The sequence below is a fragment of the Streptomyces sp. NPDC101181 genome, from assembly GCF_044767975.1.
GTDB lineage: Bacteria > Actinomycetota > Actinomycetes > Streptomycetales > Streptomycetaceae > Streptomyces.
In genome coordinates this window covers 1-48,467 of sequence record NZ_JBIWOX010000030.1, presented here as the reverse complement: position 1 = coordinate 48,467, position 48,467 = coordinate 1, and the positions used below count along the sequence as shown (strand labels likewise).

Annotated in this window: 37 protein-coding genes, 5 tRNA genes and 2 riboswitches; of the genes, 18 read left to right on the top strand and 24 right to left on the bottom strand. The window is 73.5% G+C overall.

The features are described 5' to 3' along the window. Nucleotides 1-140: 140 nt before the first annotated feature. Nucleotides 141-695, bottom strand: a complete 555-nt coding sequence (locus ACIRRU_RS29455; RefSeq protein ID WP_403685441.1) for a hypothetical protein — start codon at nt 693-695, stop codon at nt 141-143. 373 nt (nt 696-1,068) lie between these two features. Beyond that, a complete protein-coding gene (locus ACIRRU_RS29450; protein WP_363205110.1) occupies nt 1,069-1,311 on the bottom strand; it encodes a hypothetical protein in 243 nt (80 codons plus the stop codon). Between the two features lie 102 nt (nt 1,312-1,413). Here ACIRRU_RS29450 and upp point away from each other — a divergent pair, with 102 nt between their 5' ends. Next, the gene (gene upp, locus ACIRRU_RS29445; RefSeq protein ID WP_018513622.1) at nt 1,414-2,049 is read left to right on the top strand and encodes a uracil phosphoribosyltransferase; all 636 of its coding nucleotides are present in this window, start codon (nt 1,414-1,416) and stop codon (nt 2,047-2,049) included. 27 nt (nt 2,050-2,076) lie between these two features. Here the strand turns inward: upp and ACIRRU_RS29440 are convergent, their stop codons facing one another. The 11 genes from ACIRRU_RS29440 to ACIRRU_RS29390 form a co-directional block, all read right to left on the bottom strand. Continuing rightward, nucleotides 2,077-2,679 carry a LytR C-terminal domain-containing protein gene (locus tag ACIRRU_RS29440; RefSeq protein WP_403685440.1) on the bottom strand — a complete coding sequence of 201 codons (603 nt, stop codon included), beginning with the start codon at nt 2,677-2,679 and terminating at the stop codon, nt 2,077-2,079. 182 nt (nt 2,680-2,861) lie between these two features. Next, the gene (locus ACIRRU_RS29435) at nt 2,862-3,158 is read right to left on the bottom strand and encodes a type II toxin-antitoxin system VapB family antitoxin (RefSeq protein WP_003955420.1); all 297 of its coding nucleotides are present in this window, start codon (nt 3,156-3,158) and stop codon (nt 2,862-2,864) included. A 173-nt stretch (nt 3,159-3,331) separates the two neighbouring features. Further along, the gene (locus ACIRRU_RS29430) at nt 3,332-4,858 is read right to left on the bottom strand and encodes a M28 family metallopeptidase (RefSeq protein WP_403685436.1); all 1,527 of its coding nucleotides are present in this window, start codon (nt 4,856-4,858) and stop codon (nt 3,332-3,334) included. A 133-nt stretch (nt 4,859-4,991) separates the two neighbouring features. Then, nucleotides 4,992-5,789, bottom strand: coding sequence for an HhH-GPD-type base excision DNA repair protein (locus ACIRRU_RS29425; protein WP_403685435.1), 798 nt, complete (start codon nt 5,787-5,789; stop codon nt 4,992-4,994). A gap of 154 nt (nt 5,790-5,943) precedes the next feature. Then, nucleotides 5,944-7,191, bottom strand: a complete 1,248-nt coding sequence (locus ACIRRU_RS29420; RefSeq protein WP_403685434.1) for an RNA polymerase sigma factor — start codon at nt 7,189-7,191, stop codon at nt 5,944-5,946. A 22-nt stretch (nt 7,192-7,213) separates the two neighbouring features. After that, nucleotides 7,214-7,624 (bottom strand): YciI family protein, encoded by a 411-nt coding sequence (locus tag ACIRRU_RS29415; RefSeq protein WP_363205105.1) that lies wholly within the window; start codon nt 7,622-7,624, stop codon nt 7,214-7,216. Between the two features lie 163 nt (nt 7,625-7,787). After that, entirely contained in the window at nt 7,788-7,937 is a 150-nt protein-coding gene (locus ACIRRU_RS29410) for a hypothetical protein (RefSeq protein WP_403685433.1), read from the bottom strand. Between the two features lie 46 nt (nt 7,938-7,983). Then, nucleotides 7,984-8,060, bottom strand: a tRNA-Phe gene (locus ACIRRU_RS29405). A 27-nt stretch (nt 8,061-8,087) separates the two neighbouring features. Beyond that, nucleotides 8,088-8,162 (bottom strand) — tRNA-Asp (locus ACIRRU_RS29400). A 38-nt stretch (nt 8,163-8,200) separates the two neighbouring features. Then, nucleotides 8,201-8,273, bottom strand: a tRNA-Glu gene (locus ACIRRU_RS29395). Between the two features lie 80 nt (nt 8,274-8,353). Next, nucleotides 8,354-9,997, bottom strand: coding sequence for a metallophosphoesterase (locus ACIRRU_RS29390; protein WP_403685432.1), 1,644 nt, complete (start codon nt 9,995-9,997; stop codon nt 8,354-8,356). A gap of 213 nt (nt 9,998-10,210) precedes the next feature. On the opposite strand from ACIRRU_RS29390, the gene ACIRRU_RS29385 reads away from it, so the two are divergent. The 6 genes from ACIRRU_RS29385 (at nt 10,211) to ACIRRU_RS29360 (ending at nt 15,133) form a co-directional block, all read left to right on the top strand. Next, complete coding sequence (locus ACIRRU_RS29385; RefSeq protein ID WP_338119540.1) at nt 10,211-10,561, top strand: metallopeptidase family protein; 351 nt, start codon at nt 10,211-10,213, stop codon at nt 10,559-10,561. Next, nucleotides 10,558-11,070: a fluoride efflux transporter FluC gene (locus ACIRRU_RS29380; protein ID WP_403685430.1), complete on the top strand. Its 513-nt coding sequence runs from the start codon at nt 10,558-10,560 to the stop codon at nt 11,068-11,070. The genes ACIRRU_RS29385 and ACIRRU_RS29380 overlap by 4 nt, the downstream gene beginning before the upstream one ends. After that, entirely contained in the window at nt 11,067-11,441 is a 375-nt protein-coding gene (crcB, locus tag ACIRRU_RS29375) for a fluoride efflux transporter CrcB (RefSeq protein ID WP_403685429.1), read from the top strand. Before ACIRRU_RS29380 ends, crcB begins: the two co-directional genes overlap by 4 nt. 238 nt (nt 11,442-11,679) lie before the next feature. Next, the gene (locus tag ACIRRU_RS29370; RefSeq protein ID WP_403685427.1) at nt 11,680-12,270 is read left to right on the top strand and encodes a hypothetical protein; all 591 of its coding nucleotides are present in this window, start codon (nt 11,680-11,682) and stop codon (nt 12,268-12,270) included. Between the two features lie 208 nt (nt 12,271-12,478). Then, on the top strand, nt 12,479-14,851 hold the full coding sequence (locus tag ACIRRU_RS29365) for a DEAD/DEAH box helicase (protein WP_403685425.1): 2,373 nt from the start codon (nt 12,479-12,481) through the stop codon (nt 14,849-14,851). 208 nt (nt 14,852-15,059) lie between these two features. Then, nucleotides 15,060-15,133 (top strand) — tRNA-Lys (locus tag ACIRRU_RS29360). A gap of 196 nt (nt 15,134-15,329) precedes the next feature. Here ACIRRU_RS29360 and ACIRRU_RS29355 read toward each other — a convergent pair. Next, on the bottom strand, nt 15,330-16,184 hold the full coding sequence (locus tag ACIRRU_RS29355) for an oxaloacetate decarboxylase (RefSeq protein ID WP_403685423.1): 855 nt from the start codon (nt 16,182-16,184) through the stop codon (nt 15,330-15,332). A 149-nt stretch (nt 16,185-16,333) separates the two neighbouring features. Here ACIRRU_RS29355 and ACIRRU_RS29350 point away from each other — a divergent pair, with 149 nt between their 5' ends. Next, nucleotides 16,334-17,008, top strand: coding sequence for a GntR family transcriptional regulator (locus ACIRRU_RS29350; protein WP_403685421.1), 675 nt, complete (start codon nt 16,334-16,336; stop codon nt 17,006-17,008). A 154-nt stretch (nt 17,009-17,162) separates the two neighbouring features. On the opposite strand, the gene ACIRRU_RS29345 is transcribed toward ACIRRU_RS29350, so the two are convergent. After that, complete coding sequence (locus tag ACIRRU_RS29345; RefSeq protein WP_403685420.1) at nt 17,163-18,263, bottom strand: B12-binding domain-containing protein; 1,101 nt, start codon at nt 18,261-18,263, stop codon at nt 17,163-17,165. A gap of 142 nt (nt 18,264-18,405) precedes the next feature. Further along, nucleotides 18,406-18,625: riboswitch (cobalamin riboswitch) on the top strand. A gap of 164 nt (nt 18,626-18,789) precedes the next feature. Between ACIRRU_RS29345 and metE the strand changes: the two genes are divergently transcribed. Next, nucleotides 18,790-21,108, top strand: a complete 2,319-nt coding sequence (gene metE, locus ACIRRU_RS29340; RefSeq protein ID WP_403685418.1) for a 5-methyltetrahydropteroyltriglutamate--homocysteine S-methyltransferase — start codon at nt 18,790-18,792, stop codon at nt 21,106-21,108. 152 nt (nt 21,109-21,260) lie between these two features. On the opposite strand, the gene ACIRRU_RS29335 is transcribed toward metE, so the two are convergent. Continuing rightward, complete coding sequence (locus ACIRRU_RS29335) at nt 21,261-22,397, bottom strand: bifunctional 2-methylcitrate synthase/citrate synthase (protein WP_403685417.1); 1,137 nt, start codon at nt 22,395-22,397, stop codon at nt 21,261-21,263. A 79-nt stretch (nt 22,398-22,476) separates the two neighbouring features. Further along, nucleotides 22,477-23,994 (bottom strand): MmgE/PrpD family protein, encoded by a 1,518-nt coding sequence (locus ACIRRU_RS29330; RefSeq protein WP_403685415.1) that lies wholly within the window; start codon nt 23,992-23,994, stop codon nt 22,477-22,479. A gap of 204 nt (nt 23,995-24,198) precedes the next feature. Here ACIRRU_RS29330 and ACIRRU_RS29325 point away from each other — a divergent pair, with 204 nt between their 5' ends. From ACIRRU_RS29325 to ACIRRU_RS29305, 5 genes are all read left to right on the top strand, one after another. Further along, nucleotides 24,199-25,677, top strand: coding sequence for a short-chain fatty acyl-CoA regulator family protein (locus tag ACIRRU_RS29325; RefSeq protein WP_403685414.1), 1,479 nt, complete (start codon nt 24,199-24,201; stop codon nt 25,675-25,677). A gap of 79 nt (nt 25,678-25,756) precedes the next feature. Beyond that, a tRNA-Met gene (locus tag ACIRRU_RS29320) sits at nt 25,757-25,830 on the top strand. Between the two features lie 137 nt (nt 25,831-25,967). Then, nucleotides 25,968-26,714 (top strand): MerR family transcriptional regulator, encoded by a 747-nt coding sequence (locus ACIRRU_RS29315; protein WP_403685412.1) that lies wholly within the window; start codon nt 25,968-25,970, stop codon nt 26,712-26,714. Nucleotides 26,715-26,863: 149 nt separating this feature from the next. Continuing rightward, nucleotides 26,864-28,087 carry a PP2C family protein-serine/threonine phosphatase gene (locus ACIRRU_RS29310; RefSeq protein ID WP_403685439.1) on the top strand — a complete coding sequence of 408 codons (1,224 nt, stop codon included), beginning with the start codon at nt 26,864-26,866 and terminating at the stop codon, nt 28,085-28,087. 209 nt (nt 28,088-28,296) lie between these two features. Further along, nucleotides 28,297-28,449, top strand: a riboswitch (cyclic di-AMP (ydaO/yuaA leader). An 11-nt stretch (nt 28,450-28,460) separates the two neighbouring features. Next, nucleotides 28,461-29,492 carry a M23 family metallopeptidase gene (locus ACIRRU_RS29305; protein ID WP_403685410.1) on the top strand — a complete coding sequence of 344 codons (1,032 nt, stop codon included), beginning with the start codon at nt 28,461-28,463 and terminating at the stop codon, nt 29,490-29,492. 49 nt (nt 29,493-29,541) lie between these two features. On the opposite strand, the gene ACIRRU_RS29300 is transcribed toward ACIRRU_RS29305, so the two are convergent. From ACIRRU_RS29300 to ACIRRU_RS29285, 4 genes are all read right to left on the bottom strand, one after another. After that, on the bottom strand, nt 29,542-31,080 hold the full coding sequence (locus ACIRRU_RS29300; protein WP_403685409.1) for a PrsW family glutamic-type intramembrane protease: 1,539 nt from the start codon (nt 31,078-31,080) through the stop codon (nt 29,542-29,544). 217 nt (nt 31,081-31,297) lie between these two features. Beyond that, nucleotides 31,298-32,299 (bottom strand): tRNA (guanosine(46)-N7)-methyltransferase TrmB, encoded by a 1,002-nt coding sequence (gene trmB, locus ACIRRU_RS29295; RefSeq protein ID WP_403685408.1) that lies wholly within the window; start codon nt 32,297-32,299, stop codon nt 31,298-31,300. Then, a complete protein-coding gene (gene lhgO / locus ACIRRU_RS29290) occupies nt 32,292-33,548 on the bottom strand; it encodes an L-2-hydroxyglutarate oxidase (RefSeq protein ID WP_403685407.1) in 1,257 nt (418 codons plus the stop codon). Before lhgO ends, trmB begins: the two co-directional genes overlap by 8 nt. A 118-nt stretch (nt 33,549-33,666) precedes the next feature. Then, on the bottom strand, nt 33,667-35,355 hold the full coding sequence (locus ACIRRU_RS29285) for a sporulation protein (protein WP_403685406.1): 1,689 nt from the start codon (nt 35,353-35,355) through the stop codon (nt 33,667-33,669). A gap of 933 nt (nt 35,356-36,288) precedes the next feature. Between ACIRRU_RS29285 and ACIRRU_RS29280 the strand changes: the two genes are divergently transcribed. Next, a complete protein-coding gene (locus ACIRRU_RS29280; RefSeq protein ID WP_403685404.1) occupies nt 36,289-38,400 on the top strand; it encodes an asparagine synthase-related protein in 2,112 nt (703 codons plus the stop codon). Between the two features lie 217 nt (nt 38,401-38,617). On the opposite strand, the gene ACIRRU_RS29275 is transcribed toward ACIRRU_RS29280, so the two are convergent. Both ACIRRU_RS29275 and ACIRRU_RS29270 read right to left on the bottom strand, forming a co-directional pair. Beyond that, nucleotides 38,618-40,627: a sigma-70 family RNA polymerase sigma factor gene (locus tag ACIRRU_RS29275; RefSeq protein WP_403685403.1), complete on the bottom strand. Its 2,010-nt coding sequence runs from the start codon at nt 40,625-40,627 to the stop codon at nt 38,618-38,620. A 404-nt stretch (nt 40,628-41,031) separates the two neighbouring features. Then, nucleotides 41,032-41,991, bottom strand: coding sequence for a TetR/AcrR family transcriptional regulator (locus ACIRRU_RS29270; RefSeq protein ID WP_403685401.1), 960 nt, complete (start codon nt 41,989-41,991; stop codon nt 41,032-41,034). Nucleotides 41,992-42,336: 345 nt separating this feature from the next. On the opposite strand from ACIRRU_RS29270, the gene ACIRRU_RS29265 reads away from it, so the two are divergent. Next, a complete protein-coding gene (locus ACIRRU_RS29265; RefSeq protein ID WP_403685399.1) occupies nt 42,337-43,755 on the top strand; it encodes an NAD(P)/FAD-dependent oxidoreductase in 1,419 nt (472 codons plus the stop codon). A gap of 347 nt (nt 43,756-44,102) precedes the next feature. After that, nucleotides 44,103-45,857 (top strand): SpoIIE family protein phosphatase, encoded by a 1,755-nt coding sequence (locus ACIRRU_RS29260; RefSeq protein ID WP_403685398.1) that lies wholly within the window; start codon nt 44,103-44,105, stop codon nt 45,855-45,857. A gap of 60 nt (nt 45,858-45,917) precedes the next feature. Here ACIRRU_RS29260 and ACIRRU_RS29255 read toward each other — a convergent pair whose 3' ends face one another. Continuing rightward, on the bottom strand, nt 45,918-47,273 hold the full coding sequence (locus tag ACIRRU_RS29255) for an MFS transporter (protein WP_403685438.1): 1,356 nt from the start codon (nt 47,271-47,273) through the stop codon (nt 45,918-45,920). A gap of 151 nt (nt 47,274-47,424) precedes the next feature. Here ACIRRU_RS29255 and ACIRRU_RS29250 point away from each other — a divergent pair, with 151 nt between their 5' ends. After that, nucleotides 47,425-47,982 carry a MarR family winged helix-turn-helix transcriptional regulator gene (locus ACIRRU_RS29250; protein WP_403685396.1) on the top strand — a complete coding sequence of 186 codons (558 nt, stop codon included), beginning with the start codon at nt 47,425-47,427 and terminating at the stop codon, nt 47,980-47,982. Nucleotides 47,983-48,467 lie beyond the last annotated feature (485 nt).

The following is a 48,467-nucleotide window of genomic DNA, read 5'->3' as shown; positions in this document are numbered from 1 at the left end:
GGGGGGGGTGTTTTGGGGGGGGGGGGGGGGGGGCGCCCCCCCCCGGGCCCCCCCCGGGGGCGCCCGCGGGGGGGCGCGGGGCGGGGCCGCGGGGGGGGGGGGGCCGGGGGGCCGCGGCGGCCGGTGCGGGGCCGTCCCGGCTAGCGGACCGACTCCAGGACGTCGGAGGCACCCACGGCTTCCGCGATCTCCGTGAGGGCGTCCGTCTGGAGGGTCAGCAGCTCCTTCCCGGACATCCCCAGGTCGGCGAGGACCCCCAGTTCGCCGATCGGTCCGGCGGGCACGGCGTCCGGGTCGGGGCCGTCGTCGTCCGCGGCGGAGGCCCCGGCGGAGGGCCGTTCCGGCTCGCCGTCCTCGGTGCCGTCGAGATCGACGAGCTCCTCCAGCGCGGCGATCTCGTCCTCGGCCCCTGGTTCGCGGCCGAGCATTTCGTCGGTGAGCAGGATCTCCCCGTACGAGGAGCGGGCGGCGGCGGACGCGTCCGACACGTAGATACGGGGGTCCTCCTCACCGTCCACCCGGACGACGCCGAACCAGGCGTCCTCCTGCTCGATGTAGACGAGGACCGTGTCCTCGTCCACCGAGGCCTCGCGGGCCAGATCCGTCAGGTCGGACAGGGTCTCCACATCGTCGAGCTCCGTGTCGCTCGCTTCCCACCCGTCTTCGGTGCGCGCGAGCAGTGCGGCGAAGTACACCGTGACTCTCCCACTGGTCATAGGCGAATCGGTCCGACGGGAAGGCGGCCGGTGATCCGTCCGCCCTGAGCCCCGCCCAATCGGCATCGTGGCAGAAACAAGCGCCGGGCGAGACCTCTTCGGCCGTTGCGTCGGCCATCAGTTCCAGGAGTGCCTGGTCGGCCGTCGCCCTGACGGAGTCGGCAGGGGTCCGATCAGTGGGAGGGTGCGCCGGTGGTACACGGGGGCGGACGGTGGTGGAGGGCAGGGCGCGAAGGACTCCTCCCGGCACGGCGCGGTGCGCCCGGCACTCCTGTCAGATGCCCAGGTGAGCGGGTTGCCGGGCCGCCGGGTCACCGCCGACCGGGGCGGCCCGCCACCGGCTGGCCCCGCGTCACCAGCGGAACGTACGCATCCGCATCTGCTGGCGCATACGGGCCGCGCGGGCCCGGCGCGGCTGCACCCGGTCGCGGAGTTGCTTCGCCTCGTGGAGCTCGCGGAGGAACTGGGCGCGTCGGCGGCGGCGGGCCGCGTCGCTCTCCTGCGCGTCCGGCGCCTCACGACCCGCGTCCTGCGGGTCGCGCGCGTCGCGCAGGACGTAGGAGACCCGGTCCGGCTGCTGTTCCGCCTGCGGCATCGACTCACCACCCCATCACTGGCTGCCTACGCCCCCACCTTCCCCCCGAACAGGTGGTTGATGCCAGCGCAGAGGGCCGGGCGGCGCGGTTACTGTTGACGCATGCGGATCCACGTCGTCGACCACCCGCTGGTGGCGCACAAACTGACCACGCTGCGCGACAAGCGCACCGACTCCCCGACCTTCCGGCGGCTCGCCGACGAGCTGGTCACCCTCCTCGCCTACGAGGCCACCAGGGATGTGCGTACCGAGCAGGTCGACATCGAAACCCCGGTGACGCCCACGACGGGGGTCAAGCTGTCGCACCCGCGCCCCCTCGTCGTCCCCATCCTGCGCGCCGGTCTCGGCATGCTGGACGGCATGGTCCGGCTGCTGCCGACCGCCGAGGTGGGCTTCCTCGGCATGATCCGCAACGAGGAGACGCTCCAGGCGGAGACGTACGCGACCCGGATGCCGGAGGACCTCTCCGGGCGCCAGGTCTACGTACTGGACCCGATGCTGGCCACCGGCGGCACCCTGGTCGCCGCCATCAGGGAGCTGATCAAGCGCGGCGCCGACGACGTCACCGCCGTGGTGCTCCTCGCGGCGCCCGAGGGCGTCGAGGTGATGGAGCGCGAGCTGGCGGGCACCCCGGTCACCGTGGTCACCGCCTCCGTCGACGAGCGGCTCAACGAGCACGGCTACATCGTGCCGGGCCTGGGCGACGCGGGCGACCGGATGTACGGCACGGCCGAGTAGTAAGCGGCGGCCGGAGCGGGACGGGCTTCAGCAGGAGGAGGACGGGGCCGGGGACGGCTTCGTCAGGGACGCCATCGCGGCGGTCGCCTCCTGCTGGGTGCTGAACGCCGTGAACTTCGCCCCGAGGATCAGGTCGACCTCCCCCGTCCTACGGGTGTCGGTCTTCTGCACCGCGCCCACCAGATGCGTGCCCAGCACCGTGAAGCTGCCGTCCGTCGCGGTCGGCGCGCCCAGCAGGACGGCGGTGCCCGGCACCTTCTTGTCGTACTCCTTGGACGCGTTGCCCACCTCCCCGATGGCGAACCCGCGCTTCTTGAGCTCCTCGGCGGCGGTCTTGGCCAGTCCGGCACGGGTCGTCGCGTTGTAGACGTTCACCTTGACGGCGGCCGGTTTCGGCAGCGCCCTGGCGGGGGCCGCCGACGCCGCGGGGCTCGGGCAGGCGCGCCGGTGACCGGCCGCGTTGGCGCTCCTGTCGCCGCCGGTGAAGACGTCGATGAGCTGGAGCGTGCCCCAGCCGACCAGGCCGAGCACCACGACGGCGCCGATACCGGCGAGGACCAGCCGGTGACGGCGTCGGGGGCGGCGCATGCGGGGGTAGGCGTCGCCCGTGATGCGGTACTTTCCGCCCATGCCGGGGGGAGTGAGCATGCTCATGGGGGCAGCGTAGTGCGACGCGGTGATGATGCGTACTAAATGATCAACGTATGGCACCCGGATGGGTAGGAAAGCACCCGAAAGCACGCGAAAGGAGCCGGGCCGAGCCACAAGAGGGGCGGGCCGAGGCCGGGAGGGCCGGGTCGGGCCCCGGGGGGTCAGCCCAGTTCGAGGACGCGGGCGTGGAGCACCTGGCGCTGCTGGAGCGCGGCCCGGACCGCCCGGTGCAGCCCGTCCTCCAGATAGAGGTCGCCCTGCCACTTCACGACGTGCGCGAACAGGTCGCCGTAGAAGGTGGAGTCCTCGGCGAGGAGGGTCTCCAGGTCCAGCTGGCCCTTGGTGGTCACGAGCTGGTCCAGGCGAACCGGACGCGGCGCGACGTCCGCCCACTGTCGGGTGCTTTCCCGGCCGTGGTCGGGGTATGGCCGCCCATTTCCGATGCGCTTGAAGATCACACGGAAAGCCTACCGGGCAAGGGCCTCCGGGCGCAGCCGGGGAAGCTCACCGCGCTGCCGGAGCAGTGGGCGCATATCGCCCAGGTGGGCCGAAAGGCGGCGAGCCCGGTACGGGATGTCCGTACCGGGCTCGCACACCTGTCGTCCTCGGGTTCAGTGCCGCGGGAGGGCCGTCACTCGGTGACCTCGTGGCCGTGGCCCTCGCGGAGGCCGCCGCCGCTGCCCGGGGTGCCGGTGCTGGGGGCGGGGGTGACCGGGCGGGTCAGGGAGCTCAGGTCGTGGGCGTACGTGCCGACGGCGTTGGCGATCACGTCGATGTTGGTGTCGAAGAGCGCCATGTCGATGTTGTCCAGGTCGTCGCAGGCCGCGTGGTAGCAGGGGTCGAACGCGATCCCCGCCTCCCCGCCGAACACCTCGGCCTGGGCGGCCGTCTTGATGCCCTCGGCCCCGGTGTCCGTACCGCCGGAGGGGATGCCGACCTCGATGAACGGCCCGTAGTCCGAGCGGCCGGTGAAGTCGGTGCCCTCGTGCGGCTTGCCCTTGCCGTCCAGGAACGCGGTGATGTCGCGCTCCAGTTGGGCCGATCCCTCCGGGCCGGGACCGGAGCCGACCTGGTCGGAGTCGTCGCCGTCGTAGACGAACTGCCCGCCGTTGGGTGAGGCGATCATGTCGAAGTTCAGGTAGAGCTTGATCTGTTCGCGCTGCTTGTCGCTCAGGGCGGCGACGTACTTCTCCGAGCCGATCAGCCCGTTCTCCTCCGCCGACCACCAGGCGAACCGCACCTTGTTGGCGGGCTTGCTCGTGGATTTTGCGAGCTCCAGGGCGACTTGGAGCAGCCCGGCGGAGCCGGAGCCGTTGTCGTTGATGCCGGGCCCCTCGGTCACCGAGTCGAGGTGCGCGCCGAGCATCACGGTGCGCGCGGCGCTGCCGCCGGGCGTCTCGGCGATGACGTTGCGGGTGGGCCGGTCCTCCTGGAGCTCGCGGATCTCGAAGGAGACGGTGACCTCGCCGCCCTTGAGGTCGGCGGCCAGCCGCTCGCCCTCGGCCTGGGTCAGTCCGCCGGTCGGGATGCGGCCCGCGGCGGCCTCGCCGAGCGTGCCGGACAGCACGCCCTCGGTGTTGTTGTAGATGACGGCCCCCACCGCGCCCGCCTCCGCCGCGGCCGCCTGCTTCTCGGCGAAGGAGCAGCCGCCGCGCTGGATGAGCGCGATCGCGCCGGTGAAGTCGGCGGCGGCGTAGTCGGAGGCCTCGCAGCCGGTGGTCGCGTCGAGGGGCACGGCGACGAGTCCGGCGGTCACTCCGCCCACCGCGGTCGACGGCGTGTACGTCATGGCCTTGATGGTCACGTCGCGGGGCGCCGGGGCGACCACGGACAGCTTCTCGGCCAGCGTCTCGGTGTAGGTGAAGCGGAAGCTCTCGTACGAGACCCGGTACCCGGCCCGCTGGAGCTGGCGGTAGACGTACGCCGCCGACGCGTCGTGACCGAGCGACCCCGCGGCGCGGTGGCCCTCGGCGGAGTCGGCTATCGCCTGGAACTGCCGGAGGTGGCGGTGGGCGTCGCGCGCGGACGCCTTCTTCACCAACTCCCTGGAGAGCTTGGCGGCTTCCCCGGCGGGGTCGTGCGACGCCGGGCGGCCGTGGTTCGGGGACGCGGCCAGGAGAAGCGGGGTGGCCAGGGCGGTGGCGGCCACCACAGCCATGGCTCTTCGACGTGTCGCGTGCACAGGAGTCCTTCCGGTCGGTCGGTGGGAACGCGTGTGCTGGAAAGCTAGCGAGCGCGGTGACGTCTGTGAACAGGTGCGCTGGTTCCGATCGGTGCCCCGGGGCGGGTGGTTACTGCGTATCCCGCTTCGCGGTGCGCTTCGGGACCGCCTTGGAAGCCGGCCCCTTGGGGGTCTTCTCCCGGCCGGTCGCCCTGCCGGCGGCCGTCTTCTTGGCAGTCGCCGCGCCGCCCGCTGTCTTCTTGGCAGTCGTCCCGGCCGTGGCCTTCTTCGCCTTGGCCGCCGCCTTGGCCTCCTGTTTGTACGCGCGTACCTCGGCCAGCGACGTGGGCCCGGTGATGTCGGCGACGGAGCGACGCGATCCGGTCTCCCCGTACGCCCCCGCCGCCTCGCGCCACCCCGGGGGCCGCACGCCGTACTGCTTGCCGAGCAGCGCCAGGAAGATCCGGGCCTTCTGCTCGCCGAACCCCGGCAGCGCCTTCAGCCGCTCCAGCAGGTCGGCCCCGGAGGCGGCGTCCCGCCACACGGCGCTCGCGTCACCGCCGTACTCCGCGACCAGGTACCGGCACAGCTGCTGCACCCGCTGGGCCATGGAGCCGGGGTAGCGGTGCAGGGCCGGCTTGGTGGTGAACAGCGAGGTGAACTCCTCCGGGTCCTGGGCGGCGATCCGCCCCGCGTCCAGGTCGTCGGAGCCCATGCGTCCGGCGAGCGTGTACGGCCCGGTGAACGCCCACTCCATCGGCACCTGCTGGTCCAGCAGCATCCCGACGAGGGCGGCCAGGGGGCTGCGGGCCAGCAGCGCGTCGGCCTCCGGCTGCTGGGCGATCCGCAGGTCGACGCCTCTGCCGAAACCCCGCGCGCTGTCGTTGCCGTCGGATGCGCTGTCGCTGGTGGTCATGGGGCCGATCATCCCGAGCGGACGGGGGCGCGGCGAGCGGGGTTGCGCCGATGGCTGCGGCGGGTTCGGCCGAAGGGATGAGGAGGAGCAGGGGGGAGCGGAGGGAGCAGGGGCAGCACGGGGAGCGGCGCGCCGGAGGGCACCAGGAGGGCCACGGCCTCGCGGGTCACGCCCCCAGCCGGTCCGCGCGCCCGCGCAGATAGCGGGCCTCGGGCTCGCTGAGGGTGGCGTCGGCGGCCGCGAGGTAGGCGGCACGGGCGGCGTCCCGTTCCCCGGCGCGCTCCAGTAGGTGGCCCCGTACGGCGTCGAACCGGTGGCGCCCCGCCAACGGCCGGGCCAGCGCGTCCACTTCCGCCAGTCCGGCGCGCGGCCCGTGCACCATGGCCACGGCGACGGCCCGGCCCAGCGCGGCGGCGGGATCGGGGGTGCGCCGCACGAGGAGGTCGTACAGGGCGAGGATCTGCGGCCAGTCGGTGTCCTCGGCGCGCTCCGCCTCGTCGTGCAGCGCGGCGACGGCGGCCTGGAGCTGGTAGTCCCCGGCGGGCCCCTGGGACAGCGCCTCCTCGGCGAGCGCGGTGCCTTCGGCGATGGCCGTACGGTCCCACAGGGCCCGGTCCTGGGCGTCGAGCGGGATCAGCTCACCGCCCGGCCCGGTGCGCGCCGGAGCGCGCGCCTCGGTGAGGACCATGAGCGCCAGGAGCCCGGTCACCCGCCCCTCGCGGGGGAGGAGCCGGCGTACGGAACGGGTCAGCCGGATCGCCTCGCGGGCCAGGTCGGTGCGGTGCAGTGCGGGCCCGGCGGTGGCGGTGTAGCCCTCGTTGAAGATCAGGTAGAGCACCTGGAGGACGGCGGCGAGCCGCTGGTCGCGGTCCGCGGGCTCCGGCGGCCGGAAGTCCGCGCCGCGCACCGCCCGCTTGGCCCGGCTGATCCGCTGGGCCACGGTCGCCTCCGGCGCCAGCAGGGCGCGGGCGATCTCGGCCGTGGTCAGGCCGCCGACCGCACGCAGGGTCAGCGCGATCTGGGCGGCGGGGGAGAGCGCGGGGTGGCAGCAGAGGAACAGCAGGGTGAGCGTGTCGTCCTCGGAGGGGGCCCGCCCCTCCCCGGGCGGCGGGGCGACGAACGCGTCCGCCGGGGTGAGCGCGGCCGCGGTCTCCTCGCGTCTGCGGCGGGCGGCGTCGCTGCGCAGCCGGTCGGTGAGGCGGCGGGAGGCGACCCGGATGAGCCAGCCGCGCGGGTTCTCCGGGACGCCGTCCTGCGGCCACTGCCGGGCGGCGGCGATCAGGGCTTCCTGGACGGAGTCCTCGGCCGGGTCGAAGTGCCCGTAACGGCGGACGAGCGCGCCGAGGACCTGCGGCGCGTGCAGGCGCAGCAGGTCCTCGACCGACGCGGACGTCCGGTGGTCGCTCCGGTCCATCCGTCTCCCTGTTCCCCGTGGGTCAGTCGTCGATCCCGCCGTCGACGGGCCGGATGAGCACCGGGTAGTCGGGCGCCCCGGCCGGCTGCGGACAGCGTGCCACGCGGGCGGCGATCTCGGTCACCCGTTCCAGGCTCTCGCAGTCGAGCACCCAGAACCCGGCGAGCAGCTCCTTCGTCTCGCCGTAGGGCCCGTCGGAGACCACCGGACGCCCCTCGGCGTCGAGGCTCACGGCCCGCCCCTGCGCGGGCTCGCGCAGCCCGTACCCGGTCACCAGCTCACCGGACTCGGCGAGGTCGTCGTTGATCTTCCCCATGTGGGCGAACATCGCCTGCATGGCCTTCTCGTCCCAGGCCGGACTCTCCGCGGACCCCTTGCCGCTCTGGGCCTCGTAGTCCGCCTGGCTGCCCTGGACCATCACCAGATACTTCATGACCGTTACCTCCGTGCGGGTTCGTGGCCGGTTGTCGGCCTGCACAGGGGACGTCGGAACCGGGCGGACGTTCTCGACACCACGCGCGAGCTCCCCCCGAATTCACCCCCGGAGCCCCCGGCTCGGTCCTTTGCGGCCCAGGCTGTGCGCTTGTCGCCGTCGATCAGCGCGTGGCTGCGGGCGAGGGCCTGCGGTAGCGCTGCCGCCTTTTTATCGCCTCGATGACGAGAGCCTGCTTGCTGCGCCCGGTGCGCCCGGCGCACGCGGTGAGTTTCGCGTCGAGGTCGTCGGGGAGTCGGAGTGTCATCGCCATATACAAGAACGTCCCGGACGGCATGCCGTCCGGGACGTTCTCACGATGGTGGCTGGGGCCGGGATCGAACCGGCGACCTATCGCTTTTCAGGCGATCGCTCGTACCAACTGAGCTACCCAGCCACGCAGTTCACCGGGGTGAGCTGCAAGCGGTCCTGACGGGATTTGAACCCGCGGCCTCCACCTTGACAGGGTGGCGAGCACTCCAAACTGCTCCACAGGACCAAGCGCGGTGCGAAACAAGTCTCGCACACGGTGAAACGTGCCCCCAACGGGATTCGAACCCGTGCTACCGCCTTGAAAGGGCGGCGTCCTGGGCCACTAGACGATGAGGGCTATTGGCCCGCCGGTTCGCTTTGCAGCGCGTCGGGGACGTGAGAAGCATATGGGATGGGTGGAGCTATCGCCAAAACGGTTTACGGCGACGGAGCCGGCCGCCCCGGGGCGCGGGTCGGGGGCGGTGTGGAGGACGGGGAGGGGGACGAGGCGGGGGTCCCGTCCTTCTTCAGGTTCTCCTCGGGGAGATGGCGGCTGACCTCGGCGGTCGTCAGTCCGAGGCCGCCCAGGGTGATCTCGTCCCAGGCCTGGAGACGGCGGGTCGAGCGGTCCAGGTAGAGCACCGAGGCCCGCACCCGCTCCGGCTTCTCGTTCTGAACCGCGCGCAGCCCGCCGCCGCCCGTGGACCCCTCCACCTTCAGCCGCGTACCGAACTTCAGCTGCTCGTTGATCCGCTTGTGGAGGTGCCCGGCGAGCACCAGCGGGACGGTGCCGTCGGTCTCCCGGGCGGTGTTCGGGTCGTGGGCGACCGCGATGTCGGCCGGGGTGCCCGCGCGCTCCTGGTCGCGGAGGGCGGAGGCCAGGCGCATGCCCTCCAGCCGGGCGGCCTCCTTGTTGCCGCCGGGGCCGGTCCGGTCCGGGGTGAAGGAGGCGTCGCCGGTGCCCGCGATCCGCAGCCCGCCGACGTTCACGGCCCGCCCCTCGTCCAGGACGCGCACGTTCTTGAACTTCCCCAGGTAGGCCTGGGTCTCCTGGGAGTCGTGGTTGCCGCGCACCCAGACGTACGGCGCGCCGAGGCCGCGGATCGGGTCGAGGAAACCGTTCTCCGCGGTCGAGCCGTGGTCCATGGTGTCGCCGGAGTCGATGATCACGTCGATCTCGTACTGCTCGACGAGCGAGGCGATGATGTGCCAGGCGGCCGGGTTGAGGTGGATGTCGGAGACGTGCAGGGCCCGGATGGTGCCCGGGTCGGGCTGGTAGACGGGGAGCGTGGAGGTCGCGTCGTACAGCTTGGTGACGTTGGTGACCAGACGGGCCAGCTCCTGCTGGTAGATGTCGAACTCGGTGACGATCGAGCGGGCGTCGCCGACCAGGGACGGGGCGCTGGAGAGCAGCCCGGAGAACTTCGGCTCCAGGACGGATTTCGGGTTCCAGGTCGCGTACGCGCTGACGCCGGACGCGGCCAGCAGGGTGAGGGCGAGCCCGCCCGCGGCCAGGGCGCGGCGGGGGCGGTGGTAGACGACGAGGCCGAGCGCGGTGGCCCCGGAGATCACGGCGACGCAGGAGCGCACGGCCAGCTCCCCGGTCCCGGCCGTGACGTCCCGGGCGACGTCGTCCTGGAGGCCGGAGAACCGTTCCGGCTGGTCGACCAGGGCCTGCGAGCGCTCGGGGTCCAGCCGGTCCACGTCCACGTCCAGCCGGAGCGGCGCGATGTGCGAGTCCAGCTCCAGGGCCCCCAGCGGCGCCACGTTGATCTTGCTGCCCCCGGTGAGCGAGGGGCGCAGGGTCATGTTCGTGTCCATGGGGCCGACCGGCGTACGGATGGACCCCACGGCGAGCAGCCCGAGCCAGGCTCCGAGCACGACGACGGCGAGCATGCCGAGGGCGCGGACGTACGGGCGCGGCGCGGTCCCGGCCAGGTCGCCCGGGACCGAGGGAGCGGCGGAGCCCTTGGGGCGCACGGTGTCCTTGGGTGACACCGACTCCGGGTGGGCGGGGCGGACGAGACGGACGAGGCGGTGCCGCACCCGGTCGGCTGCGGCACGGAACGGGGCGCGGACCATTGGGCCCGTATGCCCGGACGCGGCCCCCTCCATGCGGGGTGCCGCCGGGCGCGGGGCGGGCCCGGACGCGCGCTGGGGCCGGGCGCGGGGCGCGCGCCGTCGGGCGGGCGGAAGGACCCCGGGGGCCGGGGCTGGGGGCGCGGGAGGGGCGGAAGTGAGGGGAGTGCCGTCGTCGGCTGCCCGTGCCGGGCCGTCGTACGCGACAATGGCGGCGTGCTGGAGATGACGCGCGAACAGTTCGAAGAGCTGGTGAGCCAGGCTCTGGACCGGATTCCGCCCGAGCTGACGCGGCTGATGGACAACGTGGCCGTCTTCGTCGAGGACGAGCCGGACCCCGGCGACCCCGAGCTGCTGGGCCTCTACGAGGGCACCCCGCTCACCGACCGAGGTGAGTGGTACGCCGGGGTGCTGCCGGACCGCATCACCATCTACCGGGGCCCGACCCTGCGGATGTGCGAGACGCAGGAGGACGTCGTCGCCGAGACCGAGATCACCGTCGTCCACGAGATCGCCCACCACTTCGGCATCGACGACGAGCGGCTGCATGCCCTGGGCTACGGGTGAGCGGGCAGGCGCCGGACGAGCTGCCGGAGCCGGGCCCGCCCGCCGCCCCGCAGGGCCGGGTGCTCGCGGCCGTCGCCGCGGGCGGCGCGCTCGGGGCCCTCGCCCGCTACGGGGCCCTGGTGCTCTGGCCCGGAGGGAACGGCTTCCCCTGGACGGTGTTCGCGGTCAACGTGTCCGGCTGCGCCCTCATCGGCGTCCTGATGGTGCTCACCGTCGAGCGGGGCCGGGTGACGCGTCCGCTCGCGCGGCCCTTCCTCGGGGTCGGCGTACTCGGCGGCTTCACGACCTTCTCGACGTACGCGGCCGATGTCTCCGGCCTGCTGGTGCGTCAGCAACTCCTGACGGCCGTGGCGTACGCCGCCGCGACGGTGGTGGCCGCGCTGGGAGCGGTAGGGGCGGCGGCCGTCGCGACGCGGGCCTGGCTGGACAGAGGCGGGAGCCGGGGCCGGGACGGGAACGGCAACGGGGACGGGAGTGCGGAGATCGAAGGCGGGGTGCGGTCCGCGTGAACTGGCTGCTGGTGGCGGTCGGCGGGGCGGTGGGCGCGCCCCTGCGCTATCTGACGGACCGTGCGGTGCAGGCGCACCAGGGGCGGGGCGTCGCGTACGTCTTCCCGTGGGGCACGTTCACGGTGAACGCCGCGGGGAGCCTGCTGCTCGGGGTGCTGACCGGGGCGGCGGTGTCCTCGCCGGTGCATGCCCTGCTGGCGACGGGCCTGTGCGGGGCGCTGACGACGTACTCGACGTTCTCGTACGAGACCCTCCGCCTGGCCGAGACGGGCCGCGCCTTCCTGGCCGCCGCCAACGTGCTGGGGTCCCTGCTGGTGGGGCTGGGCGCGGTGTTCCTGGGGGCGGAACTGGCGGGCGGGTTCGGGGGGTAGGGGGCCGGGCCGCTCCGTGGGCCCGGGTGGGGCCCCGGCCTTCGGGACCGGGGCCCGAGGACCGGGCCTCGGCGGGTGGGTGCGGTTTCGGGCGTGTCTCCGGCGGGGTCGGGGGAGTTGGGCACGGTACGACGCCGTACCGCTCGCCGGGGCCCGCCCCGGCCCCGGCCCGGCAGCCGCGCTCCCCGCTCCCGCCCCCGTACCACCGCTCCCGTCCCCTCGCCCCGGAGGTGCCCCCGTGCGCCAGTTGTCCGCCCCTGTCCGCTGGGCAGCCGTCACCGCGCTGACGATCGCCGCGTCCACCGGCTGTATGAGCGTCGGCGACGACGGCGCCGGCGCCAAGCCGGGTCCTTCGCGGTCCGCGGGCCAGAAGGGGTCGGCGGCCGATCCCGACGGGGACACGGTCCCCGGCTCCGGGCAGCCCGGAGGCCGCGCGGCGGGCGACGCCCAGCCGCACTCCGACCGGAAGGACGCCGACCACACACCGAAGCCGGGCGAGACCAAGGACGCGGCGGCGTCGAAGGCCCCCAAGGCGCCGCGCCCCAAGCCCGGTGCCCCGCAGCCCACGCGCGGGGGGCAGGCCCCGCCCCCGGCCCCGACCCCCTCGACCCCGGGGCCGGGAGAGCCCCCGCCGCAGGTCCCGGACCCGCCCGCCCCGCCCGCGCCCGACCCGGACCCGGTCCCCGACCCGGAGCCCACCGCCCCGCCGGAGCCGCCCCCCTCGGCATCGCCCGCCGCACAGCAGTACCGCGCCCAGGCGATGGGCGGACCGGACGATGCCGCCCCCCGCCGGACGCCGCAGGCATCACCGCAGGTGGCGCCGGTGTAGCGGGGGTCACAGCAGGGCGGTTTGCGCGAGGTGGGGGAGGGTGCGTATGGTGGTAGATCGTTTGATCCCCTTGCCCGGCGCCGACACAGAAGAGCGCCGTGTGGCGCGTACTCTCCCTTGCCGTGGCTGGACCGCATTGAGGCGGTCGAAATTGCGAATCACGGAGTTATGGGCGCGTGCCGAGACTCCGGAAGGTTTCGCGTTTCGCATGTCAATTTCCAGTTCTGACCGCACCGTCATGCCCGAGAACACCGATGCCGAGCAGCTCGCCGAGCTGGTCGCTTCCGCTGTGACCGAGGCGCCCGCCGGTGCTGCGGCTTCCGCCGCGGAGAAGGCCGAGACGACCGACGCGGCCGAGAAGACCGAGACCACCGTCGCGGCCGAGAAGGCCGGGACCACCGACGCCGAGCAGGCTCCGGTCTCCGAGAAGACCGTCGCCGACTTCGTGGCGGACGCCGACGCCTCCGCCGAGGAGCCCGCGGCCGAGATCACGGCCGACGAGGCCACCGAGGCCGATGAGGCCGACGCCGAGCCGACCGTCACCTTCGGCGACCTGGGCCTGCCCGAGGGCATCGTCCGCAAGCTCGCGCAGAACGGTGTGACCACCCCCTTCCCGATCCAGGCGGCGACCATCCCGGACGCCCTGGCCGGCAAGGACATCCTGGGCCGCGGCCGTACGGGCTCCGGCAAGACCCTCTCCTTCGGTCTGCCGACCCTGGCCGCCCTGGCCGGTGGCCGCACCGAGAAGAAGAAGCCCCGCGCCGTCATCCTCACCCCGACCCGTGAGCTGGCGATGCAGGTCGCGGACGCGCTCCAGCCGTACGGCGACGTGCTCGGCCTCAAGATGAAGGTCGTCTGCGGCGGTACGTCGATGGGCAACCAGATCTACGCCCTGGAGCGCGGCGTCGACATCCTCGTCGCCACCCCGGGCCGGCTGCGCGACATCATCAACCGGGGCGCCTGCTCCCTGGAGGACGTCCAGGTCGCCGTCCTCGACGAGGCCGACCAGATGTCCGACCTGGGCTTCCTGCCCGAGGTCACCGAGCTGCTGGACCAGGTCCCGGGCGGCGGTCAGCGGATGCTCTTCTCCGCCACCATGGAGAACGAGATCAGCACGCTGGTCAAGCGCTACCTCACCGACCCGGTGACGCACGAGGTCGACAGCGCCCAGGGCAACGTGACGACCATGTCGCACCACGTGCTGGTCGTGAAGCCGAAGGACAAGGCGCCGGTCACGGCCGCCATCGCCGCCCGCAAGGGCCGCACGATCATCTTCGTCCGCACCCAGCTGGGCGCCGACCGCATCGCCGAGCAGCTCATCGAGTCCGGCGTGAAGGCCGACGCGCTGCACGGCGGCATGACCCAGGGCGCCCGTACGCGGGTCCTGGAGGACTTCAAGAAGGGCTACGTCAACGCGCTCGTCGCCACCGACGTCGCCGCCCGCGGCATCCACGTCGACGGCATCGACCTGGTCCTGAACGTGGACCCGGCCGGTGACCACAAGGACTACCTGCACCGCTCGGGCCGTACCGCCCGCGCCGGCAAGTCCGGTGTCGTCGTCTCGCTGGCGCTCCCGCACCAGCGCCGCCAGATCTTCCGGCTGATGGAGGACGCGGGCGTCGACGCCTCGCGCCACATCGTCCAGGGCGCGGGCGTGTTCGAGCCGGAGGTCGCCGAGATCACCGGCGCCCGTTCGCTCACCGAGGTCCAGGCCGACTCCGCGAACAACGCCGCCAAGCAGGCCGAGCGCGAGGCCGCCGACCTGACGAAGCAGCTGGAGCGCGTGCAGCGCCGCGCCGTCGAGCTGCGCGAGGAGGCCGACCGCCTGGTCGCCCGTGCCGCCCGCGAGCGGGGCGAGGACCCGGAGGCCGCGGTCGCCGAGGTGGCCGCCGAGGCCGAGGCCGCCCTCGTGGCCGCCGTCTCCGTCCCCGAGCAGCCTGCCGCCCGCGACGACCGCCGTGACGACCGGGGCAACTTCGACCGCCGTGACAACCGGGGCGGCGACCGTGGCGGCTACCGCGGCAACGACCGCCGCGACGACCGGCCGTCGTTCAACCGTGACCGTCGGGACGACCGTGGTGGCCGTTCCTTCGAGCGCCGTGACAACGACCGCCCGTCGTTCAGCCGCGACCGTCGTGACGACCGGCCGTCCGGTGGCTTCCGCTCCGGTGGCACCGACCGTCGGGACGACCGTGGTGGCCGTTCCTTCGAGCGTCGCGACAACGACCGCCCGTCGTTCCGCGACCGCCGCGACGACCGGCCGTCCGGTGGCTTCCGCTCCGGTGGCACCGACCGTCGGGACGACCGTGGTGGCCGTTCCTTCGAGCGCCGTGACAACGACCGCCCGTCGTTCAGCCGCGACCGTCGTGACGACCGCCCCTCCGGCGGCTACCGCTCCGGCGGCGGCGACCGCCCGTTCAACCGTGACCGTCGCGACGACCGCCCCTCGGGCGGCTTCCGCTCCGGCGGCAACGACCGCCCCAACGGCCGTCGTGACGACCACCGCGGCGCCAACACCGGCACCAACACCGGCTCCTTCGGCCGCCGCGACGACAAGCCGCGCTGGAAGCGCAACGGCTGACCCCCGCCCGGCCGCTGACCGGCCGAGCAGGTCCGCCTGACAGACCGGCAGGGCCCGTACGCCACCGAACCGACTCGGTGACGTACGGGCCCTGTTGCCGTCCCCGCCCCCGCTCCGCAGCCCCCCGGAACAGGCGCGACGGGCCCAGCACCGATACCGGATCGGCTGCCGGGACCGGGCGGGCTATGCTCGGGGGGTGACGCCGCAGGGGCCGTTAGCTCAATTGGTCAGAGCAGCGGACTTTTAATCCGTTGGTTGTGGGTTCGAGTCCCACACGGCCTACCCGCCGGAGAGCCGTCAGAGCTCTTCGACCCGCGTTTCCCGCCGCCCGGCCGGATCTTCCGGCCGGGCGGCGCCGCGTCTGCCGGGTGCCCGAGGGGCCCGCGCGTCCTGTGCCGGGGTGGCCTCGCCGGGAACGGGCCGGAACGCCTCCGCCTGGTCCCCGGATCACCACCGGGCCCCTGGCCCCCCGGGCCCCTCAGGACCCGATGGCCAGGTACTCCGCCGTGCGCACGATTCGTTCGCGGTCGGCGAAGGAGGCCATGTCGTTTCGGACGGCGCCGCTGTCGCCGTCGCGGTTGATGGCTTCCAGGGTGCGCCGGACGGCGGTGATCACCGCTCGCTGGAGGTCGGAGGGGATGATGATCAGCCGGTAGCCGAGTTCGCGGAGGCGTTCCCTGGGGACGAGCGGGGTCTTGCCGCCGTGGAACATGTTGATCAGCTTCGGCTGGGGGATGCGCCTGGCGATCTCCTCGATCTGCCCGACGGTCTCGGGCGCCTCCACGAAGATCACGTCCGCACCGGCCCGGACGTAGGCGTTCGCGCGCTCGATCGCCGCGTCCAGGCCCTCGGTGGCGATGGCGTCCGTTCGGGCGATCAGGACGAAGTCGGGGTCGGTGCGGGCCTGGGCGAGGGCCTGGATCTTCTGGACCATCTCGTCCGTGCCGACCAGGGACTTGTCGTCGAGGTGGCCGCAGCGCTTGGGGAAGGTCTGGTCCTCGATGTGCAGGCCGGCCACGCCGACGCGTTCGTACAGCGCGAGGGTGCGTACGGCGTTCACGGCGTTGCCGAAGCCGGTGTCGGCGTCCGCGATGACCGGGAGGCTCGTCACGTCCACCATCTGCTCGATGCGCGAGGCGACCTCGGTGAGGCTCAGCAGGCCGATGTCGGGGACGCCGCAGCTGCGGGCGATGGCTCCGCCGCTGGCGTACAGCAGCTCGCTCCCGCTCTCCTCCACGAGGCGGGCGCTCAGGCCGTCGTAGGCGCCCGGGGCGACGTGGATGCCGTCGCTCTCGATCATCCGGCGGAGGCGGGTGGTCGGTCGCTGCGCCATGGGGGACTCCTCGGATCAGGGGTGCCGGTACGCGAGCCGCCGGGCGGCCGTCACCGGGTCCGCGACGGGTTCAGGTTCTGTATACAGCGTGTATACAGGAAGGGTCCAGGCGGTCGGAGCGCGCGGGCCCGTGCGGGACGATGAGCAGGGTGACGGAGGAGAGGGCCGGGGCGATGAGGGCGATGAACCAGAGCGTGCGCTCGTACGAACAGCTGAAGACGGAGATCATCGCCGGGGAGCTCGACCCCGGGGCGCACCTCAACGAGGTTCAGGTCGCCGAGCGGCTCGGCGTCTCCCGTACGCCGCTGCGGGAGGCCCTGCAACGGCTGGACCGGGAGGGGCTGGTGCGGCTGGTCCCGGGGCGTGGGGCTTTCGTGGGCGAGCTGTCCCTGCCCGAGGTCCGGCACCTCTTCCAGCTGCGGGAGGCGCTGGAGACACACGTGGTACGGCTGTGCGCCAGGTCGGCGCGGTGCCGGGACTTCGCCTCTCTGGCGGAGGAGTTCGGCGCTCACCACGCGCTGCTGGCCGATGGGGCGGGGGCGGCGCGGCTGGACGACTACTACGAGCTGACCGAGCGCCTGGACCGGGAGATCGACGACGTGGTGGCGAACCCGTACCTGGCCCGTGCCATGGAGCCGGTCCGGGGACAGCTCCGCAGACTGCGCCGGATCGCGCGCCGGAGCCCCGAGCGGATGCTGCTCTCCGCCACGGAGCACGCGGCGGTCTGCCGGGCGATCGCGAGCGGCGACGGGGACCGTGCGGCGGCCGCGACGGCCCTGCACATCGGCAACAGCCTCCGGCACATCCTCGACACCACGGCGTGAGGCGGCGCTGCTCGGGCCGGGGGCGGGCCCGAGCGAGCGCCCTGTTCCGGCACAGCCGAACGGGGCTGACACAGCAGAACGGGGCTGTTCCGCCGCCGGCACACCCCCGCGGCCACGGGCGGGCCCCTCCGGCCGGCCGTGGCGCGAGCCCTCGTCAGCGGGGGGCGGGCGGTGCGGCGAGCGCGGAGCGGCCCGCCGCCAGCAGGCCGAGCGCGCGGGGGAAGTCGTGCAGCTGCCGGGCCAGGGAGTCGAGGGCCGGGATCATGGACGCGGCGGGCACCCGGCGCGCCGCCAGGATCTCGCGGGTCCAGCCGATGAACACGGTGAACAGGTCGTGGTCGTCCACGTACAGGGCCACGCTGAGGAACTCGACGATGTGGTCGATGTCCTCGGCGGTACGCTCCCGTTGCGCGTCGGTGTAGGCGCGCATCGCCGGGAAGTCCCTCTCCAGATCGGCGATCACCTGCCGGGCCAGGACCTGTTTGTTCGTGATCACGAACGTGTACTCCTGATCGCTCAGGTGCGGCAGGGTGTCCAGCCCCAGGAGTCCCGGAGCCTCCGTCCGCGGGGTCAGTCCGTCCGCCAGGGCGTCGGCCGCGGCGGGCGCGTCGGCCGCCCAGCCCTCGGCTCCCAGCAGCCGGGCGTAGCGGCCGTCGGCGCCGAAGGCCGCGCCGCCGACGAGGACCGGCATCCCCACGCTCTGGCAGGCGCTGATCGCCGCGTGGGCGGCGGGCAGGCGGGTGGGGATCGAGGAGGAGAGCAGCACCGCGTCGGCGTTCCGCTGCTGGATGTGGGCCACCAGGTGGGGAGTGGGGACCTGCGCGCCGAGGTAGTCCACCTCCCATCCCCGCAGGATCAGGGTCTCGGCCACCAGCCGGGCGGGCAGCGCGTGCCATTCGCCCTCGACGCAGGCGACGATGATCCGGCCGCGGGAACGCTCGTGCGGCCGGCGGCGGACCTCGCCGATGAGGGCGGAGATGCACCGGTCGCTGATGGCGCTGGCGCCGTGCTCCTGGGCCACGGTGATCCGGTTGGCGGCCCACTCCGTTCCGACCCGGGCCTGCACCGGGGCGATCACGTTCAGCAGGATGGTCTCGGCCGCGGCGCGTCCGGCCAGTATGTCGCCGTCGCACCCGCCCGCCGCCTCCAGTGCGCGGAGCACGAGGTCGATGGCGCGGGAGGAGTCGCAGGCGACGGCGGTCCGGAACAGCTCGTCACGCAGCCGTCCCAGCGACTCCGTGGCGGGGTGCCTCATGGGGGGAGAGACCATGCGTTTCATCCTCGCATCCCGCGGGGACCGGTCGGCCGCCCGAGTCCCGGCGGCCCCGCCCGTAAGTGACCTCCCTCACATGTCCGATCGTTGGACGCGGCCTCCCGGAGTCCGGGGGCAGCCCGTAGGCTCTCCCGCAGCAGCTGGTTCGCCCTGTCCGCCAGGCGGGGTGTCGCAAGAGGGAACCCGGTGGGAATCCGGGACTGCCCCGCAGCGGTATGTGGGAACGACCGCCGTCATACGCACTGGGTCCACGCAGGGCCCGGGAAGCGACGGCCAGTAGGTGTCCTGACGTCGTCAGGGCGCGCCCGCGAGTCCGAAGACCTGCCAACTGCCCGCGTCCGGACGATTTCGTACGCGGACATTCCGGTGACCTCGAGGGCGGGTCGGCGTACTGCACCAGACGGACGACCGCGCCTGTGCCGCGCGGGGTCGCTTCCGTCCGGTTCGCCATCCCTTCGCACCCTCGTCCGTCTCCGGACCAAGGATTCATCTCGCGAAGGAGAGTTCCGTGACACCGAAGCCCGCAGCCGCGGCAGCACACGCCACCGTGTACGGCTACCCCCGCCAGGGTCAGAACCGTGAACTGAAGAAGGCCGTCGAGGGGTACTGGAAGGGCCGCGTCGACGCGGAGGCCCTGCGGCGGACCGCCGCCGGTCTGCGCCGCACCAACTGGCAGCAGCTCGCCGACGCCGGTGTGGACGAGGTCCCGACCGGTGACTTCTCCTACTACGACCACGTCCTGGACACCAGCGTCATGGTCGGCGCGATCCCGGCGCGGCACCAGGACGCGGTGGACGCGGACGCCCTCGACGGCTACTTCGCGATGGCGCGGGGCACCCAGGACGTCGCTCCGCTGGAGATGACGAAGTGGTTCGACACCAACTACCACTACCTGGTGCCGGAGCTGGGCCCGGACACGGTGTTCACGGCGGACTCCGCCAAGCAGGTCGCGGAGTTCAAGGAGGCCCTGGCGCTCGGCCTCACGCCGCGCCCGGTCCTGGTCGGCCCCGTCACCTACCTGCTGCTCGCCAAGGCGGCCCCCGGTGTCGCCGCCGGATTCGAGCCGCTGACGCTGCTGGACCGGCTGCTGCCGGTGTACGCCGAGGTCCTGGCAGACCTGCGCGCGGCGGGCGCCGAGTGGGTGCAGCTGGACGAGCCCGCGCTCGTCCAGGACCGCACCCCGGCCGAGCTGAACGCCGCCGCCCGCGCCTACCGCGACCTCGGCGCCCTGGCCGACCGGCCCAAGCTGCTGGTGGCCTCCTACTTCGACCAGCTGGGGGACGCCCTCCTCGTTCTCGCCAAGGCGCCGGTCGACGGCCTGGCCCTGGACTTCACGGACGCGGCCGCCGCGAACCTGGCGGCGCTGGCCGCCGCGGGCGGCCTGCCCGGCAAGCGGCTGGTCGCGGGGGTCGTCAACGGCCGCAACATCTGGATCAACGACCTGGAGAAGTCCCTCGCGACCCTCGGCACGCTCCTCGGCCTCGCCGACCGCGTCGACGTCTCCGCCTCCTGCTCCCTGCTCCACGTCCCGCTGGACGCGGACGCCGAACGCGACATCGACCCGCAGATCGCCCGCTGGCTGGCCTTCGCCCGGCAGAAGACCGAAGAGATCGTCACGCTGGCCAGGGGGCTGTCGCGCGGCACCGAGGCCATCGGGGCCGAACTCGCCGCCAACCGGGCCGATCTGGCCTCCCGTACCAACTCGCCCATCACCCATGACCCGGCGGTGCGGGCCCGCACGGCGGCGGTCACCGACGCCGACGGCCGCCGCTCCCAGCCCTACCCGGAACGGGCCGCCGCGCAGCGCGCCCACCTCGGGCTGCCGCTGCTGCCGACGACCACGATCGGGTCGTTCCCGCAGACCACCGAGTTGCGGACCGCCCGCGCCGACCTGCGGGCGGGGCGGATCGACCAGGCCGGCTACGAGGAGCGGATCAAGAACGAGATCCGCGAGGTCCTCTCCTTCCAGGAGAAGGCCGGGATCGACGTCCTGGTGCACGGCGAGCCCGAACGCAACGACATGGTGCAGTACTTCGCCGAGCAGCTCACCGGCTACCTGGCCACCCAGCACGGCTGGGTCCAGTCCTACGGCACCCGCTACGTCCGGCCCCCGGTCCTGGCCGGGGACATCTCGCGCCCCGAGGCGATGACGGTGCGCTGGACGGCGTACGCCCAGTCGCTGACCGAGCGCCCGGTCAAGGGCATGCTCACCGGCCCGGTGACCATGCTGGCCTGGTCCTTCGTCCGCGACGACCAGCCGCTCGGCGAGACCGCCCGGCAGGTGGCCCTCGCCCTGCGCGACGAGGTCGGGGACCTGGAGGCGAACGGCACGTCGGTGATCCAGGTGGACGAGCCTGCGCTGCGCGAGACGCTGCCGCTGCGGGCCGCCGAGCACGCGGCGTACCTGGAGTGGGCGACGGAGTCCTTCCGGCTGGCCACGGCGGGGGTGCGGGCGGACACGCAGATCCACACCCACATGTGCTACGCGGAGTTCGGCGACATCGTCCAGGCCATCGACGATCTCGACGCCGACGTCATCAGCCTGGAGGCCGCCCGCTCCCACATGCAGGTCGCCCGTGAGCTCGCGGCGCACGGCTATCCGCGCGAGGCCGGACCCGGGGTCTACGACATCCACTCCCCGCGCATCCCGAGCACCGAGGAGGCCGCCGCCCTGCTGCGCAAGGGACTTGAGGCCATCCCGGCCGAGCGCCTGTGGGTGAACCCCGACTGCGGCCTGAAGACCCGCGGCTGGCCGGAGACCCGGACCTCCCTGGAGAACCTGGTCGCCGCCGCCCGCACGGTCCGGGACGAACTCCCCGCCTCCTGACCCGCCCGCACGCCCTCGGCGCCCGGCGACGGGAGCGGGGTGCGACGCACACGCGTCGCACCCCGCTCCGGCTGGGCCGCCGGGCCCCTCAGCCCGGCGGCGGACCCGGGCCCCTCAGCCCCGGTCGTCCACGGTGGCCCCGTGGCCGCCGGTCAGGAGGCGGCGGGCACCGGGCGCTGGACTGGCCCGTCGTACGAGGCGAGCGGCCTGATCAGGGCGTTGTGGGCGAGCTGTTCGGTGATGTGGGCCGTCCACCCGGTGATCCGGCTCATCACGAAGATCGGCGTGAAGACGGGGATTTCGAAGCCCATCAGGTGGTAGGCGAGCCCGGCGGGGTAGTCCAGGTTCGGGTGGATGCCCTTGCGGGTGACCATGGCGTGGCGCAGGGCCGCGTGCAGGGTGGCGAGGCGGGTTACCTCGGGGTCGCCCGCGCGGGCGACCAGGCGGTCGAGGGCCTCCTGCATGACCGGGACGCGGGAGTCGCCGTGCTTGTAGACGCGGTGGCCGAAGCCCATGATCTTCCGCTTGGCGGCCAGCGCCTCGTCCAGCCAGTCCCCTGCCCGCCGCGGGTCGCCGATCTCGTTCAGCATGTGCATCACGGCCTCGTTCGCCCCGCCGTGCAGCGGGCCCTTCAGCGCGCCGACGGCGGCGGTGACCGCGCTGTAGAGGTCGGAGAGGGTGGAGGTGACGACCCGGGCGGTGAACGTCGAGGCGTTGAAGCTGTGTTCGGCGTAGAGGGTCAGGGAGATCTCGAAGCAGCGGACCACCTCCGGCTCGGGCACCGTACCGAAGCACATGTGGAAGAAGTTCTCCGCGTACCCCAGCTCCGGGTCCGGCGCGATCGGCGCGAGACCCCGTCGGCGGCGCTGGTCGGCGGCCACCACGGTGGGCAGCTTCGCCAGCAGCGTCAGGGACTTGGCGCGGTTGGCGGCCAGGCTGCCGTCGTCCTCCAGCGGGTCCTCCGCGCCGAAGAAGCTGACCGCGGTGCGCAGCACGTCCATCGGGTGGCAGGTCTCCGGCAGCCGGGCCAGCAGCTCCAGCGTGCTGCGGTCCAGCGGGCGCAGGGCCCGCTCACGGGCCTGGTAGTCCTTCAGCTGGGCGGTGTCGGGCAGTTCACCGTGCCGGAGGAGGAAGGCGACCTCCTCGAAGGACCGGTGGGCGGCCAGGTCCTGGACCGGGTAGCCCCGGTAGGTGAGGGAGTTGGTCTCCTGGATGACGGTGGAGATCTCGGTGGTGTCGACGACGACACCGGCCAGGCCGCGGTGGATCTCCGGTGTGGTGGCGGTCATGGGGTGTGCCTCCGGTTCGTCGGCGACGCCGTCGGGCGTGCGCTGCGGGAGTACGGGCCGCTGGTGGAGGGGCGGGCCATCAGAACAGGCCCTGGGGGAGCGTGGTGTCGTACGCGGCGACCGCCTCGGTGTCCACGGCCGGGAAGAGCCCGTCCAGGCCCGTGGTCGACAGCCCGGCGACGCGTTCGGCCGCGGCGAGGAAGCGGTCCTGGGCGTCCGGGGCGACGATCCCCTCCGCGAGGGTGCGGAACTTGCGCGCGTACGCGGGGCGGTCGAACGGGCGGGCCCCGGCCGGGTGGGCGTCGGCGACGGCGAGTTCGTCCTCGACCACCGAACCGTCCGCCAGGGTGATCACGACCCGGCCGCCGAACGCCCGGCGCTCCGGGTCCGGGTCGTGGTAGCGGCGGGTCCACTCCGGGTCCTCGACCGTGGTGACCTTCCGCCACAGCTCGACGGTCTCCGGCCGGCCCGCGCGCTCGGGGGCGTAGGAGCGCTCGTGGTGCCAGCCCCCGTCCTCCAGGGCGACGGTCAGGATGTACGGGGCCGAGTGGTCCAGGGTCTCCCGGCTCGCGGTCGGGTCGTACTTCTGCGGATCGTTCGCACCGGAGCCGATGACGTTGTGGGTGTGGTGGCTGGTGTGCAGGACGACGGAGCGCACCCGCTCCAGCGGGCCGGTCTTCTCACGCAGCCGCCGCGCCAGGTCGATCAGCGCCTGGGCCTGGTACTCCGCGGAGTGCTCCTTGGTGTACGTGTCCAGGATCGCGCGACGCGCCTCGCCGGGCTCGGGCAGCCGGACGGTGTAGGGGGACTCCGGGCCGTTCAGCATCCAGGCGAGGAAGCCGTCCTCGCCCTCGTAGACCGGGGAGGGGGAGGTCTCGCCGCGCAGCGCCCGGTCGACGGCCTCGATCGCGGCCTTTCCGGCGAAGGCGGGGGCGTACGCCTTCCAGCTGGAGATCTCGCCCTTGCGGGACTGCCTTGTGGCCGTCGTGGTGTGCACCGCCTGCTGGACCGCCTGGTACACGGTCTCGGTCGGCAGCCGGAGCAGGGCGCCCAGGCCGCAGGCCGTGGCCGCGCTCAGGTGGGCGACGTGGTCGATGCGGTGCTCGTGCAGGCAGATGCCCTTCACCAGGGCGACGTGCACCTCGTAGGCGGCGACGATCCCGCGCAGCAGGTCGGCTCCGGAGCGCCCCGTGTGCTGGGCGACGGCGAGGAGCGGCGGGATGTTGTCGCCGGGGTGGGAGTAGTCGGCGGCCAGGTAGGTGTCGTGGAAGTCCAGCTCCCGCACGGCGGTGCCGTTGGCCCAGGCCGCCCACTCGGGCGAGACCCGCCCGGTGGCCCCGAAGACGGTGGCGCCGGGCGCGGCGGCGGAGTGCGCGAGGGCCTGGGCGCGGGCGACGGCGACCGGGCGGCGCAGCAGTGAGGCGACCGCGACGGACGCGTTGTCGATGATCCGGTTGGCTGCCATGGCCGCCGCCTCCGGGTCGAGCTCCCCGGCCTCCTGGATGCCGGTGGCGACGGCGGCCAGCTTCCAGGCGAGCTGCTCCTCGCGGGGCAGCCGGGTGGCGCTGGGGTGGACGCGTACCTGGTGGTCGATCACGGGACTCCTCGCAGGGGGCGGCGGGTGCTGACGTCAAGGACAGTGCCCGCTCCACAACCCCGCGACCACCTGTCGAAGCTGTGGAGCCTCTACAGGAACGAGCTGCGAATCTGCGAATCCTGCGAATAACGCGGATGTCTTGTTCGCAAGTACATTCGCAGGTGTACGCCGTCTCCGGAAGGCACGCGACCAGGGAGGGACCCCGTGGCCCGACGAGCGACCGAGCACAAGGTCTACGCCCACTCCAAGCTCCGCCGCCTCCGCCGCGAGCGCGGCATGAACCAGGTCGACATGGCCCGCGCGCTCGGCATCTCCGCCAGCTACGCCAACCAGATCGAGCTGGGCCAGCGGCCGCTCACCGCGAGCGTGCTGCTCCGGATCGCGAAGGTCTTCGGCGTCGACGCGGAGTTCTTCTCCGAGGCCGCCGGGGACCGTCTCGCCGCCGACCTGCGCGCGGCCCTGGCCGACGAGGCGTGCGGGGTCGCGGTCCCGGCCGTCGAGGAGATCGCCGAGGCGGCCCGCGACCACCCGGAGGTGGCCCGCGCCCTGGTCGCCCTGCACCACCGCTACCGCGAGACCGCCGAACAGGCGGCCGCCCTCGCCTCACCCGAGACCGGACGGACCCTGCTGCCCCCGGCCGAGCCGCACGACGAGGTCCGCGACTTCTTCTACGCCCACCACAACCACTTCGGCCCCCTCGACGCCGAGGCCGAGCGCACCGCCGAGGCCCTGGAGCTGCGGCCGGGCCGGGCCGCCGACCCGCTCACGGCGCTGCTCGCCGAACGCCACGGCGTCCACGTCGTCCAGGCCGCCCCGGGCCGGGCCGCCGACGCCCGCCGCTACGACTCCGGCACCGGCCTGCTCTTCCTCTCCCCGTGGCTCAGCGACGGCCAGCGGGCCTTCCAGCTCGCCACCCAGCTGGCTTTCCTGGAGCAGCGCCCGCTGATGGACGAACTCGCGGGAAGCGCGGCCGAGTTGACCTCACCCGAATCGTCCGCCCTGGCCCGCATCGGCCTGGCGAACTACTTCGCCGGTGCGCTGCTCATGCCGTACACCGCCTTCCACACCGCGGCCGAGGCCGTCCGCTACGACATCGAGCTGCTGTCCGCCCGCTTCGGCGTCGGCTTCGAGACGGTCTGCCACCGGCTGAGCACCCTGCAACGCACCGGCCACCGCGGCGTGCCGTTCTCCTTCCTCCGGGTCGACCGGGCCGGGAACATCTCCAAACGGCAGTCCGCGACCGACTTCCACTTCTCCCGCCTGGGCGGCACCTGCCCGCTGTGGACGGTCTACGAGGCGTTCTCCGCCCCCGGCCGCACCCTGACCCAGGTCGCCGAGATGCCCGACGGCAAGCGCTACTTCTGGCTCGCCCGCACGATCACCCGCGGCGGCTACAGCCACCACGCTCCCCGCGCCGAGTTCGCCGTCGCCCTCGGCTGCGAACTCCGCCACGCCCACCGGCTCGTCTACGCCGAGGGCGTCGCCCTGGACGACCCCCGGGCGGCGACCCCGATCGGTCTCGGCTGCCGGATCTGCGAACGCCGTGACTGCGCCCAACGGGCCCGGCCCCCGGCCGGCGGCCGCCTGTCGATCGACCCGGACCGGCGGACGTACGTGCCGTATCCGGTGGAGAGCGCGGGCCCCCGGGGCGGGAGGGGCGCCTTGGCCCGCCCGGCGCCCTGACGGCGACGGGCGTCACACCGCCCCGGAGGGACACCTGGTCGGAGCAGCCGTTTCGATGGCGTAGAGTGGTGTTCACCGACGCGGGGTGGAGCAGCTCGGTAGCTCGCTGGGCTCATAACCCAGAGGTCGCAGGTTCAAATCCTGTCCCCGCTACTGAAGATCCGGGCCCGGCACGCACACAGCGTGCCGGGCCCGAGTCGTTTCCGTACCCGAGCCGTTCCCGGTCGTTTCCCGGAAGCTCGGCGTTCCGGCTTGACCTTGACGTTACGTAAAGATCTAGCGTTTCCGGCATGGAGTGGTCCATCCAGGAAATCGCCCGGAAAGCCGGAACCACCAGCCGCACGCTCCGGCACTACGGAGACCTCGGTCTCCTCGCGCCGAGCCGGGTCGGGAGCAACGGCTACCGCTACTACGACCAGGATGCCCTCGTCCGGCTTCAGCGCATCCTGCTGCTGCGGGAGCTGGGGCTGTCACTGCCCGCCGTCAAGGACGTGCTGGAGGGGCAGCGGGACACCGCGGTGGCGTTGCGGGCCCATCTGCGGCTGCTCGAACAGGAGCAGGCGCGGATCGGGCGGCAGATCGCCTCGGTGCGGACCACTCTCCACAAGACCCGGGAGGGGAAGGAACTCATGGCCGAGGAAGTGTTCGACGGGTTCGACCACACCGTCCACGAGCAGGAGGTGACCGAGCGCTGGGGGAGGGCGGCGTACGAGGACGGGGACCGCTGGTGGCGCTCGCTGGGGGAGGACGGCAGGAAGGCGTTCCGGGCCGGGCACGACGCCATCGCGCGCGACTGGGCGCGGGCCAGAGAGCGCGGCCTCGCCCCGGACGGCCCCGAGGCGCAGGAGATCGCGCGGCGGCACTGCGCGTGGCTGTCGGCGGCGAAGGAGCCGAGCCGCTCGTACGTGACCGGGCTCGCGGAGATGTATGTCGTCGACCCCCGGTTCGCCAAGAACTACGATCGTCACGGGGACGGCACCGCCGCCTTCGTACGGGACGCGTTGACGGTCTACGCGCACCACCGGCTCTCCGACTGACCCGGTCGGCCCGGATGGGTGGGGCTTCGTTCGGCTTCCCCCTATTCGGCCGATGAGCGGTCGCCGCCCGGCGCGGCTCCGGTGAGCCTGGACGCGGCGCGGTACCGTCCGCAGCCGTGGGTGGACCGGGCAGGAGTGCACAGGTGGGGATGGCCGAGGAGCGGCGCGGGGGCGTGGCCGGGAGCGCCGGTGGTCTGGGGCGGGCGGTGTTCGGGTCCCCGGAGGGCGTGGTGACGCCCGGCAGCAGGAGCACCCGGCGGTTCGTCCGGATGCTCCCGGCCCTGCTGATCCTCGGCGGGCTGGTCTTCGACTCGCTGGCCCCGCCCAACTTCACCGCCGTCCCGCTGTTCGTGGCGGCCCCGCTGATCGCCGCGCCGTTCTTCTCCCGGTCCCGGACCGTCCGCACCGGCATCGCCGCCGTCATCGCCGTCATCACGATGCGTCTGGCCGACGGGACCTCCACCCAGGTGGTCCCGATCATCGAGATGATCACCGTGCTGACCGCCGCGGTGCTGGCCCTCCTCATCAACGGCGTCGTACGCCGCAGCAACGAGCAGCTGGCCTCGGCCCGGGTCATCGCGGAGACCGCGATGCGGGCCGTGCTGCCGACGCCCGCGGAGCGGATCGGCGGGCTCCAGGTGGCGGCCCGGTACGAGGCGGCGCAGGCGGACGAGTTCGTGGGCGGCGACCTGTTCGCGGTGGCGGACACCCCGTACGGGGTCCGGCTGGTCGTCGGCGACGTACGCGGCAAGGGGCTGGACGCCGTCGAGGCGGTCGCGGTGATCATCGGGGCGTTCCGGGAGGCCGCCGAGCAGGAGCGTTCGCTGGAGGGGGTCGCGCAGCGGCTGGAGCGGGCGCTGGCGCGCGAGGGGACCCGGCGGTACGGGCTGGACGCCATGGAGGGGTTCATCACCGCCCTGCTGGCCGAGATCCCGCCCGGGGCCGCCACCGTGCGCCTGGTGAACCGGGGGCACCCCGAACCGATCCTGCTGCACGCGGACGGCGCCCTCAGGGTGCTCGCGCCCTCCACGCCCGCGCTGCCGCTGGGGATGGACCTGGGGGTGTGGCCGGACCGGTCCGACGAGTGGGCGATGCCCGCCGGGGCCACCCTCCTCGCGTTCACCGACGGCCTGTCCGAGGCCCGGGACGCGACCGGGGTCTTCTACGATCCCGCGGCCCGGCTGCGCGGCCGGATCTTCCCCGGGCCCGAGGAGCTGCTGTCGGCGCTGACCGACGACGTACGGCTGCACACCGGGGGGCGGTCCACGGACGACATGGCGCTGCTCGCGGTCGGCCGGCCGGCGGAGGGGCAGCCGGAGCGGCGGACGACGGTGCGGATCGTGGGCCGGGGCGATGACACGGTGCGTAGTTGAGGCGCGCCGCTCCGCATAACGTTTGACGTAACGTCAGAAAAAGGGGTGTGGTCAAGGTGCTGGCAAGTCGCCCGATTCACCCCGCTTCTGACGCGTACGTCCTCGGCGAGTGCGTTAATGATCAGGAGGAACAGCTTGGAATGGAGCCCGGGTGTCTATTAACGTTCGATAACGCAGCGCGGTCGTCCCAGCCGTCGTCAGGACGGCGCCGCGCGCGAGCGCCGAATTCCGCAAGGGAACCGGGGAACCACGTACATGGGGTGAATCGGACGCCTGCGTCTCGCGAGAGGCGGAGGGGCCCGTAGGAGACCTTCCTGCTCCGAACCCGTCAGCTAACCCGGTAGGCGAGAAGGAAGGAAAGGAGCGCGCCCACGTGGCGTCCAACAAGCCTGCCTTTGAGGCGGTTTCACCCTTCACCGCCGACATCTACGGCGGCGCGGAGCGGTCCATGGGGGAGTGGAATCCCACCGAGGAGACCATCCGCCCCGTACGCGGCAGGCACCGCGTAGCCAAGCAGCGCGGTCTGGCCCGCAGCTCCACCGTCCTCGGGGTCGGTGTCATAGCGGCCGTCGGAGCGGGGGGCATGGCCACCGCTCAGGACAAGGCACCCGTCTCCATCTCTCTTCCCGACTCCATCGCGGACAACCTTCCCGACGCCAAGTCCCTTCCTGGCGTCGGGTCGTTCATGTCCGGCGACGTGGAGGCCGCCCCGGTCGCCGCCTCCGCCCCGCTCACCACCGCCGGTCTCACCACCGCCGAGGCCGAGCAGGGCACCGGCGCGGGTGAGGCGCTGCGCGCCCGCATCCTCCAGCAGGCCGAGCAGCAGCAGGCGAGCGCCGACGCCGAGGCCAAGGCCGCCGCCGAGAGGGCCGCGGCCGAGAAGGCGGCCGACGAGGCGAAGAAGCAGCAGGACGAGGCCGCGGCCAAGGCCGCGGCGGCGAAGAAGAAGGCGGAGGAGGCGGCCAGGAAGAAGGCCGAGGCCGAGCGCCTGGCCAAGCTGGCCGCCAGCTACTCCCTGCCCGCCTCCTCGTACACCATCAGCTCGACCTACGGGCAGTCCGGCGCGATGTGGTCCTCCGGGCAGCACACCGGCCTCGACTTCGCGGGCTCCACCGGATCGCCGCTCAAGGCCGTGCACAGCGGCACGATCACGTCGGCCGGCTGGTCCGGTTCGTACGGCTACCGCACGGTGCTCCAGCTCGATGACGGCACGGAGATCTGGTACGCCCACCAGTCGTCGATCGACGTCTCGGTCGGCCAGAAGGTCACCACCGGCGAGACCATCGGCCGCATGGGCGCCACCGGCAACGTCACCGGCACCCACCTCCACCTGGAGGTCCGCACCGCGGGCGGCTCCGCGATGGACCCGCTGGCCTGGCTGAGCGGCAAGGGCCTCGCGGTCTGAGCCTTGAGGCATCCCGGAGACCGGCAGTCCTGACGCTCACCCCCCGACGTCAGGGCTGCCGGTACTCGTTCGCCTGCCCGTAGCCGTGGCTGTAGCCGCTGGTGTTTCCGTAGCCGTTGTCGTATCCGTATGCCTGTCCGGGGGCGTACCCCGGGCCGTACCCGTGCCCCTGACCCGGTGTCGGCGGGTGGCTCCCCTGGGGCCCGTACCCGGGCCCGTGTTCCTGTCCGTGTGCCGGCCTGTGCTGCCCGTACGCGTGCGCGGGGGCGTGCCGGTAGCCGTGGTGCGGGCGGGCCGTCAGGCGGGCGGCCTCGGTGAGCGCCGGGGCGGCGATGTCGCGGCGCTGCCAGAGATGGTGCAGCAGCTCCCGCTCCCGGGCGGCGAAGTCCTCTCCCGCCGCGCCGTGCCGGGCCCGGCGGCGCAGGCCCGCGAGCGACGTCGCGAACGACTCGTACTCCGCGACCGCGCGGGCCGCCGCCCGGCCCCGGGTCCGGTCCCGCTGCCAGTGGCGGGCCAGGTCGCGGGCGACGCCCCGGGCGCGCATGGAGGAGAGCGCCCGCGGTTCGGCCGGGGTGATCCAGCCCGCCGACACGTAGGCGGGCAGCTCGGCCGCGAGCGTACGCAGCTCCCGCTGACGGGACCAGATCGCCAGCCACGTCACCAGGCCGAACGCCGGGACCATGACGATCCCGTACACCGCGTAGAAGCCGTACGGGCCGAAGGCCGACGAGCCGTTCCACAGGGCGTGCAGGCCCATCGACAGGAGCAGACCCAGCAGCGGCAGGGCGATCCGGCGGACGCGGTGGCGGCGGGCGCTGAGGGCCGCGAAGCCGAATCCGAGACCGGTGAGGACCGTGAACAGCGGGTGGGCGAACGGCGACATCACGATCCGCACGAAGAACGTCCCCACCGTCACCGAGGCGAAGCCGGAGCCGCCCAGCTGCTGGTCCTCCCCGAAGGCGTTGCCCAGATAGAGGATGTTCTCGGTGAACGCGAAGCCCGTCGCGGTGAAACCGGCGACGACGATGCCGTCCACCACCCCGCTGAACTCCCGTCTGCGGAAGACGAAGATGAGCAGCACGGCCGCGGCCTTCGCGCTCTCCTCGACTACGGGGGCGATCACCGTCGCCCCCAGGGTGTCGGCGCTCGCCGGGTCGGCCGTCGCGGTGGCTATCCAGCGCGTCGCGAAGGAGTTGGCGATGATCGCGACCAGCGCGGCGGCGCACGCCCCCCACGCGAAGGCGAAGAGCAGGTTCCGCCAGGGGCCCGGCTCGACCCGGTCGAGCCAGCGGAAGGCGGCCATCAGCAGCGGCACCGGGAGCACCGCCAGGCCCAGCCCGACCAGGAACCCCTCCGGGCCGGTCTGTTCGCGGACCAGGGCGAGGATCAGAAGCCCGCACAGCACGAGCGCCAGGGTCACGGCCCCGACGCGGAAGGCCTTGCTGCGCCAGACCATGCCGACGCGGCGCGGCCGGTACCGCCACTGGCCACGCTCCGGCGCGGCGCCCAGCACCTCGTCGGGCCGCTGCTCGTGGCGGACCGGGACGGCAGGCCGCGCCTGCTGATGCTGCACGGAAGGGTCGGACACCACTCGACCCTAACGAGGAGCACGGACACCGGGCGACGGTGCATCCGGCCAGGCCATGGCCGTGAGACGCCCGTACGGTGTCGCGTACGGCGTGGCGGGCGGTGTTCCGGGCGGCCCTGCGCAGACCGTTCCGCGCGGTGCGCGGCCGAGGGTCCACGGCGCGCGGAACAGGCGGAGTGCGGCTGAGGGCCCCGTCGCGCGGGCCGGGCGGTGCGGGTCAGACGCGGGTGAAGAGCAGGTCGTGGACGACGTGGCCCTTGTCCAGGCCCTGGCCCTCGAAGCGGGTGAGCGGCCGGAACGCCGGGCGCGGGGCGTAACCCCCGTCGGCCGCCGTGTTCGCGAAGCGGGGGTGCGCGGTGAGCACCTCCAGCATCTGTTCCGCGTACGGCTCCCAGTCCGTAGCGCAGTGCACGGTCGCTCCGGGCTTGAGCACCGGGGCCACCAGGTCCAGGAAGGCGGGCTGGATGAGGCGCCGCTTGTGGTGCCGGACCTTGGGCCACGGGTCGGGGAAGTAGACCCGCAGGCCGTCGAGCGAATCGGGGGCCAGCATCTCGCGGAGCAGGATGACCGCGTCGCCGTTGGCCACCCGTACGTTGGTCGAGCCCGCCCGGTCCGCGAGGCCGAGGAGGTTGCCCTGGCCCGGGGTGTGGACGTCGACCGCGAGGATGCCGGTGCCGGGGTCGTCGGCCGCCATCCGCGCGGTGGCCTCGCCCATGCCGAAGCCGATCTCCAGCACGACGGGCAGGCCGTCGAAGAGCCGGCCCAGGTCGAGGACGCTCCGGCCGTCGATGTCCAGGCCCCACGTCGGCCACAGCCGCTCCAGCGCCTCCTGCTGGCCGGTCGTGACCCGGCTGCGGCGCGGCTGGAAGCTGCGGATCCGGCGCTCATGGTGCGAGCCCGCCGGGTCGGCGGCCGGGCCGCCGGGGAACCGGGGCTCCTGGCGCAGCCTGCGCTGCCGCTCGAAGGAGGCCTCCCGCCGCTCAGCCGCGTCACCGCCCGCCGCGCTCGCGTAGCCGTCCGCCGCGCCCGCGTCGGTACGCGCGGGTGCGGCGGGCCCGGCGGTGGCCGACGGGCCGGTCGTGGACGGGCCGGTCGTGGACGCGGCGGGGGCCGGCGCGCCGGTCACGGGTGCGGGCGTCGCGATGGTGGCGGACCCGGGCGGCGCGGGCACGGCTTCGGCGGGGGCGCCGGGGGCGGGGTTCAGGGGCTGCTCAGACACAATGCCCCGATTCTACGGCGGGCGGCCTCCACCCCGTCTCCCGCGCTTGGCGCAGCGCCCGCCGCGCCACTTCCCGTCCGATGGGCAGACATGCCGTCGCGGCGGGCGACGGGGCGTTCAGCACATGCACGGTGTGCGGGGCCTCGCGGATCAGGAAGTCGTCGACCAGCGTGCCGTCCTTCAGCACCGCCTGGGCCCGGACCCCGGCGGGGGACGGGCGCAGGTCCTCCTCCGTCACCGCGGGCAGCAGCCGCTGGACGGCCCGGGTGAAGGCGGACCGGGACAGCGACCGGTGGACCTCGCCCACCCCGTACCGCCAGTGTCTGCGGGCGATGCTCCAGGTGCCGGGCCAGCTCAGCGTGGACAGCAGGTCGCCGGGGCGCACCACGGGCCAGGCGTACCCCTCGCGGGCCAGTGCGGGGACCGCGTTCGGCCCGACGTGGACGGAGCCGTCGACGCCCCGGGTCAGGTGGACGCCGAGGAAGGGGAACGCCGGGTCCGGCACCGGGTAGACCAGGCCGCGCACCAGCTCGGGGCGGGCCAGCGTGTAGTACTCCCCCCGGAACGGCACGATCCGCACCTCGGGGTCGTCCCCGGCGAGGCGGGCGACCCGGTCGCAGTGGAGTCCCGCGCAGTTGACCAGGGTGCGGGCCCGGACGACCAGGCCCTCGGCCGTCCGCACCGCGACACCCCAGGGGCGGCGGGCTATCGCCGTGACCTCCGCGCCGTAGCGCACGAGGCCGCCCGCCGCGGTGACCTCGGCCGCGAAGCGGGTGGCGACGGCGGTGAAGTCGCAGACGCCCGTCGTGCCGACCCGGATCGCGGCGAGCCCCCGCACGTCCGGTTCGTACGCGCCGATCTGCGCCGGGCCCAGCTCCCGCACGGGCAGACCGTGTTCCCGGCCGCGCTGCACCAGGCCGTGCAGCCGGGGCAGCTCGGAGCGCTCGCTGGCCACGATCAGCTTGCCGGTCACAGCGTGAGCGATGCCGTGTTCCGCGCAGAAGTCCGCCAGCTCGGCCGCGCCGCGGAGCGCGTACCGCGCCTTGAGCGAGCCGGGGCGGTAGTAGATGCCGCTGTGGATCACCCCGCTGTTGCGGCCGGTCTGGTGGCGGGCGGGGCCGCTCTCCTTCTCCAGGACCGTCACCCGGGTGCCGGGCGCGGACCGGGTGATCGCATACGCGGTCGACAGACCGACGATCCCGCCGCCGATCACCAGCACATCGCAGTCGTACGCCGCGTGCGTCATCATCACGCCACCTCCCACCCCGATAGTGCACTGACCCACTGACAGCGGACTCAAACCCGTCGTGGACGGGGCGTGGCGCACACTTCCCCCCCGGGGGGGCCTGGCTGCCCCGGCCGTCCGGTCAGCCCTGGGCCACCAGCAGCGGGCGGGCCCGCTCCCGCAGCTCCGCGACCCGGGGCTCGTCCCCGTACGGCTCCAGGCGGTGCAGCAGGTCGCGGACGTACTCCGTGGTGCGGGCCGAGGAGATCCGTCCGGCGACCTCCACCGCGCGGGTGCCCGCCGCGCAGGCCGCGTCCAGGTTGCCCGACTCCAGTTCGGCGACGGCGGAGACGACCAGCCGCAGTCCGTGGCTGCGGACGAACTCCTCGGTCGGCCGGGACAGGGCCTGCTCCGTGAAGCGCCGGACCTGGCGGGGGGCCTTCAGGTCCCGGTAGCACTCGGCGGCGTCGGCGGCGAACCGGTCGTAACCGTAGAAGCCCAGCCAGGAGGGGTCGGAATCGCCCGCCCGGGACCGCTCCAGCCAGCTCTCGGCGCCCTTGAGCGCGGCCCCCGCGGCCGGTGCGTCGCCCGCCTTCGCGTGGGCGCGGGCCTCCACCAGCCGGAAGAAGCTCATCGTGCGGGCGGTGGCCAGCCCGCGGTTGCGCTCCACCGCGGCCTGCGCGAGGTCGACCCCCTCGTCGGCGAAGCCGCGGTAGGTCGCCTGGAGGGACATCGAGACGAGGACATAGCCGCCGAGCGGCACGTCGGCCGCCGCGCGGGCCAGGCGCAGCGCCTGGATGTAGTAGCGCTGGGCGGCCTCCTGCTGGCCGGTGTCGAAGGCCATCCACCCGGCGAGACGGGTCAGCTCCGCCGCCGCGCCGAACAGCGCCCGGCCGACCTCGTCGGTGTACGAACCGAGGAGCAGGGGCGCTGCGTCGACGCGTAAGCACTCCGGAACCATGGAGGAACGCCAGTCGCCGCCGCCGTACTTGGAGTCCCAGCGCCGTGCGTCCTGCGCCGCCTCGCGCAGCTTCGTCACGTCGCTGTGGCCGACCCGCGGCGGCGAGGCGTCCGCGACGGCGTCCGGGCCGGGCTGGACCGGAACACCCGGCTGGACCGGAACGCCGGGCTGCGCTGAAACGCCCGGCTGGACCGGAACGCCCGGCTGTCCGGGGGCTCCTGGGGATGCGGCGGTCCCCGGCTGGAGGGGGACGGAGCCGGGAGCGACCTCCGTGTGGAGGATGTGTGCGCCCCGGCGCTCGGACGCGCCCTGCGCCCCTCCGCGTGATCCCTGGCCGGGCTGTCCGTCCGGGCCGGGGCCGCGTGCGCCCAGTGCCGCCGCCTGTGCCGCCGTCGGGTCCCGGGCCACCGACGGGTCGGCGGGGGTTATCAGCCAGCGGGACGCGGGCGTCGCGTACGCGCTCACCGCGAACGAACCCGCCAGTGACTGCCAGATCCCGCCGCCGCCCCTGCGCCCGGCCAGATCCAGCCGGTACAGCTCGGTCGCCGACCGGACGGCCTCGCCCACGTCACGGGGGAAGGCGAGACCGACCTCCGGGGCCGGGTCCGCGTCGGCGAGGCCGATCTCGTGCAGCGGCACCGGACGGCCGAGCTTGGCCCCGATCGCCGCCGCGATGAGATGCGGTGCCGCGCCCTGCGGCACCATCCCCTTGGCGACCCAGCGGGCCACCGAGGTCTTGTCGTAGCGAAGTGTCAGACCGCGCTGTGCTCCGAGGTCGTTGACCCGCCGGGCGAGCCCGGCGTTACTGATTCCCGCGAGGGCGAGAACTGTGCCGAGCTTCTCGTTCGGCCCGCGTTGCTCCCTGGACATGCGCCACCCCTCGACACACAGACAGCCGCCGCGTCACCGGGGGCGGCGCGCGGCATTCGTACCGGTGCCTCCCCAGGTTCGAACCCTCGTACTCCGCCTGCACACGCATGTGGCCGAGCCCCGAGGAATATGCCCCCTGTCGAGAACACCAGTAAACACAGCGTAGTTCTCCCTATCCCTACCGTTAAGGGGCAGACGTCCGGATGGCGGGATTGTTGTCCGTGCGGGCGGTCCGGCCCGTCGGGAGGGGACGCGCGGGGCGTGGCGGGGCGTGCTCCTGGTGTGTGGCCGTGCGCCCGGCCGTGCGCTCTGGCCCGCCCCGTTACGGGACGCTTGGCTGAGTCCTGCGTGGGTCGGCCCACTGCACTGGACTCAGTGGGCTGGGGGAAACCGCCGCTCCATTCCCCGCGGGCGGCGGACCGGTCCGGGAGGTGAGGCCCACCTCCCGGACCGTACGCGAGAGGGGTCGCCGAGGGGGCGTGGCGCGGTATGCGCGATCGGCGGCACTTCGAGAGATTGGCCGAATAGTGTCGGTCGGGTGAGGGTCTGGCCAACGATCTGACTATGGCCGGATATCGGCGCTGTCTCCCGGCGGCGCCGGCCTCTCCCGCACTGCGGGGGCGGGCCGGGGCGGCGCGGGCTTCGGCATCGCCCCGGCCCGGCCTCGCGGAGTACAACTCCCGGAATCTTCAGCTCCGTTGCTGGGGCCGGAGTGAAGACCGGCGTGGGCGGCGGCGCGAGGTCGCGGTGCGTGCGGACCGGCGGTCCGGCGACCCCGGAGGTGAGGCGTGCCGGGCCTTTGCCAGGGGCGCATGCTCTTCTGCCGTGCGCTGCCCGTACACCCTCTCGTACGGCGTTGTCGTGGCAGCATGTCCGCAGCGGCGTTTCGTCCAGCAGGGGTGCGCCGTTTGTCCACAGCCTGTGGAGGCGGCGATGCGTTGGTTGGTGGGATGGAGCAGTATCGCCGCGAGCTTCGGCACCGTCGGCGCCGTCGGAAACGCCGGTGAGGGGCGCACGGTCCACCCCGTCGGCTCCCAACTCCTGTGGGGGGACCCCGATCCGCTGTGGGCGGTCGGCGACTGGCGCCCCGACGAGATCCGCGTCATCGGCGTCGCGACCCCCGAAGGGGCGCCCGCCGTCCGCCTCGCCGTCCTCGGCTGCTGCGGGGCGACCGACGAGCAGCTGCGGGTGGGCCTGCTCGCCGCGCGCGGCGGCGCGATGCGCCATCTCACGGCCTGGCCCGGGAGTTACACCGCCGTCGTACAGGTCGGCCGCCGCATCACCGTCGCGGGCGATCTCGCCGGAGCCCGGCCCGTCTTCCACACCCCCTGGGCGAACGGGACCGCCTACGCCACCGCCGCCCTGCCGCTCGCCGACCTCATCGAGGCCCAGCTCGACATCGGGCACCTCGCCGCCCTGCTCGCCTGCCCGGAGACCCCCGAGGCCCTCGGCGACGGCACGCCCTACGCGGGCGTCAAGCGGGTCCCGCCCGGCCATGCCCTCATCCTGCGGGAGGGCTCGCGCGAGATCACCGGCTACGAGGCCGTCGCCTCCCTCGCCGTCGCCGCGCCCCAGGCCGACCCGGTACGCGCGGTGGAGGGCGTACGGGACGCCCTCGTCGAAGCGGTACGCGCCCGGCTCACCGCTCCCCGGCACGCGCCGGAGACCCTGCCGCAGGACCCCGGGCCGGTCCCGGGGATGGGCCCCGCCGACCGCCGCGCGGCCCGGGGCGGCCCGGTGGCGGGCATCGGCGCCGACCTCTCCGGAGGCAGCGCGTCCGCCACCCTCGCCCTGCTCGCCGCCGGGCTGCCCGGACTGCCCGGGACCCTCCTCGGCCACGGCACCGGCGCGGGCGAACGGCTGCTCGCCGTCACCTTCAACGACCTCACCACCCGAGGCGACGAAGGGGAGTTGGAGCGGGCCCGCGCCATCGCCGCCAACCCCCGGCTGCACCACGTCGTCGTCGCGGCGGGCGAAGAGGCCCTGCCCTTCGCCGCGTTGGGCTCCGGTCCGCTCACCGACGAACCGGCCCCCTCCCTCGTCCTCGCCGAGCGCCACCGCCGCCGCCTCTCCGCAGGCAGCGCCGACCACTTCGTCGGGCACGGGGCCCGGCAGGTCCTGGACGCGCACCCGGCCCGCCTCGCCGACCTCCTGATGGACCGGCAAAGACGTCACCTGCTGCGCCCCGTCGCCGCGCTCACCAAGGCCGAAGGCCCCACCGCACACTCCCTGTTCGTCCCGCTGACGGTCTACCGCGCAGCCCGCCGCCTGGCCCGCACCTCCTACCGCACCGGCCTGGAGTCCGCCGCCGGACTGCTGCCCGACGCCAACCGGTACGCCCCCGACCTCGCCACCCCCGCCGACGCCTCGCTCGCCGCCCTCGCCTGGTCGCGCCCGGGGCCCGCGGCACGCTGGCTCACCGGGGAGGCGCTGGCCGAAGTATCGGTTCGGCTCCAGGACGCGGCGATCCGCCCGACCTCCGTGCAGCGCCCCGGCGAGGCGCGGGCCCGCGCGGCCCTGACCCGTGGCGCGTCCGACCATCGCATCCTGGAGCAGGTGGCCGAGATCCGCAGCCAGCGGCTGCACGCCCCGTTCCTCGACAACCAGGTCGTCCGGGCGGCCCGCGCCCTGCCCGAGTCCCTCCGGGTCCAGCCCGGCGCGCGCGCCGCGATCCTGCGCCGGGTGCTCGGCGGGGCAGGCATCCACGAGCTGCCGCCCGGCTGGGGAACGCCCTCCCAGGCCACCTCGACCGCGGTCACCCGGACCGGCCTGCGCACCGCGCTGCCCGAGCTGATGGCCCTGTTCGACGCCCCGCTGCTCGCGGACGCGGGCCTGGTGGAGGCCCGGGTGGTCCGCAAGGCGCTGCGCGCCGCGTCCGAGGGGGAGCCGCTGCCGTTGGACGGCCTGGCGGACCTGGCCTCCACGGAACTCTGGCTGCGCCGCCTGGTCACGCGCCGGGGCACCTGCTGGACGGGCACGGCGGCTCCGCGCCAGCGTGCGGTGGCGGGCGGAGTGACCCCGTCCCGGCGCACGCTCCAGCCCTGAACCGCCCGGCGCCCCAGGGTCCTTACCCGGCCGGCCAGGCCCCGGAAGCTCAGACCCGGCTCTTGTGAGGTCCGGGCGCCGGATCCCGTGAGGCTCAGGCGCCGTGAGGCTCAGGCCCGGTGAGGTCCGGGATCCCATGGGGCCTAGGCGTCGGACCCCGTGAGGCATAGGTCCCGGCCCCCGTGAGGCTCAGGCACCCCGGCGGGCGTCGCGAGGCTCAGGCGCAGCTGATGCGGGACTGAGCCCAGTCGGCCAGTGCCACCCCGCCGAACGGCGTCTCCGGCTCCACGACGAGCCGGATCGAGGACGTCCCGGCGAGGGAAACGCTCACCGGGACCGCGGGATCGCCGCCCCGCATCACCGGGGAGCGCCACAGCCGGGCCCCGTCCCCGTTGAACACCGAGAAGCGGACGGCACCGAGCCCCATCGTCAGGTCGTCGACCCCGACCAGGGCCTGGTAACGCGTGCACGGGCGGTTCAGCTCGATGGTCACCGACGACTGGGCGTGCACCGTCACCCCGTGGGCGTACCGCGTGGAGGCGATCGCCACGTTCGACCGCTGCCAGATCCAACTGCTCCGGCCCAGCTCCACCTCCGGCTCGGTGTGGTCGCCGAACAGCGAATAGCGCAACTCGTTGACCTGGTAGTCCTCCGGGGCCGGTGGAGGCGGCTTCGGGGTCGGGGTGGGGCTCGGGGACGGCGGCGGGCTCGGCGCCGGGGGCGCGGGCTCCGTCGGCGCGGGGGTGGGCGTGGGGCGCGGTGTCGGGGCGGCCTCGGACGGCGTCGGGGCGGGCGCGGGCTCCGACGCCGGAGGCGCGGGTGCGGGCGGCGCGGGCTTCGGCGGCTCGGGCGCGGGCTTCGGAGGCGGCGGGGGCTCCGGGGCCGGGGCGTCGGGGGCCACGGCCGGGGGCTTCGCCACCTGCTTGGGCTCCGGCTTCGGCTGGTCGTCGCCGACGAGCGCCCACACCAGACCGGCCGCCGCGGCGACGGCCACCGCGGCCGCGATCCCCGCCTTGGCCGGCGTGCCGAGCCCCTCGGAGGCCGCGGCGCCTCCGGCGGCACCGCCAGAGGACCCCGAGCCGGTCGCCGCGGCCGCGGCCCCCGCCCCGGCGGCCCCGGCGGCGCCACCCGCCACGATGCCCGCGGCCTTGAGCGAGTACCCGGCGGCGAACCAGCCGATGACCGCGATGGGCAGCAGCGCCGGAATCCCGGCGTTGACCTGGTCCAGCTCGCCCGCGGCCACCCGGCACTTGGCGCACTCGTCGAGGTGCTTGCGCAGCCCGCGTTCGGCGCGCATCCGCAGCCCGCCCCGGGCGTAGGCGCCGAGCCGGTCGGCGTACTGCGCGCAGTCCCCGCCGGTGGTGAGCGCCTGGCTGACGTGGGCCTGGAGATACGCCTGCTTGAGCCCTTCGCGGGCCCGGCTGGCCAGGACGGCGGTGGCGTTGGCGGTGAGACCGAAGAGCGGAGCGATCTCGCTCGGCGACTCCTCCTCGACCGTGGTGTGCCACAGGACCGCCTGCCAGCGCTCCGGCAGACTCCGGAACGCCTCCATCGCCATGGTCTGCTCGGCCTCGTGCATCGCCAGGACGTCGGCGCCGAGTTCGAGGGTGTCGTCGTCGGAGAACTCGGAGGAGCGGGCCGCCTGCGAGGCGAACACCGCGAAGTCGTCGACCAGGTGCTCCCGCTTGGCGCTCTTCGTCCAGGCGGCGGCGACATGGCGCACGGCGGTCATCAGGTAGGCCCGGACCGCTTCCTGGGGCCCTTTCCCGCCCCGTACGGCCTGCAAGGTGCGGGCGAACACCTCGGCGGTCAGGTCGTCGGCGGTGTGGGCGTCCCGGCAGCAGCTGCGGGCGTAGCGGAGGACGGCGCCCGAATGCCGCCGGAACAGCTCCTCATAGGCGAGGTCGTCCCCGCCGCGCATGCCGTCGATCAGCTGGGCGTCGGACAGACCGGCATCGGCCGACCCGTCGCGCCCCTCGCGCTGCTGCGGAACGGCGTGCGCGCCGGCTCCCGTACCGGTGCCCGCACCGGCTCCGCCGGACGCGTCGTCCTCGGCGACGGCGGGCCACGGTCCGGGAAGGACGGTCCCGCCCTCGGCCTCGCCGTCCGTCGGACCGCGTCCGGCCTGGGTGGGTACCTGGCCGGCGGACAGCCCGTCGGCTTTCGTGCCCCCGCCTCCCGCGGCGATCTCGTCGAGAGGCTCTTCCTGCTGCTCGTTACCGCTCATCGCGGAAGCCCCCGTATACACCCTCGGACCCGAATTACTGGCCAAGACTGCCACATGGCTCAATCGTGTTGGACGCTCAGTCCCGCCAACCACTCATCCGAGGGGTTTTCTCGAACGTGAGTGCTGAAGCTACCCATTTCGGGGAATGCTGTCGTTTCGCTTCTACCTCCTCACCTCTCGGCGCCCGACCTCTCGGCACTCACCCGCCGACCCGGGCGCCTACCCGGACCCTGGCGCGCCGACCCGGGCGCCTACCCAGGTCCTGGCCCGCCGACATGGGCGGCGGACCAGGACCCGAAGTGCGACGCACAGCCGCACACCAGCGTCGGGGCGTCAGGGCACCAGCGCCAGGGCATCAAGGCGTCTGAGGGCACCAGGGCGTCAGGGCCTGTCGTCCCGGTCGGTCAGACCGGCCGCGACCGCAGCCCCTCCAGCAGGATGTCCAGCAGCCGGGCGGAGGCCGCCGCCTGCTGGGCGGCGTCCGGCAGCGAGGGAGCGGCTGTGGCGATGACCAGCAGCACATCGGCGACCGTCACCTCCCGGCGCAGCTCGCCCGACTCCCGGGCCCGTTCGACCAGGCGGCCCACGACCTCCAGCAGCTCCACCACGCCGGTCTCCTCGTCGAGCCCGTCGAGCCCGTCGAGTCCATCCAGTCCGTCGGCCAGATGCGTGCGCTGGCCGACGACGCGCTGGTCGCTCTGGCCCATCCCCTGCCGCTGCTGCGGAACCCGTGTCTCGTCGGACTCGCCCGGCACCGGCGCCGCCCCGGAGGCCGCCGGTATGACCGGCTCGTCCGTGTCGACCCCCACCCGCAGCACCTGCGGCGGCAGCAGCCTGCCCGCCCCCGACGCCACGGAGGTCCGCAGGAAGCGGGAGAGCGCCGACCAGGGCTCCTCCTCCTGCCCCAGCGCCGTACGGGCCTGCTCGGTGAGCCGGGCCGTCTCCTCCTCGGCTATCCGCCGGACCAGGACGTCCTTGCTCGGGAACCTCCGGTAGACGGTGCCCACACCGACCCGGGCGCGACGCGCCACATCCTCCATCGGGGCGCCGTAACCCAGCTCCCCGAACACCTCGCGCGCGGCCCGCAGCACGTGCTCCAGATTCCGCTGCGCGTCGACGCGCAGCGGAGCCGAACGCGCCGCGCCCGCGCCGCCCGAGGGCGTGACGGCCGGCTTCCTCGCCGCCGGTCCCGCGGTGGCCGAACCGATCGTGGCCGACCCCATCGCCGCCGCGCTCACCGCGGCGGCGGAGCGGACGGTGTCCGCCGAACTCATGACTCCGAGCGCTCCCACGGAACCCAGACGCCCGTGCGTCTCGGACATGTGCGAGAGCGCGGCCTGGCCATGCGCATCCTGAATACTCATAACTTTCCCCCGGTTATGACGTCTCCCCCCGGAGACTTCCCGCCGTTTGAGCCGGGGAGCGGAGCATCACGGAATCCGCACCCCACAACCCCGGCGGGTTACGAACATAGTTGAGCCCGGGTCAATTCAGAAGGGGGCAGTTCCGCATGGGGCGCCGCCCGGCCGGAGCGACAGCCGGTCCCACCCCGCGACACCTCCGTCCCCCGGCCCTGCGCGTACCGCCTGACCTGCGAGGCTCCCGGTTCCCGCACAGCCGGAAGCGGGAGAGCCGTTCCGGAACCTCCGGTCACACAATTTGCCGGGCCTGTGGACAAACCACTGACTCCGTTGCGTCATGGGGTGGTGATGGCTCCAGATCCCCGGGGGACGACCCCCGGCACCCGGCCAGGTGTGCGCATTCTCGTCGTCGGCGGCGGCTACGTCGGCATGTACACAGCGCTGCGTCTCCAACAGAAGCTGAAGCGGAGACTCAAGAGCGGCGACGCCGAGATCGTGGTCGTCACCCCCGAGCCGTACATGACGTACCAGCCGTTCCTGCCCGAAGCGGCCGCCGGCTCGATCTCCCCGCGCCACGTGGTCGTACCACTGCGCCGGGTCCTGAACCGGTGCACGATCGTCATCGGCGAGGCCCAGCACATCGACCACGCCAAGCGGACCGCGACCGTCACCACCCTCGCCACGGCGGAGGACGGCACCGGCGCCCGGGAGATCGCCTACGACGAGATCGTCATCGCCCCCGGGTCCGTCTCGCGCACCCTGCCCGTCCCCGGGCTCGCCGACTTCGGTATCGGCTTCAAGACCGTCGAGGAGGCCATCGGGCTGCGCAACCACGTCATCGAGCAGATGGACATCGCCTCCGCCACCCGCGACCCCGCGATCCGCGACGCCGCCCTCACCTTCGTCTTCGTCGGCGGCGGCTATGCGGGCGTCGAGGCGCTGGCCGAACTGGAGGACATGGCCCGCTACACCGCCCGGTACTACCACAACATCAAGCCCGCCGACCTGAGATGGATCCTGGTCGAGGCCTCCGGCCGCATCCTCCCCGAAGTCGGCGAGGCCATGGGCACGTACGCCATCGGCGAGCTGCGCGGCCGCAACATCGACGTCCGCCTCGACACCCGCCTGGAGAGCTGCGAGGGCCGGGTCGCCGTCCTCAGCGACGGTGCCCGCTTCCCCACCCGTACGCTCGTGTGGACCGCGGGTGTACGACCGGCGCCGCTGCTGGCCGCGACCGACCTGCCCCTGAACGAGCGGGGGCGGCTGCGCTGTTCGGCCACCCTCGCCGTCGCGGGCATGGACCACGCCTGGGCCGCCGGGGACGCCGCCGCCGTACCCGATCTGACCGCCGCCGAGCCCGGCCGGGAGACGGCCCCCAACGCCCAGCACGCGGTGCGCCAGGCGAAGGTCCTCGCCGACAACGTCCTCGCGACGATCGACGGGCGGCCGCTCCAGGAGTACCGGCACGCGTACGCCGGGTCGGTCGCCTCCCTCGGGCTGCACAAGGGCGTCGCCCACGTCTACGGCCGCAGGCTCAAGGGCTATCCCGCCTGGCTGATGCACCGCATGTACCACCTCAGCCGGGTCCCGACGTTCAACCGGAAGGCCCGGGTCCTCGCCGAATGGACCCTGGCGGGACTCTTCAAGCGGGAGATCGTCTCCCTCGGCTCACTGGAGCACCCGCGCGCCGAGTTCGAACTCGCGGCCGGTGGCGGGCCCGACCCCGGAACGCCACCAGCCCCCGGCCCCGACCGCCCGAAGAGCTGACACGACAGCCCAGGCAGGCACGCGGGCGAGCGGACATCCGGGTATCCGGGCATCAGGAGCAGGGGTGAAGGAGGCGTGAGAACGAGGGACGAACGACCGTACTGACAGTCCATCGGACGGCGGCTGTCAGTACGGTCGGTCACACTGGACGTGTGACCATAGGTGGGCTCACATCTGCACAGAGTGACCCGGCCGGCAGCGACCAGCAGTGACCAGCAGCGACGCACCAACAGCACGACGAGGCCCGGCTGCGCCTTCCCGGGGGTACGGCACCCGGCGCCCCCGAACCCGGCAGAAGAAGCAGCCCGCCCGAGCGGACCAGACCGACACACGAGGCCAGAAATTCCGTGAACTTCACGCGTTGGAGCGCCCGCCTTCCCGGAACGCAGCGCCGAGCTGCCGCACGGGACGACCGCAGTTCCGTCCCAGCGGCCCGCGCCGAGTGCGCCCGGCAGGAGGGCGCCCCCGCCCCGCCGGACCGCACCGCCCCCGCCCCGGACGGCGCCGAGAAGACGCCGGCCGTCACCGGCCCCGCCCCGGACGACCTTTCGGCCCGCGAGATCCTCGGCCGGCTCCCCGCCCCCGTCGCCCTGCTCCACGGCCCGGACCACCGCGTCGCCTACGTCAACGACGCGTACGAGACCGCGTTCGGCGCCCGCCCGGCCGGCGCCCCCGCCGCCGAGGTCATGCCCGAGCTGGCCGAGCTCAGCGTGCTGCCCCTGCTCGACCAGGTCCTGCGCAGCGGCACACCCCGCACCGTCAAGTCCCGCAAGACCGCCGAGGGCTGCTCGTACACCGTGACCTGCACCCCGGTGACGGCCTGGGACACGAGGAACACGAAGGGCACGAAGGAGGCCGGGGGAACAGGAGAGGCAGGAGGAGCAGGCGCGACAGCAGAGGAGAAGGGCGGAGGAGGCGTCCTGGTCCACGCGGCCGACGTCACCGACCACGCCGAGGCCGCCGAACGCCTGCGCACCAGCGAGCGCCGCCACCGCGACACGGCCGTCACCCTCCAGCGCTCCCTGCTCCCGCAGGAGCTGGAGCAGCCCGACGACCTCCGTATCGCCGCCACCTACCAACCCGGCGGCACGGACGCGGCCGTCGGCGGCGACTGGTACGACGTCATCACCCTCGGCGCGGGCCGCACCGCCCTGGTGATCGGCGACGTGATGGGCCGCGGGGTGCGGGCGGCCGCCGTGATGGGCCAGCTCCGCACCGCCGTGCGCGCCTACGCCCGCCTGGACCTGCCGCCGCACGAGGTGATCCAACTGCTGGACGGACTCGCCGCCGAGATCGACGCCACCCAGATCGCCACCTGCGTCTACGCCGTCCACGACCCGAACGAGGAGCAGCTCGTCTACGCGTCCGCGGGCCACCTCCCGATCCTCGTCAGCGACGAGGACGGCACGGTCCACCGCGCCGCCGACCCCACCGGACCCCCACTCGGGACCGGCGGCTGGATCCACACCTCGGGCACGATCGCACTGCCGCCCGGCTCCACCGCCGTCCTCTACACCGACGGCCTGGTCGAACGCCGCAGCGAGGACATCGACGAGGGCGTCGCCTCCCTCGCCCGCGCCCTCTCCGGCGCCAAGGGGTCGCCCCAGGTGGTCTGCGACCGGCTGATCCGCTCCCTCGGAGTGACCGCCGAGCACGACGACGACGTGGCGGTCCTGGTGGTCCAGCACCCCGCGCGCACGGGGACGGACGCCGAGCGGTTCCACAACGCCGCGCTCGACCTCCTCGGCGGCGTCGAGGCCGCCCCGCGCGCCCGCGCCTTCGCCACCGGCGTCCTGTCGTCCTGGCGGTTCCCGGCCGAGCTCCGCGACCGCGGCGTCCTCGCCGCCAGCGAACTGGTCGCCAACTCCCTCCAGCACGGCACCCCGCCCATGCGGCTGGGCCTGCGCCGCACGGACCGGCGGCTGATCATCGAGGTCACCGACGGCGACGACCACCTGCCGCGCCGCCGCCAGGCCGAACCGGCGGACGAGGCCGGACGCGGCATCGAGATCGTCGCGTCCGTCGCCACGTCGTGGGGCAGCCGCCGCACGCCGGGCGGCGGCAAGGCGGTCTGGTGCGAGTTCGCCCTGCCCAAGGAGTGAGCGCGCCGCGGCCCCGCACCGGCCACGGCATCGACCGTGTCCGGGTGCGGGGCAGCGCCCTCAGCGACCGGCGGACGCCGTGGCGGACGCCGTGGCGGACGCCGTACGAGCCGCCGGAACGGTCCCGATCGCTCCGCCGGTCCCGCCGCCCTCCGGCAGTGACACCGCCACCACCCGCGAGGGCACGTCGGCCAGCGACGGCTGGTCCTGTACGGGGCTGAGCCGACGCCCCAGCCGCAGCGCGAGCACCGTGATCCCCAGCGAGAACAGCACGAACGTCACGATGTACGGGCCGTGCAGCGAGGCCCCCATCGGGCCGCCGACAGCGGGACCGACCGCGAGCGCGAGCTGCTTGCACAGAGCGAACGCCGAGTTGTACTGCCCGACCATCGACGCTGGAGCCAGATCGGCGACCAGCGGGGCGACGGTCGGCGACAGCATGGCCTCGCCGAGCCCGAACAGCGCGTACGTCGAGATGAACGCGGCCGTCGCCATGGCCTGGCTGCCGTGCCCCAGCCCCGCGTAACCCGCCACGATCCAGGCGAAGGCCCAGATCAGCCCGACCGCGGCGATGACCCGGCTGCGCCGCCGCCGCTCCACGAGCCGCAACACGACGAACTGGGCGATGACGATGACCGCGGTGTTGGCGGCCAGCGCGAGGCCGAGCGTCGAGGGCTGGATCCCCGCGGCCTCGGTGCCGTACGCGGCGAGCCCGGACTCGAACTGCCCGTAGCAGGCGAAGAAGAGCACGAACCCCAGCACGCACAGCTGCACCATGGCCCGGTGGGAGAGCAGCGCCCGCATCCCACCGCCCTTCGCGACGGAACCGTCCACAGGCCGGGCGTCACCGAGCGAAGCCGTACGGGGCATCCGCACCGTGGTGACGATGGCGCCGAGCACCACGAACATCACGGCCTCGATCAGGAACAGCACGGTGAAGCTCGCCGGACGGCTGACGTCCACGAGCTGACCGCCGACGAGCCCGCCGAGGCCGAGCCCCAGGTTCTGGAGGAAGAACTGCGTGGCGAAAGCCCGGGTACGGGTCGCGGCGCTGGAGCACTGGACGAGCATGGTGGCCAGGGCGGGCTGCATGACGGCGGTGCCCGCGCCCAGCACAGCGGCCGCCAGCACGGCGGCCGGAACGCTGCTCGCGAACCCGAGGGCGGCGGCGCCGACAGCGGCCAGCCCGGAGGCCACGAGCAGCACGGGCAAGGGCCCTCGCCGGTCGATGGCCCGCCCGGTGAACGGCAGCACGGCCAGCGCCGCCATCGCGAAGACCGCCAGCACGACTCCCGCCGTACCGGCACCCAGATCCCGTACCTGCGCCACATAGACGTACAGATAGGGGACGGTGAACCCGAGCCCGAACGCGCTCAGCGCGCTGCCCAGCTGAATCCGCCGCAGCGCTGCGCCCATCTCCCTGGTCACACTCACCTACCTCAAACACCTGAGGGGTCGCGAGGACCCCGAACGAATCAGACTCAAAGACTTTAACACTAAAGTTAGAAGGTGAAAACTTCAGCCTGAAGGACTTCAAGGGTGGTGGGGGCGTGTCATACTGCCCGCCATGTCCGAGAGCACCGAGGAGCCCGGCCCCAGCGAGCCGAGCCTCGACGAACAGATCGCCGCGTATCAGCGCGAGTTCCGGGACCTCGACCCCCAGGTCGAGCAGGTCGTCTCCGCCCTGGGTCGCCTGAACCGCCGGATGAACGTCGCGTACGGCCGACAGGTCGCCGCCCTCGGCATCAGCAACGCCGAGTGGGAGGTCCTGAAGACCCTCGTCCTGTCGGGTGCCCCCTACCGCCTCGGCCCCGGCGAACTCGCGAAGCGCCTGGGCCTCACCCCGGCCGCCATGACGCACCGCATCGACCGCATGGCCGGCGAGGGCCTGGTCACCCGGGACCGCGACGAGAACAACCGGGTCCGCGTCATCGTCGAGCTGACCGACGAGGGGCGCACGAAGTGGCTCGAGGCGATGCGCATGGCGAGCGACTTCGAGGAGGACCTCCTCCAGGACCTGTCCGGCGATGACCGCGGGGTCCTCGGTGAACTCCTGGTCCGCCTGCTGCGCCGCGTGGAACACGCCCAGCCGGACGCGGGCGGCCGCCTCACCGACCTGGACTGAGACGCCTGAACCGGGGATGGCCGGGGGTCGCCTGAGGGCGGGTTGACACACCCCTGATGGATCCGTAGAGTTCTTCGAGTTGTCACGGAGCCGGAACGGTTCGGCGGCAACCCATCCCGCCGCGAAAGCGGCAACCAAACTCAGCACGACCTCCCACTCGGGATGATTTCGGCATGCCGGAATTCACGACGAGGGCTCGATTATGAGCTACCGGGGGAATCCGCTAGAGTTTGAGCGTCGGAACGGCCCAACGGCCGTGATGGCAAAGCCCGCTGACTGGGAATCAGACCCGAAAGGATCTGATAGAGTCAAACTCGCCGGAAAGGGAAAGCGCGAAAGCGAAAAACCTGAAAAGCGAAACTGTACGGCCCGCTTCGACCGGGAATCGGACACTGGAAAGTGTCTGGTAGAGTCGGAAACGCAAGAACGGTAAGACTGAAGGGAAGCGCCCGGAGGGCCCGGTGATACGGGGCCGAAGGAAGCGT

Coding starts and splice junctions, on each gene's coding strand:
- ACIRRU_RS29390 (WP_403685432.1), bottom strand. CDS start 9,997: ATGGTCCGCGCCCCGTTCCGTGCCGCAGCCGACCGGGTGCGGCACCGC.
- upp (WP_018513622.1), top strand. CDS start 1,414: ATGCGGATCCACGTCGTCGACCACCCGCTGGTGGCGCACAAACTGACC.
- ACIRRU_RS29420 (WP_403685434.1), bottom strand. CDS start 7,191: ATGGACCGGAGCGACCACCGGACGTCCGCGTCGGTCGAGGACCTGCTG.
- lhgO (WP_403685407.1), bottom strand. CDS start 33,548: ATGATGACGCACGCGGCGTACGACTGCGATGTGCTGGTGATCGGCGGC.
- ACIRRU_RS29270 (WP_403685401.1), bottom strand. CDS start 41,991: ATGAGTATTCAGGATGCGCATGGCCAGGCCGCGCTCTCGCACATGTCC.
- ACIRRU_RS29345 (WP_403685420.1), bottom strand. CDS start 18,263: ATGAGGCACCCCGCCACGGAGTCGCTGGGACGGCTGCGTGACGAGCTG.
- ACIRRU_RS29285 (WP_403685406.1), bottom strand. CDS start 35,355: ATGTCCAGGGAGCAACGCGGGCCGAACGAGAAGCTCGGCACAGTTCTC.
- ACIRRU_RS29415 (WP_363205105.1), bottom strand. CDS start 7,624: ATGAAGTATCTGGTGATGGTCCAGGGCAGCCAGGCGGACTACGAGGCC.
- ACIRRU_RS29265 (WP_403685399.1), top strand. CDS start 42,337: ATGGCTCCAGATCCCCGGGGGACGACCCCCGGCACCCGGCCAGGTGTG.
- ACIRRU_RS29450 (WP_363205110.1), bottom strand. CDS start 1,311: ATGCCGCAGGCGGAACAGCAGCCGGACCGGGTCTCCTACGTCCTGCGC.
- ACIRRU_RS29425 (WP_403685435.1), bottom strand. CDS start 5,789: ATGATCGGCCCCATGACCACCAGCGACAGCGCATCCGACGGCAACGAC.
- ACIRRU_RS29440 (WP_403685440.1), bottom strand. CDS start 2,679: ATGGGCGGAAAGTACCGCATCACGGGCGACGCCTACCCCCGCATGCGC.
- ACIRRU_RS29255 (WP_403685438.1), bottom strand. CDS start 47,273: ATGGGCGCAGCGCTGCGGCGGATTCAGCTGGGCAGCGCGCTGAGCGCG.
- ACIRRU_RS29275 (WP_403685403.1), bottom strand. CDS start 40,627: ATGAGCGGTAACGAGCAGCAGGAAGAGCCTCTCGACGAGATCGCCGCG.
- ACIRRU_RS29310 (WP_403685439.1), top strand. CDS start 26,864: ATGGCCGAGGAGCGGCGCGGGGGCGTGGCCGGGAGCGCCGGTGGTCTG.
- ACIRRU_RS29365 (WP_403685425.1), top strand. CDS start 12,479: ATGTCAATTTCCAGTTCTGACCGCACCGTCATGCCCGAGAACACCGAT.
- ACIRRU_RS29430 (WP_403685436.1), bottom strand. CDS start 4,858: ATGGCTGTGGTGGCCGCCACCGCCCTGGCCACCCCGCTTCTCCTGGCC.
- ACIRRU_RS29280 (WP_403685404.1), top strand. CDS start 36,289: ATGCGTTGGTTGGTGGGATGGAGCAGTATCGCCGCGAGCTTCGGCACC.
- ACIRRU_RS29250 (WP_403685396.1), top strand. CDS start 47,425: ATGTCCGAGAGCACCGAGGAGCCCGGCCCCAGCGAGCCGAGCCTCGAC.
- ACIRRU_RS29335 (WP_403685417.1), bottom strand. CDS start 22,397: ATGACCGCCACCACACCGGAGATCCACCGCGGCCTGGCCGGTGTCGTC.
- ACIRRU_RS29315 (WP_403685412.1), top strand. CDS start 25,968: ATGGAGTGGTCCATCCAGGAAATCGCCCGGAAAGCCGGAACCACCAGC.
- ACIRRU_RS29410 (WP_403685433.1), bottom strand. CDS start 7,937: ATGGCGATGACACTCCGACTCCCCGACGACCTCGACGCGAAACTCACC.
- ACIRRU_RS29355 (WP_403685423.1), bottom strand. CDS start 16,184: ATGGCGCAGCGACCGACCACCCGCCTCCGCCGGATGATCGAGAGCGAC.